Source organism: Rhizobium sp. N122, from assembly GCF_002211295.1.
In the GTDB taxonomy this organism is placed as follows: Bacteria; Pseudomonadota; Alphaproteobacteria; order Rhizobiales; family Rhizobiaceae; genus Rhizobium.
Map to the genome: position 1 here is coordinate 111642 of NZ_LOKU01000067.1, position 57036 is coordinate 168677.

A 57036-nucleotide genomic window follows, 5' to 3' on the forward strand; every position below is an offset into this window, starting at 1 on the left:
AAATTCAGCAGCGACATGCCGATGCCGAGGAAGGCGAGCGCGAAGCAGGGGGTGAGGATATCCCACCAGGCGCCGACCGAGAGGGCCGAGGCCTTCTGCGCGTTGTAGAGCATGGTGCCCCAGGAGATCGCGCGGGGATCGCCGAGGCCGAGAAATTCCAGTGTCGCTTCGGTGATGATTGCGAAGATGACGCTGCCGATGAAATTGATGCCGACGATGGAGATCACGTTGGGGAAGATCTCGAATGTCATGATGCGCCATTGCGGCTCGCCCATCATCTCGGCCGATTTGACGAAATCCTTGTGCTTGACGGAAAGCGTCTCGGCGCGGGTGACCCGGGCGCCCCAGGCCCAGGAGGTGGCGCCGAGGATCAGCGCGATGACAAGCGGGCTTGCCTGGCCGATGAAGGCGGCGAGCACCAGCAGCAGCGGCAGATTGGGAACGACCAGCACCATGTTGGTGAAGAAGCTGATGATCTCGTCGGTCTTGCCGCCGCGATAGCCGGCGATGATGCCGAGCGCGGTGCCCGCGAGCGTGATCAGCAGGCCGGCGCCGAAACCGACGGCAAGCGAGGTGCGGGCGCCGTAGATCAGCCGGGCGAAGACGTCCTGGCCGATGCGGGTGGTGCCGAGAATATGGTCGAGCGACGGCGGCTGATGCGGCCGCCCGGTGCGGGCGGCGGGGTCGTACTGCGTCAGCAGCGGCGCTGCGACCGCGACAATGACGATGAAGGCGATGATGGCGAGGCCGGTGAGCGCCTTGCGGTTTCGCAGCAGGCTCTTCATCTCATGCTCCCTTCAGCCTGGGATCAAGCAAGACATAACTGACGTCGACGATGAAATTGGCGATCAGCATGGTGGCGGTCATGATGAGCAACTGGCCCTGGATGACGGGATAATCGCGGGCGAGGATCGCCTGGTAGAGAATATTGCCGAGGCCCGGATAGTTATAGACGACCTCGGTCACCAGCGAGCCGCCGAGAATGGTGCCGATGGCGATGGCAAGGCTGGAAACGGTCGGCAGCAGGGCGTTGCGCGCCGCGTACCAGAGCATCACATGCCGATCCGACAGGCCCTTGGCGCGGGCCATGACAATATAGTCCTCGCCGAGCAGGTTGATCATGTTGTTGCGCATGGTGACGGTGAAGCCGCCGATCAGCACGGTGCAGAGCGTCACCATCGGCAGGATACCGTGATAGGCGACGCTGCCGATATATTGCAGGCTGAAGGCCGGATCGAGCGAGGGATCGGCGGCATAACCGTTCGGAAACCAGCCGAGTGTGAAGCCGAAGAAGAAGAGCACGATCAACGAGGTGACGACCGCCGGGACCGAGGTGGCGAAGATCGCGCCAACGGAAACGATAACGTCGAACCTGCTGCCGCGGCGCCAGGCGGCGAGGATGCCGAGGAAGGTGCCGAGCGCGAAGCTGACGATCGTCGCCGTTCCCATCAGCGCGACGGTCCAGACGAGGGCATGGCCGAGCACCGAGGTGACCGGCAGCGGGAAATATTTGATCGAGCGGCCGAGATCGCCGGTGAAAATGCTGCCGAGATAGGTGAGATATTGCTGCCAGAGCGGCCCATCGACGAAGCCGAAGGTGAGCTTCAGCGCCTGCAGGCTCTCCGGCGGCAATTCGGTGCCGGCACTTGAGAACATGATTTGCACGGGATCGCCCGGCATCAGGCGCGGCAGGAAGAAATTGATCGTCGCTGCCGCGATGAAAGCTGCCATGTAGAAGACGAGGCGGCGAAGCAGGAAAGCCATGGGAACTCCGTCGTGACGGAAGCGGCGTTTTGCACCGCTCCCGAGGACTATGATGCTTACTTGACGGGTTCGAGAGCCAAGAGGTTCAGCAGGCGTGCCGGGTTGGTGCGCGAGATCGACGGATTGACGAAGGGATTTTCCCTGGTCGACCATCCGGTGAAGCGCTTGGTGTTGTACTGATACCAGTTCGGATTGTTGAACACCGGAATGACGGGCATGTTCTCGGCGACGATACGCTGCGCCTTGTTCATCGCGTCCTTCTGCTTGGCAAGGTCTGCGGTCTGGGTGAACTCGGCGACGAGCTTCTCGACATCCGGATTGAACCAGCGCTGCGCGGTGAAGCGGGTCTTGCCCTTGTCCGAAGCGCTGAAAGCGCGCTTGTAGGGATAGTAGGGCGAGGCCGAGGCCGGCAGGCTGTTGATCGCCGCATCGAAGCTGCCGTTGATCAGGTTGCCGGTCCAGACCGCTTCTTCAGGCGTTTCGATCTTGGCGTCGATGCCGACCGCCTGCATGCCTTCGACGGCGATGTTGACGGTGTCGATCCAGTCTGTCCAGGAATTCGGGACGATGATCGAGAAGGCGATCTTGCTGCCGTCGGGATTGTCGCGGAAGCCGTCGCCGTCCTTGTCCTTGTAGCCGGCCTCGTCGAGCAGGGCCTTGGCGGCGTCGGCGTCATAGGTCGCGAATTTGCCGAAGTCGGCCTTGACCGACGGGTCCGCCCAGCTCTTGTAAAGCTCGCCCATCAGGCCTGGATCTTCGTTCAGCGTCGGATAGCCATAGCCGGCGACGTCGATCATCGTCTTGCGGTCGAGCGCCATCGAAACGGCGCGGCGGAATTTCACGTCGTTGAAGGCCTTCTTGTTGTTTTCGTTCGCGGTTTCGAGGTTGAATAGGAAGGCGACCATGCTGCTCGGCGAATACCAGTAGTGGAAATGCGCCGGGTCCTTCGAGACATAGACATTGTCGATATCGGGAATGAAGGAGACGCCCCAGTCGAGCGTGCCGTCGGCCGTTGCCGTCAGCATCTGGTTGTTGTCGGCAAGCTGCGGGAAGCGCATGCAATCGACCTTCAGATGCGCGTTGTCCCAATAGTTCGGGTTGCGGCACTGATCATAGGTCTGGCCGGTGAAACGGGGAACCTCGGTCAGCGGGCCGCTGCCGACCGGGTTCTCGTTGGCGAAGGTGACCGGGTCGGCGACATCCTTCCAGACATGTTCGGGAACGATCGGCAGCTGCGAGATCTGCTCGGCGGCGAGCGAGCTCGGATTGGCGAGCGTGAAGCGCACGGTCTGGACATCGACGGCTTTGACATCGGTGACGAAGCTCCAGATGCTGACGAAATCGAGCGCCGGGAACTTCTTCAGGTAATCATAGGTGAATTTGACGTCGGCTGCGGTCAGCGGCTTACCATCAGACCATTTCAGATCGGGGCGCAGCTTGAAATCGATGCTCGTCAGGTCGTCGGAAAGCTTGAAGCTTTCGGCCAGACGGTAGACCGGTTTGTTGCTGTCGAAGCGGTTGAAAATAACCAGCGGCTCATAGATGAAATCGAGCGTCGACTGGCGCGCCGAGGTCTGGTTGAACGGGTTGAAGTTGCGCACCCAGGTCGTCGCCGGTTCGATATTAGCGGTCAGGACCGTCTGCGCCATGGCCGCGCCCGAAAGCAGCGTCAGCGCGGCGGCGGCAAGAAGATATTTTTTCATGTTTATTCCCCTTTTTTCTATGCGGTGAAAGATGGCGCGCCGGTCAGGAGACCGAGGCGCTGGCAAACATGTCTTCGACTTGGCGGTGGGCGGCGCGGACGTCGATCTTGAGATTGCCGAGGCGAGCCTGGCCGGCGGCGATGCGCTTCAGCGCGGCGTCCGTAAGTGGCCGGGCGGCCCTGGCGGCGGCTTCGCTTTCCCTGATGTCGCCATGGCTGTGGAGCGCGATGTCGAAGCCGGCGTCGAGCACCTGTTCGACGCGCTCCGGCAGGGTGCCGGAAAGCGACTGCATGAAGATGCAGTCGGAGATCAGCACGCCCTCATAGCCGAGATCGTTGCGGATCACGTCGTGCATGACCGGCGAGACGGAGGCGGGCAACTCCTTGTCGTAGGCCGAATAGACGACATGGGCGACCATCGCCCAGGGCGTATCCTTCAGCGCGACGAAGGGCTTGAAATCGGTGGCGGCGAGCGTCTCGCGGCTGGCATCGACGACGGGACGTTCCTTGTGGGAGTCGAGCGTCGCGCGGCCATGGCCGGGAATATGCTTCATCACGGGCATGTTGCCGGTCTCGAGCAGGCCGTCGATCACCTCGCGGCCGAGGGCGGCGATGACATCGGGATCGGGGCCGAAAGAGCGGGCGCCGATGACCGCGCTCGTCGTCTCGAAGACGAGGTCGAGAACGGGCGAGCAGCCGCTGGAAAGGCCGAGTTCCGTCATCATCGCGCCCATGGCCTGGGAGGAAAGGCGCAGTGCTTTTTTGCCGAGCTCGAAATCACGCCGCGCCAGTTCGGCAAACTGCCCGAAGCTGCGGAAGAGCGGCCAGGGGCCGGCATCGAGATGCTGGACGCGCCCGCCCTCCTGGTCGGTGAAGACGGGGGCATCGTCGCGGCCGACGGCATCGCGAAAGCGCTCGATCAGCCGTTTTACCTGCTCCGGCTCGCGCTGATTGCGCCGGCCGACGAAGAGGCCGAGCGGATTGGTCTCGCGAAACAGCGCGAATTCATCATCCGAAAGAACCGGATTGGGAAGGCCGACAAACAGGGCGAGCGGGGTCGAGGACAATTCTATAACTCCGGTATCAGATGGTTATTTCGGCATGCTTCTCAGCATGCCTTCATAAATGCCCTTGTCGGGGGCCGGGATGGTGATGGCGCCTGCGGTGCTGGCGTAAAAATCGACAGGGCCGGCATCGCCGATGAAGGCATAGGCATGCCCAAGCGTCTTCATGGTCTGAAGGCAGGCGGAAAACAGCGCGAGCCCGATACCCTTGCCGCGGGCTTCAGGATCGACTCCGGTCGGGCCGAAGAAGCCGCGCGCCGTCGTGTCGTAGCAGGCAAAGCCGAGCAGCTCACGGCCTTCGATGGCGATCAGGCAGGCGACGGGCTGGCGGGAGAAGGCGACCGAGACCTCGCTTGCCCAGTTCTCGCTGAAGTTTTCGCGAACCCAGTTGACGACGATATGCAATTCCGGGGGAAGGGCCGGGCGGATGGAGACGCCGACATGATCGGCTTTCCGTTCCAGGTCGGAGAGCTTTGTCGAGTATAGACTCACAAGCAGGTCTGGCACCCGTCTCTCCTCCTTGTATTCTTTTATTAAAGAATATATCCCCTTTTAATGACATAGATTTGGCTATCTGATTGAGCTTGTCAACAGAGTTTTTCAAATGGCGCGAGGCTGCTCGTCGTGATGCCCCGCTCGAAACCAAGCCGGCTGCTGAACGCAAAAACGGCCCGGGGAGCCCGAGCCGTTTTGATGGAATGGGTGCGTCGATGTGGGCGCCTATCGGTCCACGCGCCAAAGCGCATGAAAATGCTGCACCGGCCCGTGGCCGGAGCCGACGGTAAGGCTGCCGGCGGCCGCGACCGCGCCGGCGAGGTAATCCTTGGCGATGGCGACAGCCTCTTCAGCCGAAGCGCCCTTGGCAAGCTCGGCCGCCAGCGCGCTCGACAGCGTGCAGCCGGTGCCGTGGGTGTTCTTGGTCGGCACCCGCTGGGCTTCGAACCAGTGCAGCCCGTCGGCGGCGGCCAGCACGTCGGGGCTGTCGTCGCTGTCGAGATGGCCGCCTTTGACCAGCACGGCGGCCGGGCCGAGCGCGCGCAGCTGTTCGGCCTGCGCCGCCATTTCCGCCCGGTTCGTCGCCACCGGCTGATGCAGCAGGGCGGCGGCCTCCGGCAGGTTCGGGGTCAGCAGCGTCGCCAGCGGCAGCAGGCGGCGGCTGAGCACATCGACGGCTTCGGGTGCCAGCAGCGCGGCACCGCCCTTGGCGATCATCACGGGGTCGATGACGATGGGGATGCCGCGGCGGTCGGCCGGTGCTGCGGCCAGAGCTGCGTCGAGGGCTGTGGCGACGGCCTCGGCGATGCCGGCATTGGCGATCATGCCGATCTTGACCGCATCGACGCGCACATCGGCAAAGACGGCCTTGATTTGATCGGCGACGAAGGGGGGCGGCACCAGATGCACGCCGGTGACCCCTTGGGTGTTTTGCGCTGTCAGCGCGGTCAGCACCGCCATGCCGTAGACGTCGCGGGCGGAGAAGGCCTTGAGGTCGGCCTGAATGCCGGCGCCACCCGAGGGATCCGAGCCGGCGATGGAGAGGACGTTGCGGATCATGCGCGGGCCTTTCGAATTTCTGCGGCGATGCGGCGTGTGGCGGCTTCCGGATCCGGCGCGCCGCAAATGGCGGAGACGACGGCAAGCCCGCTTGCGCCTGCGGCAAAGACTTCGGCCACATGGTCCGCCTTGAGCCCGCCGATGGCAACCGAGGGCACCGGCGAGGCCTTCACCAAGTTGGCAAGACCGTCAAAACCGATCGGCTGCTTGTGGTCGGCCTTGGTCGGCGTCGCAAACACCGGCCCGACGCCGGTATAATCGACGAGATCGGGATCGACGGCAGCAGCAAGCGCCGCGGTTTCGACCGACAGGCCGAGGATCATGTCGGGGCCGATCATCGCCCGCGCTCTCACCGCATCCATGTCCTCCTGGCCGATATGCAACCCATCGGCGCCGATGGCGATCGCCGCCTCGACATCGTCGTTGACGACGAGGCGGGCGCCGGTGCCATCAAGCGCCTGTTTCAAGGCGCGTCCGGTCTCGACCATCCCGGCCGTGCCGGCATGTTTGTCGCGCAACTGCACCATCGTCGCGCCGCCGGCAACGGCAAGGCGCGCGGTCTCGACCATGCCGATCCCGGCGCAGAGATCGGGGTCGAGGACGAGATAAAGCGAGAGGTCGAAAGTCTTCATGCCGCCGATATCCTTGCCCTGGCATCGAGCGTTTCGCCGTCGACCGCGTTCAGCGCGTCGAGGAAGCGCCAGGCGAAGGAGCCGGGACCGGCTGCGCCGAGGGCGGCATCCTCGCCGGCGATGGCGAAGGTTGCAAGGGCGGCGACCGTCGCGCCGAAGATATCCTCGGGCACGGAGGCGGCAAAGGCGCCGACGAGGCAGGTCAGCGAGCAGCCGAGCGCCGTGACCTGCGGCATTAAGGCCGATCCGCCTGTTATACGCACCGCCCGCTCGCCGTCGGTGACGAAATCGACCGCGCCGGTGACGGCGACAACCGCCTGCTGGCGCTCGGCCAGCCATCGCGCCGACCCTTCGGCCTGCTCGACCGGATCGCGGCTGTCGACACCTTGGCCGCGGCTCTCGCCGCCGGCGAGCGCGATGATCTCGGAGGCGTTGCCGCGGATGATCGTGGGCTTCAGCGCCAGCAGACCGGCAACCGCATTGCGGCGGAAAGCCGTGGCATAATGGGCGACCGGATCGAGTACCCAGGGCTTGCCGGCCGAGTTCGCCGCCTTCGCCGCCGCCTGCATGCCGTCGATCCATTGCGTCGACAGCGTGCCGATATTGACGGTCAGCGCACTCGCGATGCCGGCGAATTCGCCGGCTTCTTCAGCAGCATGGACCATGGCCGGCGAGGCGCCCGCGGCCAAGAGTACATTGGCGGCGACATTCATGGCGACATAGTTGGTGATGCACTGAACGAGCGGCGGCTTCTCGCGCATCGCCGTCAGCATGGCTCCTGGTGTGGTCCTGGTCTGCATGTTGCCCCTTTCAGGCGGGGGCGGGCACGGGGTCATTCGTGCGGTGAGCCGCGACCCCGAGCGACTCCCTCCGCCGGCATTATCCGGTTCAGGTTCGAAGGGTGCTTCTCAGCCCGTCTGTCGACGGGCGCCCCTGTCTCTCATCGCGCTCTTTTTCGCAGAGAACGGCGCGGATGTCATCTCGAAAATGACTGTCCTGCGACTGATCGGACATGACGCACGCGGGCAGCGTGACTGCTGCGGTTCTGCGTTAACGTTGCTGCGGTTGGCTCTAAGATAATCTGAGCATCGCCCAGCTCTTAGCTCAAATCATGCAGATCCGTCGTAACCGCCGGCCCAATCGAAAACGCCGAAAACCGCACCTCCAACCCGCTGCGCTCCGGCGTGCAGGCGGTCGGCCCAACATCATATCGGTCGGCAGCGGGGAACGGCGCTAACCGCAGCAGCGGCCAGCGGCTGCCGTCGCGGGAGGCCTGGATGCGCAGGGCGCCGTTGGCGACGGTGACGCGAATGTGGAAATCTTCGAGTTCCTTGAAGGGTTGCGACACCGACCAGTCGGACTTGCCGTCGGTGACGACGGTGCTGAGGAAGGCTTCGCCGTCGGTGAATTCGACGCCGGTTTTGACCCAGTGGTTTTCGTCGAGACGCACCATCAGGCCGGCCTGGTCGTAGAGGGTGCGGAATTCGCCCTGGATGCGGATCTGGGCGGTGAAGCTCTCGGGCGTGGGAAAGGCGAGGAAATGGCCGCTGTCGCGGGTGAAGCCGTAATAGGTTTCCCGCCAGAAATCGGTTTTCTCGCCTGTTGTCAGGGTGAGGGCGGCGTCGTCCACGCGCCAGCTGGCCGGTTCGTTCAGCCATTTTCCACCGTTGAAGTCGATGTTCATTCCACCCTCGCCTTGTTGACGCTCTGCCGCTGCCGATTCGTTAGGCCGCATCATGCGCAGCCTTCGCGCAGGTGGCCAGCCGAGGCCGGTGATGCGGTGCTCTTTCGCCATCCTGATCCTCGTCCCACGATATAATCCGTGGCTTCCGCTTGACACCACCACTTCATCTCTTATTCTGTTACAAAAAGATGAATTGCATAATAATGGAACTAAACGGGAGCCATCACATGAAAACGCTTGTCGCATTCCTGCTCGGCACTGCGCTTGTCGCCCTGCCTTCGACCCTCTTTGCCCAGGAAAAGGGCGGCGTCATCAATGTCGCGACGATCGGCGAGCCGCCGACGCTCGATCCGATGTCGTCGACGGCCGATCTCGTCGGCATCGTCACGCAGCATATTTTCGAAACGCTCTATACGTTCGACAAGAGCTGGAACGTCACGCCGCTGCTGGCCGAAAGCCTGCCTGAGATCAGTGCCGACGGCAAAACCTATACGATCAAGCTCAGGACCGGCATCAAGTTCCACGACAATAGCGATATGACCTCGGACGATGTCGTCGCTTCGCTCAGCCGCTGGATGAAGATCGCCTCGCGCGGCAAGCAGGTGGCCGGCTTCATCGACAAGATCACGGCTGCCGATCCCGCAACCGTCACGATCACGTTGAAGCAGCCCTACGCGCCGCTGACCTCACTGCTTGCCTTCAACAATTCGGCGGCGATCATCATCCCCTCGGAAAAGCAGGACGAGCCGATGAAGGAGTTCATCGGCACCGGCCCCTATATGCTGAAGGAGCGCAAGGCCGACCAGTATATCCAGCTCGTCCGCTTCGACGGCTACAAGTCCCGCGAAGGCGACAGCAACGGCTATGGCGGCGCCCGCCATCAATATCTCGATGAAATCCGCTTCGTGCCGGTGCCGGATCCGAACACCCGCGTCGAGGCCGCGATCTCCGGCCAGTATGATTATGTCGATTCGATCGCCGTCGAATCCTACGACAAGGTGAAGGCTTCCACAGCCTCGCAGCCGGTCATGCTGAAGCCCTTCGGTTATCCGGTGTTCGTCTTCAACACTAGGGAAGGCGTTGCTGCGAATGTCGAGGTCCGCAAGGCGATCCGCCAGGCGCTCAGCATGGAAGACATGCTGGCCGCCGCTTTCGGCAGCAAGGATTTTTATGCGCTCGACGGCGCCATCTATCCGAAGACATTCTCCTGGTCGACGGATGCCGGCGTCGAGGGCGCCTATAATGTCGCCGATCCGGAAGGGGCGGCGGCGGCCGCCAAGAAGGCCGGTTATAACGGCGAGCCGATCCGCATCCTGACCAGCCGCCAGTATGAATTCCATTACAAGATGGCGCAGGTCGCCGCCGAATATCTGAAGCTTGCCGGCTTCACCGTCGATATGCAGGTGGTCGACTGGGCGACGCTGACGCAGCGCCGCACCGATCCGAAGCTCTGGGATATCTACATCACCCACAGCCCCTTCCTTCCGGAACCGGCCCTCATCGGTTCGCTCTCGACCAGCTCGCCCGGCTGGTGGGATACGCCGGCCCGCAAGGCCGCTGTCGATGCCTTCACCTCCGAGGTGGACCCGACGAAGCGCGTGGCACTCTGGGCCGATGTCCAGAAGGCTATCTATACAGACGCGCCCTTCATGAAGATCGGCGATTTCAACGCCGTCTCGGCGAAATCGGTCAAGCTCGAAGGCGTCGATCCGGCCCCCTGGCCGTATTTCTGGAACGCTTCGATCAAGAAGTGATGGAGTGATTTCGGTGGCCGCTACTTGCTCCCTCATTCCTGTGCTTGTCACAGGAATCCAGCACGCCCAAGTCCTTGGGCGCGGAGGATTTCTTGAACCGATAAAGGTCAATCACGGCGCAGACGCGCCGTGGCTGGATCCCTGTGTCAAGCACAGGGATGAGGGAGGGCGGCGGATTCCGCTACGACACGGACATGGACCAAGCCGAGGAGCAATGTTCGGATGATCCGCTACATCCTCCAGCGCCTGTTCGGCATGATCGTCGTGATGTTTCTCGTCGTCACGATCGTCTTCGTCATCGTGCGGGTGACGCCGGGTGACCCGGCCGCCGTCATGCTCGGGCCGGATGCGACGCCGCAGGATATTGCCGATCTCCGAACCCGGCTCGGCCTCGATCAGTCGCTCGGCCTGCAATATGTCTATTATATCGGCCAACTGCTGCGGGGCGATCTCGGCCAGTCGATCTTCCTCAACATGCCTGTGACGTCGGCGCTGCTCGATCGGGCCGAGCCGACCTTCTTCCTGACGCTGTTTTCGCTTGCCATCGCGAGCATCATCGCGCTGCCGATCGGCATCTATGCCGCCTATCGGCGCGGCTCCTTCGTCGACCAGGCGGCAACGACGCTGGCGATGTTTGCCGCCAGCATCCCAAGCTTCTGGCTCGGCCTCATCCTGATGCAATTCTTCGCCGTCCGGCTCAATCTCTTCCCGGTTTCGGGTTATGGCGGCCCCGGCTCAACCTTCGCGGACCGGATGTATCACCTGACGCTGCCGGCCTTTGCGCTCGGCATCGTCTCCTCGGCGCTGATCCTGCGCTTCACCCGCGCCTCGATGCTCGATGTGCTCGGCGACGATTATATCCGCACGGCGCGCGCCAAGGGGCTGATCGAGCGCAAGGTCATCCTCAAGCACGCGCTGAAGAATGCGCTGATCCCGATCCTGACGGTGCTCGGCCTGACGGCGGCGGTGCTGATTTCGGGCGCCGTCGTCACCGAAACGGTCTTCGGCCTGCCCGGCGTCGGCAATCTCGTCGTCTCGGCGGTGCTGCGCCGCGACTATCCCGTCATCCAGGGGGCGCTGCTCGTCATCGCCGCGCTCTACGTGCTGATCAATTTTGCGATCGACATGCTCTATCTGCTGGTCGATCCGAGGGTGCGCTACTGATGGCCGATTTTGCAATCAAGCCCGCCGAGAGCGACGGCAGCAAATTCCTCCGCCGCTTGCTGAAACGCAAGACGGTGGCCTTCGGCCTGCTGATCCTGGCGATCTTCGTGCTGCTGGCGGTCTTCGCGCCTATGGTCGCGCCCTATTCGCCGTCCAAGCTTTCGATCGTCAACCGGCTGAAGCCGCCAGGCGGCACCTTTTTCTTCGGCACCGACGAGTTCGGCCGCGACGTCTTCTCGCGGACGATCTTTGCCGGCCGCCTGTCGCTGCTCGTCGGTGCGGCGGTCGTCAGCCTGTCGGCCGTGATCGGCGTCACCCTCGGCCTGCTTGCCGGCTTCTTCCAGAAGCTCGACACGCCGATCGCCCGGCTGATCGACGCGATGATGGCCTTCCCGGATATTCTGCTGGCGATCGCCCTTGTCGCCGCGCTCGGCCCGTCCCTGACCACTGTTATCATCGCGCTGTCGATCGTCTATTCCCCGCGCCTGGCCCGCATTGTCCGTGCATCGACGCTGGTTATCCGCGAACTGCCCTATGTCGAGGCGGCGAGGGCGCTCGGCATTTCCACCTTCCACATCATGACCCGGCATGTGCTGCGCAATCTGCTGTCGCCGATCCTGGTGCAGGCCACGTTCCTCTTCGCCAGCGCCATGTTGGCCGAAGCTGGTCTCTCCTTCCTCGGCCTCGGCGTCAGCCCGGAGATCCCGACCTGGGGAACGATGATCGCCGCCGGCCGCCAATATATCGGCCAAGCCGACTGGATGACGCTGTTTCCCGGTGTCGCCATCATCCTTTCGGTGCTGTCGCTGCAGATGGTCGGCGACGGCCTCAGGGACATGCTCGACCCAAGACTTCGCAAGGACCTTTAATCCGCCGACCTAAATCGGCCAATCCAAAATTCGCCAATTCAAAATTCGCATGACAGGAGTTTGCGTGAATCAGTTTCCAACCGCCGCCGGCAAGGTCGAGAACTCGCCTTACCAACGGTTAGCCGCCCTCGGCATCAAGCTGCCGCCGCCGCCGCCGCCGATTGCCAATTTCGTGACGCATGTGGTGGAAGGCAATATGCTTTACCTCTCCGGCCAGGGGCCGCGCGAGGCCGACGGTTTCCTGCATGCCGGCAAAGTCGGCGCCAATGTCGGTGTCGAGGAGGCGTACCGGCATGCGCGGCTGACCGGCATCAATCTGCTCGCCGTCATGCATGATGCGCTCGGCGATCTTTCCCGCGTCAAGCGGGTGGTCAAGCTGCTCGGCATGGTCAATGCCGTGCCTGAGTTCGAGGATCATCCGAGCGTCATCAACGGTTGCTCGGATCTGTTGATCGCGGTCTTCGGCGCGGCCGGCGAACATGCCCGCTCGGCCGTCGGCTTCGGCTCGCTGCCCGGCAACATCACCGTCGAAATTGAGGCGATCGTCGCCTTGAATGGCTGACGAGAGCTTTCATATTCGGAGCAGCGCCACCATGGCCCGTTCCTCGACTGAGATTTCTGGAGACCTTCATGCCCACTGATATCAGACCTTCGCTCGGCCTTCGCCCCGTCATCAACGTTTCCGGCACGATGACCAGCCTCGGCGCCTCGATCGTCGTGCCGGAGGCGATCGAGGCGATGGCATCGATCCTGCCGCATTTCGTCGAGATCAACGACCTGCAGCGCAAGGCAAGCGCCGTCATCGCCCGGCTGACCGGCGGCGAGGCGGGCTTCGTCACCGCCTCCTGCTCGGCCGGCATTTCGCTGGCGGTCGCCGGCGCCATCACCGGCGACAATCTGCTGGCGATCGAAAAGCTGCCGGATGTCGTGCCCGAGAGGAACGAGGTGCTGGTGCAGATGGGCCATGTGGTGAGCTACGGCGCGCCGGTCGATCAGGCGATCCGGCTTGCCGGCGGCAAGGTCGTATTGATCGGCCAGGCAACCTCGACGCATCGCTTTCACATGGAAAAGGCGATCACCGAAAAGACCGCCGCCGCCGTCTATGTCGTCTCCCACCATGTCGTCGACTACGGCCTGCTGAACCTCAAGGAATTCGTCGAGATCGCTCATGCCAGAGGTGTGCCTGTGATCGTCGATGCCGCCTCGGAATATGATCTCCGGATCTTCCTGGAGCAGGGGGCCGATATCGCCCTCTATTCCGGCCACAAATTCCTCGGTGGCCCGACGTCCGGCATCGTTGCCGGCCGCAAGGAGCTGGTGCGCCATGCCTTCCTGCAGAATATGGGAATCGGCCGCGGCATGAAGGTCGGCAAGGAAAGCATCTTCGGCGTCATGGCCGCACTCGAAGCCTGGGAAAAGCGCGATCATGCCGGCATCCGCGAGCGCGAGACCAGCTATCTCAACCTGTGGAAACGCACGCTCGATGGCCGTCCCGGCGTCACTGCGCTGATCGAGCCCGATCCGACCAACAATCCGCTTGAGCGGCTGCGCCTGATCGTCGATGCCGGAGAGGCCCATATCACCGCCTGGGATCTCGCCGATGCGCTGGCGAAGGGCAGCCCGCCGATCATCGTGCGCGACCATGAGGTGGAGCACCGCTATTTCTACCTCGACCCGTGCAACCTGCATCCGGGCCAGGAGCGCATCGTCGCAAATCGCCTGGCCGAGGAACTCGACAAGGCGCGCGCCTCCAACGAAATCATCGCAACCCCGATCGAAAACCGCAGCCGGCACCGCTTCGACGGGCTGCTGCGCTGGCCGGATTGAACGTAGAAGGAACCGACATGGGCAGCGTCCAGGCGCAATCGATCGAGACAGCCACCCCCGTTCTTTCCGTCGAGGGGCTGACGACGTCCTTTCTGGTCGACGGCGCCTGGAAGCCTGTGGTGCGCGACATCTCCTTCACCGTCGCGCCCGGCGAAACGGTCGCCATCGTCGGCGAATCCGGCTCGGGCAAGAGTGTCACGTCGCTGTCGATCATGCGGCTGCTGCAGGCCGACACAAGCCGCGTCGAGGGCCGGGTCATGCTCGGCGGACGCGACCTGCTGGCCTTGCCGGAACAGGCCATGCGGCAGGTGCGCGGCAATGAGGTGGCGATGATCTTCCAGGAGCCGATGACATCGCTCAATCCGCTCTTCACCATCGGCGACCAGATTTCCGAAGCGCTGCTCTGCCATTCCAATATCAGCCGGGCCGATGCCAGGGCCGAGACGATCAGGCTGCTGGAGAAAGTTCGCATTCCCTCGGCCGCCTCGCGCTTCGACGAATATCCGCATCGTTTCTCCGGCGGCATGCGCCAGCGGGTGATGATCGCCATGGCGCTCGCCAGCCGGCCGAAACTGCTGATCGCCGACGAGCCGACGACGGCCCTCGACGTGACGATCCAGGGCCAGATCCTCGATCTCATCAAGATGCTGCAGGAAGAGGAGGGGACGTCGGTTCTCTTCATCACCCATGACATGGGCGTCGTCGCCGAGATCGCCGACAGGACAGTGGTGATGTATCGCGGCGAACAGGTCGAGAGCGGGCCTACCGCCGATATCTTCCACCGCGGCAGACATCCTTACACCAGGGCGCTGCTCTCGGCCGTGCCGGTGCTCGGCTCGATGCAGGGCCGGCAGCGGCCACTGCGTTTTCCGGTGGTCAATACGGCGACGGGAGAATCGAACACGCCGACCGAGGCCGCCGATACCGTCGCGGCAACGCCGGTCTTGCAGGTGAAGAACCTCACCAAGCGTTTCGACATTCATTCCGGCCTGTTCGGCCGGCTGACCAGCCGCGTGCATGCTGTCGAAAACGTCTCCTTCGATCTGCACGCCGGCGAGACGCTGTCGCTCGTCGGCGAATCCGGCTGCGGCAAGTCGACGACCGGGCGCGCCATCATGCGTCTCATCGAGCCGCAGGCGGGCTCCGTTCTCGTCGAGGGCAGGGAGGTGCTCGGCCTCGACAAGGGGGATTTGCGCGCGATGCGCAAATCCGTGCAGATGATCTTCCAGGATCCCTTCGCCAGCCTCAATCCGCGCATGACGGTGGGGGCGGCGATCGCCGAGCCCTATCTCGAGCACCGGATGGGCAATTTGAAGCAGGCGAAAGAGGTCGTTGCCGATCTGCTGGTCAAGGTCGGGCTCTCCCCCGAGATGGCTTGGCGTTACCCGCATGAATTTTCCGGCGGCCAGCGGCAGCGCATCTGCATCGCCCGGGCGCTCGCTTTGCAGCCGAAGGTGATCGTTGCCGACGAAAGCGTGTCGGCGCTCGATGTTTCGATCAAGGCGCAGGTCATCAACCTGATGCTCGACCTGCAGCAGAGCCTCAACCTCGCCTTCCTGTTCATCTCGCACGACATGGCCGTGGTCGAGCGCGTTAGCCACCGCGTGGCGGTGATGTATCTCGGCGAAATCGTCGAAATCGGCCCGCGCGCCGCCGTGTTCGAAAACCCGCAACATCCCTATACGAAGAAACTCATCGCCGCCGTGCCGGTGCCCGATCCCGACCGCCGCCACGAAAAACGCATGGTGGCGAATGACGAGATCAAGAGCCCGATGCGATCAGTCGATTACCAGCCTCCGGCCACCTTGTATCGTGAAGTCGGGCCGGGCCATCTGGTGATGGCCGACCGGTAGCGAAAGGCGTTGGGAGTTGCCTAACGGGCCGGCGGCGCATAAAGCAGATGCAGAGACACCTGCCTGGAAAGCCGCATCAATGGACAAGACAGAGTATTTTTCGAAGCTCGGCGGTTTGCCGCCGCAGACCCAGTTGCTTTCCGGCAGAGCCGTTTTCACCACGGCTTACGCGGTCATCCCCCGCGGCGTCATGAGCGATATCGTCACCAGCCTCCTGCCGCATTGGACGGGAACGCGGGCATGGGTTCTTTCCCGCCCGCTCTCCGGCTTTTCCGAAACCTTCTCGCAATATGTGATGGAGATTCAGCCGGGCGGCGGAAGCGACCGGCCGGAGCCGGACAGCCGCGCCGAGGCAGTGCTCTTCGTCGTCGAAGGCGGCATGACGGTGGAGATCGAAGGCGTCAGCCATACGCTGCGCGCCGGTTCCTTCGTCTATATTCCCGCCGGATCGGTCTGGCGCCTGAAGAACGACGGCTCGGCCGCGGCGATTTTTCACTGGGTCAGAAAGGCCTTTCAGGAAGTCGAGGGGCTGGAGCCGCCGCCGGCGATCGTCACCCATGAGGACGACCATCCGATCCGGGCCATGCCCGATACCGACGGCCGCTGGGGTACGACCCGCTTCATCGATCCGGCCGATGTGCGCTACGACATGCACGTCAATATCGTCACGCTGGAACCGGGCGCGGTGATCCCCTTCATGGAAACCCATGTCATGGAGCATGGGCTCTATGTGCTGGAAGGCAAGGCCGTCTATCGCCTGAACCAGGATTGGGTCGAGGTCGAGGCCGGCGATTTCATGTGGCTGCGCGCCTTCTGCCCGCAGGCCTGCTACGCCGGCGGCCCCGGCCGCTTCCGCTACCTGCTCTACAAGGACGTCAACCGTCACATGAAGCTCTGGTAGGCCCCGCGTCGGCATGCCGCCGGCGCGTCTGCGCGCACCTGTCCGGTTGCTTGACAGCTCTTTCGAATGCCCGCATCGTCCTTCGATGCAGGATATGGATTCATGGCTGTCGGAGAAGAAAGAGATAGGCCGGAGAAACGCTGCCGAAGCGGTCTTCGAAGATATCCGGACGGCGATTGTTAGTCGGAAACTGGCGCTCGGAACCCGTCTTCCCGCGGAGGTGCAACTCGCCGAACGTTACGGCATCAGCCGGGCGATCGTGCGTGAGGCGCTTCGCTCGCTGCAGACGCTGGGGTTCACGCAAACCAGGACCGGCCGGGGCACTTTCGTCGTTTCGGAAAGCCCGGCGCGGCAGCTCGGCGGCGGCCCCTATTCCGCCCGCGATCTGATGGAGGCCCGCCCCTGCATCGAGATCCCGGCGGCGGGCTGGGCGGCATTGCGGCGCTCGAACGAGCAGTTGGCGTCGCTTGCATCCCTGTGCGACCGGATGGACGAGGAGGAAGACGTCCAGACATGGGTGCGGATGGACGCCGAGTTTCATGGAGAGATCGCTGGAGCCTCGGGCAATACGATCTTCAGGAAAGTCGTCGCCGATGTCCGCGGCGCGCTTTCGACGCAATCGGAACTGGTAGAGCATGTCCGCGGACGGCGCAAAGCCTCCAACGCCGAGCACCGCCGCATTCTGGAGGCCATCGCGGCAGGCAGCGAGGGGGATGCGCGCACAGCGATGGCGGAGCATCTGCTGGAGGTCAAGCGGTCCATCATCGGGATTGCCGATGAAAGAGGACTGCGCCGAAGGTATGATTTTAAATTGCACCCCAAATCCGGGTGCGCTGCCGATCGAACGCAAGACGATGAATGATCTAGAAAACTGGCTTTCCAACTCCGCGATCCTCAGTCGAAAAAGCGCCTCGGAACTGGTGTTCGAGGAGTTGCGCAATCTCATTATCGCCGGCCGGTTTGCCGAAGGTTCCAAGCTGCCGTCGGAAGCCAAGCTCGCGGCAAAATACGGTGTCAGCCGCCCGATCGTGCGGGAAGCGCTGCGCTCGCTGCAGATTTTGGGGCTGACGGAGACGCGAACGGGAAGCGGAACCTATGTGCTCGCGGCTGGCGGCGGCGGCGATATCCGTTACGGCGATTATTCGGCGCGTGATCTGATGGAGGCGCGGCCCTTCGTCGAAGTCTCCGCTGCCGGCTGGGCGGCGCTGCGCCGAAGCGATGACGAACTGTCCCGGCTGCTTCATCTTTGCGACCGGATGGAGCAGGAAGAAAATACCGAAGCCTGGGTGCGGCTGGATTCGGATTTTCACGGGCTGATCGCCGAGGCGTCGAAGAACGCCGTCTTTCGCGACATCGTCGATGATGTGCGCGAGGCGATGGCGCAGCAATCCGGGCTGCTGACCGCTTTGGGGCCGCGCCGCCAGGAATCGAATGAAGAGCATCGCGCCATCGTCGAAGCCATCCGCATAGCGGCGGAGGCCGAGGCCCAGGCGGCGATGGAAATCCATCTCAGGAAGGTCGCGGCGGCTGTCAGCCGCATCATCGGCATCGAGCTCTGATATCTTTGGCGCTTTTGACGGAAGCCTAGGAAATCGATCCAATCCCGCCACCAAAGACTGCCTTTCTCCAGGCCGCCGGTGACGCATCCACAAATAGCAGAGGGAAAATCCTTGACTGCAGGGTGGTTTTTCCTTTATTCGCCAAACCTGTCAGACCGCATAGCAGATTAACATCTTTATGACATCTGCGCGGAGGGGCGGCCGGGAGGTTGCCGAACCCAGGGATAGGGAGGAGAAATGACAGTCATGCAATCCAATAGAAGCGAGGCCGAAGGCCAGGTCTTTGCCGAGGAGGATCTCGGCTACCACAAGGCGCTGAAGCCGCGGCAGATCCAGATGATCGCCATCGGCGGCGCCATCGGCACGGGGCTGTTTCTCGGCGCTGGCGGCCGGCTTGCCGCTGCCGGGCCCGCACTTGTGCTGGTCTATGCCTTGTGCGGCTTTTTCGCTTTCCTCGTTCTGAGGGCGCTCGGCGAACTGATCGTCCATCGCCCGACCTCGGGCTCGTTCGTCTCCTATGCCCGGGAATTTTACGGCGAAAAGCTCGCCTTCGCGGTCGGCTGGATGTATTGGCTGACCTGGGCGATGACGGCGGTCGCCGACGTCACCGCGGTCGCCCTCTACATGAATTTCTTCAAGGCCTATGTCCCCTGGATCGCGATGATCGATCAGTGGGTGTTTGCGCTCGCGGCGCTGGTCCTCGTCCTCTCGATGAACCTTCTGTCGGTGAAGGTCTTCGGCGAACTGGAATTCTGGTTCAGCCTCGTCAAGGTCCTCGCCCTCGTCGTCTTCCTGATCGTCGGCGTCTACTTCGTCGTCACCGGCACACCGATCGACGGCCATGTTCCGGGCCTCAACACGATCACCGATTTCGGCGGCATGTTCCCGAACAGCATCCTGCCCGCCTTGGTGGTGATACAGGGCGTGGTGTTTGCCTATGCCTCGATCGAGCTGATCGGCACCGCCGCCGGCGAAACCGAAAATGCCCGCAAGGTCATGCCGCGGGCGATCCGCACGGTCGTTCTGCGCCTGGTGGTCTTCTATGTCGGCTCGGTCCTGCTGCTGTCGCTGCTGCTGCCCTATACCGCCTACAAGGGCGGCGAGAGCCCGTTCGTGACCTTCTTCGGCAAGATCGGCATCCAGGGCGCCGACGTGGTCATGAACCTGGTCGTGCTGACAGCCGTCCTGTCGTCGCTGAATGCCGGCCTTTATTCCACAGGCCGCATCCTGCATTCCATGGCGATTTCGGGGTCGGCTCCGGCGGCGCTGGCGAAGATGAACCGATCCGGCGTGCCCTATGTCGGCATTGCGGTGACGGCTATCGTGACCGCCTTCGGCGTCGTGCTGAACGCCGTCGTTCCGGCAGAAGCCTTCGAGATCGGCCTGAATGTCGCCGCCCTCGGCATCATCGCGGCATGGGGCGTGATCGTGCTGTGCCAGCTCAAGCTGTGGCAGCTGTCGCGGCAGGGCAAGCTGGCGCGGCCTGAATTCCGGATGTTCGGCGCGCCTTACACCGGCCTGCTGACCCTTGGTTTCCTTGCCGTCGTCGTGATCCTCATGGCCCTCGACTATCCGGTCGGAACCTACACGGTCGCCTCTCTGGCGCTGATCATTCCGGCGCTGGTGGTCGGCTGGCTGCTGATGCGTGAGCGCATCTACATGCTCGCCGCCGAACAGGGCGAGGATCGCGGCGGTTTCGATCTCGCCTGACACCGATCGACAATCCAAGCTTTCTCCGGCGGCGCATGTCGCCGCCGGGGTGCGGCATGAATGGAGAGAGACATGACCCCGAGTGAGGATTTCGTCGTCACCGATCGTGGCGGCATCGTCGAGAACCGCCATCGCGTCCACGCGGCTGTCGTCGATGCAACGGGCAGGCTGCTTTACGCGCTGGGAAATCCCGAGCGCATGACGCTTGCCCGCTCCGCCGCCAAGCCGGCCCAGGCGCTTGCCATCCTGGAGACGGAGGGTTTTGCTGGTTACGGCTTCGACGATGCGGATATCGCGCTGATGTGCGCGTCCCACAGCAGCGAAGAGCGGCACATCGCGCGCACGCGAACCATGCTGTCGAAGATCAAGGCCGAGGAGGCCGACCTTCGCTGCGGCGGCCATCCCTCGCTGTCGGAAACGGTCAACCGCTCATGGATCAAGCAGGACTTTGTCCCGACAGGCGTCTGCAGCAATTGCTCGGGCAAGCATGTCGGCATGCTTGCCGGCGCCCGGGCGATCGGCGCAGGCATGGAAGGCTACCACCTGCCGGATCATCCGATGCAGGGGAGGGTCAAGCGCACCGTCGCCGAACTCTGCGATCTGGATGTTGAGGACGTCGAATGGGGGATCGACGGATGCAATCTCCCGACCCCCGCTTTTCCGCTGGACCGGCTGGCCCGCATCTATGCCAAGCTTGCCGCGGTAGCGGACGGCTACGAGGCGGGCAAGGGCCTGTCGACGCGGGGTCCGGCATTGGCCCGCATCTTCCATGCAATGGCGCGCCATCCTGACATGGTCGCGGGTGAGGGGCGCTACTGCACAGCGCTGATGCGTGCATATAACGGCGCCCTCATCGGCAAGCTCGGGGCGGATGCCAGCTACGCGATCGGCGTGCGGGCCTCGGATGAAACCCGGCGATTGGGGACGGACGGTGCGCTCGGCATCTCGGTCAAGATCGAGGACGGCAATCTCGAAATCCTTTACGCCGTCGTGACGGAGCTTCTCCAGCGGCTCGGCATCGGCTCGGCTGATATCCTAAGCCGGCTCGCGCCGTTCCATCATCCCCAGCGCGTGAACACGATGGGTGTTACGACAGGCGGCGTATCTTTCCCATTCAAACTGCGCGGATCGAAGGAGGACGGGGACGATCCTCGTCTTTCCGCCTGACCCGGTGACGCCTCCCGACGCGGCTATTCTGCCGCGTCAACAGCCATTCTCGTCTTCAGCCTGCCGCCGCAATGCGTGCCGGCAGCGCCCCTCTCGAAAGTTCTCGCCATGACGACATCCGATATGACTGCTATCCGCGTTGAGCACGATCTGATCGGCGATCGCGACGTGCCGGCCTCGGCCTATTACGGCGTGCATACGCTGCGCGCGGTCGAGAATTTTCCGATTACCGGTCAGACGCTGAAGGAATCGGCGGATCTGATCGCATCCCTGGCGGCGATCAAGCAGGCGGCGGCTCAGGCCAATGTTAGCCTCGGCCTTCTGGATCAGGAGCGGGCCGATGCGATCATCGCGGCCTGCATCGAAATTCGCGACGGGGCGCTGCACGATCAGTTCGTCGTCGATCTGATCCAGGGTGGGGCGGGAACCTCGACCAACATGAACGCCAATGAGGTGATCGCCAACCGGGCGCTCGAAATCCTGGGCCATCACCGCGGCGAGTACCAGCACCTGCATCCGAACGAGCACGTCAATCTCTCGCAATCTACCAACGACGTCTACCCGACGGCGTTGAAGCTCGCCGCGTGGATCGGCGTTCATCGTCTGGTCGACGCCATGGCGATCCTGCGCCGGGCCTTCGAGGCCAAGGCGGTCGAGTTTTCCGACGTTCTGAAGATGGGCCGCACGCAATTGCAGGACGCCGTGCCGATGACGCTCGGCCAGGAGTTTGGAACCTATGCCCTCATGCTGGCGGAGGACGAGGCACGGCTTTCCGAAGCCGTCTCGCTGATCCGCGAGATCAATCTCGGCGCCACCGCGATCGGCACCGGCATCACCGCTCATCCCCGTTATGCGGCGCTGGTGCGCGAGCGCCTGTCCGAAATCGTCGGCGTCGATCTGGTGACGTCACCGGATCTGGTGGAGGCGACGCAGGATTGCGGCTCCTTCGTGCAGCTTTCGGGCGTTCTGAAGCGGGTGGCGGTCAAGCTTTCCAAGACCTGCAACGACCTGCGGCTTCTATCCTCGGGGCCGCGGGCCGGCTTCAACGAGATCAACCTGCCGGCGCGCCAGGCCGGCTCCTCGATCATGCCCGGCAAGGTCAACCCTGTTATCCCTGAAGTGGTCAACCAGGTCGCTTTCGAAGTGATCGGCAACGACGTGACGATCACCATGGCCGCCGAGGCCGGCCAGCTGCAGCTGAACGCTTTCGAGCCGGTGATCTTCTATAGCCTCTATCGCAGTCTCAGCCACCTGACCAATGCCTGCCTGACGCTCGAGGCGAATTGCATTCAAGGTATTACCGCCAACCGCGAGAGGTTGCGACAGACGGTCGAGCAATCGATCGGCATCGTAACGGCGCTCAACCCTTATATCGGCTACCGCAACGCCACCGAGGTTGCGCTGGAAGCGCATCATTCGGGACGGGGGGTTTACGAAATTCTTCTCGAGCGCGGGCTGATGCAAAAGGAGCATCTCGATGCGGTGCTGCGCCCGGAAACGCTGACCCGGCCGAGCGAGAAGCTGTCCTTCTCGTAAGGCATGCGGCGCATTTTGCTTCCGGGCGGCACTCATTCGTGCACGATCAGGCCGCCTTGGCTTGCGGCTTGGCAGCCTTGACATGGGTTATGCTGCGGCGGCCGTCGATGCTGACGGGAACATCGCCGTCGACGGTGGCGCGGCGCACGACCCGGTGCTGGTCGCCATAATCGTTGACGGCATAGTGCTGCGTCGCACGATTATCCCAGATTGCGACATCTCCGGCCCGCCAGCGCCAGCGCACGGTATTTTCCGGGGCGGTGACGTAGGACTGGAACACTTCGTAGAGTTTCGCAGAATCGTTCTTCGACAAGCCGACAAGGCGCTGAACGAAATTCCCGAGCAGCAGCGACCTTTCGCCCGTCTCCGGATGGACACGCACGACCGGATGCTCGGTCTCGTAGATGGTCGAGGTGAAAACCTCCTCGAAATGCTTCTTCTCCTCGGCGGTGGCGCGAGGGCGCACGGTGGCATAGTCATAGGCATTGCTGTGAACGGCCCATAGATTGTCCGCCAGCAGTTTCAGCGGCGCCGGCAGGCTTTCATAGGCGGCATGGGTGTTGGACCAGATCGTGTCGCCGCCGGCTGCCGGAATGACGACGCCGCGAAGCACGGAGAATTTGGGATAGGCATCGACGAAGGTGACGTCGGTGTGCCACTGGTCGGCTCTGCCGCCGCCGCGGCTGGAATCGAGATTGAGAATGGAGGCCGTGCCGGAGACCGGTCCCTGGGTCGGATGCGGCACGAGATCGCCGAGGCGGCGCGCGAAAGCTTCCTGTTCGGAATCGTCAAGATGTCCCTGATCGCGGAAGAAGATGACCTTGTGTTTCAGGAGAAGCTGGTTGACGGCTGCCACCGTTGCATCGGAAAGCTCTCCGCCAAGGCGGATGCCTTTGATTTCGGCGCCGACACGGCCGGTCAGCGGGACGACATCGATGTCGGGAATGATCTGATTGACGAGAACCGGATTGCTCATGGAAATCTCCTGTTGATAGTGGATGAACTCGGCAGGTCGCATGCGCCCAAGGATCGCATCCGTTGGGCGTCGAGATTTCAGCGCTGAAGTCGACAGGGCTATGGAACCGTATAATCTACAAAATCTGTAGACAATAATTTCTAATTTAAGCTGTTTTCGTGAAACGGCCGCCTCGATTTTCTCGCCGGCAGGGAGGCTGGCGGCCATTGCCGTTTCTTCGTATCTTCCGTTGCGGCGTGGGATCGCCGAGCAAAGTCATGCGTGAGGCCGTAGATCGGCGCCGGAAAGGAACTTTCGATGGCAACAGTCAAACTTCTGTCGGATCAAGAGGCCGCGGCCATTCCAGCCGTGCAAGCCGTGTTCGATGACATCAGGGCGACGCGCAATACCGATTTCATCAACAATTTCTGGCGTGCCCTTGCCAACGATCCGGCCAATCTCAAGCGGGTATGGGAAACGCTCAAATCGGTCATGACGGTCGAAGGTGCCATCGATCCGCTAACGCGGGAGATGATCTACATCGCCGTGTCGACGGCCAATGCCTGCCAGTACTGCATTCAATCCCATACCGCGGCCGCTCGCGCCCGCGGCATGACCGATGCCCAGCATGGCGAACTCCTGACGGTCATCGGGCTTGCCGCACAGACAAATCATCTGGCTCTCGCCATGCAGGTTCCGCCCGATCCGGAATTCGAGGTGCGATAGGAAACGACAGACGCGGCGCGCATCTCGATGCCGTTGCGACGTAAGCGGGGCAGTGGAGCGCAACTTAAGATGCGCAAAAATCAACCTATACGTGTAAATGTGGCGTAATCTTTCTTATGGAACTGGCGAGGCAATAGCTGCTCCCAATCGCAAACGACCGCGTTGCCGGTGAAGACCGAAGCTCCATTCTCCAGCATCCTGCGGACCTCTGCGAGTCCTCTCAGCAAACTTTCGGAAGTCTGGCGCGTTAACCCCGCGCGCCGACTACGGATGGGGAAATGCTGATGAGCAAAGGCTTTCGATTTGATGTGCTCGCCAAAGCCGGCTACGTGGCGCGCGGTGTCGTTTTTCTCCTGATAGCGGGGTTGGCGCTCTTTTCCGGCGTCGCCGGCGGCCGGCCGGAAACGAAGTCGGCGCTCTCGACGCTGCTTGCGCAGCCGTTCGGGCGTATCTGGGTCGGAATGATTGGTCTTGGTCTTCTCGGATTTGTCGCCTGGAGGCTGGCGCAGTCCCTGGCGGATAGCGACGGCCACGGGCGGGACGGGAAGGCACTGGTGATCCGGGCCGCACTCTTCGGCAGTGCCGTCACCTATCTCGGCCTTGCCGGATATGCGCTGGGTCACGCCATCTTCCTCGGCGGCGGGAGCGAAGGTTCCGGTGAGAGGGGGCTGGCGGGATGGATCATGTCGCAGCCGTTCGGCTCCTACCTGGCGATCGCCGTTGGCGCCGGCTTGGTCATCGGCGGCATCGTGACGGTCGTAAAGGGCATCACCCGCAAGTTCGAGCGCTACGTCAAAATACCGGACAGCAAGGGAATCGTGACATTGATCTGCGTTTACGGTCTCGTCGCCCGCGGCGCGGTATTCGCGATCACCGGGATATTTTTCGCCTATGCCGGCTTCCGGGTGGACCCGCAACAGGCCGGCAGCATGGGCGACGCCCTGGAATGGGTCCGCCAGCTTCCGTTCGGATCCTTCCTCTACATCGCCGTCGCCGCCGGATTGGCAGCCTTCGGAATATACAACCTTGTCGAGGCGCGCTACCGCGTCATCTCAGGCCCATCTTTGGCAGCCGCCAAGCGTTCGATCCCGCTGGCGGGCTCTTGATACCTTTGCCGGAAGTCGATTTTCTCCAACCGAAGCCACCGAGCTGCTGCTGCGGCCGGCTTCCCCAGCTGTTTGTCGAGAGACACATTCTTTTCGTCCTTTCGTTGTGGTTTTTGCATGGATGACCGGCATTTTAACGAAGCCTATATGATTTCGTTAGGCCCGCTTTGGCACCCTCCCCGCACCTTCGGGAGATGCCATGTTCACTGTGATTTCATGTATCACCGACCAGCATGACTGGACGCTGCTTTTCGTTGCCCTGTCGATCTGCTGCTTCGGCAGCCTGACGGCGGTTTTCATGTTGACGCGTGCGCAGGAATGCGTGCGGCACCATCACCACTCCTGGCTCATCGCTGCTGCCGTCGTCCTCGGCGCCAGCACCTGGGCAACCCATTTTATCGCGATGCTGGCTTATGCCGGCCCGGTGCCGATCGGCTATGACGGACCTCTGATCATTCTGTCGATTATCGCCGCCATCGTCCTGTTTGCGGTGGCGGTTGAAATCGCTTTCATCAATGGCGGCCAGCTTGTCCAGGCATCCGGCGGGGTCCTGTTTGGCGTTGCCGTTGCGGCAATGCATTTCGTCGGGCTGCTTGCGATCACGCCTTTGAGCATGGTTTCGCTCGTCCTGGACAAATCGATCGTCGCCTGTGCGATGGCAATCGGCTTCGGCATCGTTGCGGTTGCGGCCCTGCGGCATAGCGCAAGCAGGCGTTTTCACATTTTTGCCGGCGCGGCGTGCATCGTCCTGGCGATCTGCAGCCTCCACACCGTGTCGATGAGCGGTGTCCAGATCACCCCTTCGGCCGAGCCCGTGCACGCCGATCTCTCCTCCGTCGATCGGATCGCCATCGCCATCGCCGTCTCGATCATCTCCACATTGATCCTGCTCGGAGCGGCCGCAGCGCTGTTTCTCGACCGTCATTTGACCGATCTGCGCGGGCTGGCGAATGCCTCGTTCGAGGGGCTGGTCATCGCCCAGGAGAATGTCGTCATCGATCTCAACGAGAAATTCGCTGCGATGGCCGGTAAGGCAGCCGCGTTTCTGAAAGGGCAGCCGGTCGACGCGGTGCTTGCGGTCGAAAGGCGCCTCGGCATCGACACCTGCCAGGGAGCGGTGTTGCGCGCGGGCCAGGACATGATTCCGGTCGAGATTCTGGCTCGAACGATCGAATATCGTGGGCGCGAATGCCAGGTGATCGCCGTACGCGATCTGACGGAGCGCCATGAGGCGAGCCGCAGGATCGAGCATATGGCGCGGCATGACCCATTGACCGGCCTGGCGAACCGCCGCGAATTCGACGGGCGTTTCGAGATGGCGATATCAGGCGCTGCAGAAACACTAAGCGGGCTGGCGCTTCTTGCCCTCGATCTCGATCGGTTCAAACTCGTCAACGACACGTTCGGCCATGCCGAAGGGGATGCGGTGCTTCAGCGCGTCGCGCAGGTCCTGATCCGCGCTTTGCCGGCCGATGTGACGATCGCCCGCATGGGCGGAGATGAATTCTGCATCATCCTCGAAAACGCGTCCCGCCAACGGACGGAAGCACTGTCAGCAGATCTGCTGACGGCTTTCGCCCACGAATTCGCAGAGCTCGCGACCTCTTCGGGATTCGGCGCCAGCATCGGGATTGCCTTGTACCCCGAGCACGGCGTTACCGGTCGGCGTCTCAGAAACAATGCCGATATGGCTCTCTACCGAGCCAAAAGCGGCGGCCGCGGCAGAGCCTGCACATTCGAGGCGGCGATGGACATCGAACTGCATGCCAAGCGGCAGCTCGAACACGATCTGCGGCACGCACTCGCCAAAGGAGAGCTTTTCCTCGTCTACCAGAGGATCGTCGACACATGCTCGCAAGAGCCGTGCGGTTATGAGGCGCTGTTGCGCTGGCGCCATGCAAGCCGAGGCGTCCTTGCCCCGGCGGACTTCATCGCTGCCGCCGAAGAAACCGGCTGCATCATCCCCATCGGGATCTGGGTTCTGGAACAGGCCTGCATCGAAGCAGCCTCGTGGAAAACTCCGCTGGCGATCGCGGTCAACATCTCGCCGGTTCAGTTCCTGATGCCGAACCTGGTGGAGCAGGTCTCGCAAATTCTTGCGAAAACCGGGCTGCAGCCTGACCGTCTGGAGCTCGAGATCACCGAGTCGGCGCTGTTCCACGATCGGGCCGCCGTGCTTTCCACGCTCGGTCAGCTCCGGGCGACGGGTATCCGGGTCGTTCTCGACGACTTCGGGACCGGTTATTCCTCGCTCGCCCATCTGCGGGATTTTCCGTTCGACAAGCTGAAGATCGACAGACGTTTCCTTGCCGGCATCGGCGTCGATCCCACCATCAGGGCGCTGTTTGAGAATGTCATCGAGATGGCGTCGACGCTCAACCTGCCGGTGATTGCCGAAGGCGTCGAGACGCAGGAACAGCTTTCGATCCTTCATGCAAGCCAGCCGGCGCAGATGCAGGGCTTCCTGTTCGGCAAGCCTGAGGCGGCGCCGAGCAGCCGGGCGCCGTTGAAAGCGATCGCCTGACCCGCCTGGGCAGATTATAGGCTTTCCAGCAGCTCCGGACTACTTTCCGTCGAGCCACTCCTGCAACTCTGCCTCGGCCCGCTCCAGAGCGCTGTAATTCAGGAGCTTGCGCAGGAAAGCCACCGTGATGGCGCGGGCGCGGAGATTGAAGCGGCCGTCCTCGTGGTCGTCGCCGGCGCTCTGATAGACATCGAGCTTGTCGTAGAGCTGCTGCAGGCGGTTCTGCACGCTGCGCAGCGACAGGCCGCGGCGTTTGGCGATCGCCCGGTCGGTGAGACCGAGCGCGATATCGACGAGGATTTCGTATTCGGAATCGGTAAAGCCGTTGGTCTGGCCGAGGCTCTTCTGCTGCAGGCCGCGCACCTCGCGGTCGATGACGCATTGGCTCTCGATGAAGATCGAGCGCAGCGCCAGCTTCAGCCGCTCGTCGGAGGCGGATTTCAGCACATAGCCGTAGGCGGCGCCATCCGGCACGATGCGCGAGACGCCGCGCACATAGGCCTCGTCAGAATAGTTCGACCAGAACAGGATGCGGGTCTCCGGCCGCTCCTTCCAGATGGTGCGCGCCGCCTCGATGCCGTTGCGGCTCGCCATTTGCAGGTCCATGACGATATGCGCCGACTTGTGGTCGCGCGCTAGCTTCTCGCCGACCGTGCCGTTCTCGGCCTCGATCACCGTATCGCATTCCGGCAGGGCGGCGTTGACCGCCTCGTGCAGATAGGAGCGGTGCAGCGGGTCGTCCTCGACGATCAGAACCTTCATCGTGTCTCTCCTCGGTCCGGCCCGCTCGCCGGGTCGTGCGGGGTTAGCGGCAGGACGACGCGCACCACGGTGCCGCGATTGTTGTGGCCGGGGCCGGTGGTGAAGCGCGCCGAAATCAGCCGCGCACGGGTCTTCATATTGTCGATGCCGCCGCCGATCCGTCCGCGCGCCTTGGCGAGCCCGCTGCCGTCGTCGAAGATCTCGATCGACAGCCGCTCCTCGTCGGCCTCGAGCCGCACCGTGACGGCGAGCGGCGCGGCATGGCGCACCGCATTGTTGATCGCCTCCTGGGCAATCCGGAACAGCGCGACGCTGACGGTCGGTTCCAGTCGCTCCAATGCGCCGTGCGTTTCGTCGACCAGACCCCATTCGATGGCCGATCCGGTGTCGCGGGTCGACCGGTCGAGATGATGCTCGATCGCCTGCGCGAGGCCGAAGAGCTGGAGCACCGAGGGTTTGGCCTGTTCGATGATCTGCCGCAGATCCTGCATGCAATGCTGCAGCGAGCGGGAGACCGGCTCCAGCGCCTCGGGCGTCACCTCGCCGTTGCGCGACAGCCGGTCGATCCGGCGGGCGAGCCGCGTCAGGTCGGCGAGCGTCTGGTCGTGCAGGTCCATGCCGATCCGCTGGCGTTCCTGCTCCAGCGCCTCGGTCAGCTTCAGCGCGCCCTGCCGCAGCCCCTCCTCGCGGGCCCGGGCCTCCGCCTCGACGATGGCCGAGCGCTGCGCCTGCTCGGCAGCCTGCAGCGCGAAGAAATAGGGGGTCAGCAAGTCGGCGATGATGCGGGCGCGTTCGATATCCTCCATCGTATAGACGCCCGCCGTTCGCGATGAACAGGAGAGCGCCGCGATGATCGTGCCCTGCACCTTCATCGGCACATGCAGGCGGCTCCGCAGCGACTCTTCGACGATCGGCCGCTTGAAGGCGCCCTCGAAGTGGAAACGCTGGTCCGTCATGGCATCGTCCGCCAGCAGAAAATCCACCTCGCCCCGGAGCAGCGAACGGATCGGGCTGTTGACCACGGGCGCGCCGGCAAGGTCGCCCCAGGCGGTTTCGATGCCGGTCTCATAGGCCGTGTGGTAGTTGCCGCCCTCCAGCAGCACGCAGACGTCGAGGTGGTCGTGCGGGATGATATGGGCGACCTCGGCCGCAACCGAACGGATGGCCGAGCGGAAGTCGAGCTGGCCCGCGAGCAGCCGGGAAATGCCGAGATAGTGGTCGAACATGGCTGCGGGTGCGCGATGCAGCATGGTGGTTCCTCCCCGAGACGGCAGCAGGCTCCTCAACCCGCAGCGCGCCCTTTGCAGTAAGCGCCCGCGGAAGCGCCGCCGTCTTGCGTAAACCCGCAGCTAATTGCGCAAAACCCGCAAACGACTTGCTGCCTTGCCCCTGTACAGCCCGGTCGATCTCCCGCATCCTGCCCTTACTGAGAGGAGGAAGCTCAGTGCAAGAACAATTTTCACTCGAGCCCATTTTGGGCGCGCAGGAGTGAACGATCCGCCGACCGGCGCGATCAGAGGGAGAGAGACATGACAATTCGTAAGATGCTTCTGGCATCGGCCGCTATTGCTTGCGCCGCGATGCCCGTTTCCGCCTTTGCCGACACGTCGGCCAAGAAAATCGCCCTTTCCAACAATTATGCCGGCAACTCCTGGCGCCAGGCCATGCTGACGAGCTGGGGCAAAGTCACCGGCGAGGCGGTCAAGGCCGGCGTCGTTGCCGCCGCCGATCCCTTCACCACCGCCGAGAACCAGGCGACGGAGCAGGCGGCGCAGATCCAGAACATGATCCTGCAGGGTTATGACGCCATCGTGTTAAATGCCGCCTCGCCGACGGCGCTGAACGGCGCGGTCAAGGAAGCCTGCGACGCGGGCATCACCGTGGTGTCCTTCGACGGCATCGTCACTGAACCCTGCGCCTGGCGCATCGCCGTCAACTTCAAGGAAATGGGCCGCAGCGAGGTGGAGTACCTGTCGAAGAAACTCCCGCAGGGCGGCAACCTGCTCGAGATCCGTGGTCTGGCCGGTGTCTTCGTCGATGACGAGATCTCGGCCGGCATTCACGACGGCGTCAAGCAGTTCCCGCAGTTCAAGGTTGTCGGCTCCGTCCACGGAGACTGGGCGCAGGACGTGGCGCAGAAGGCGGTTGCCGGCATCCTGCCGAGCCTGCCCGACATCGTCGGCGTGGTGACGCAGGGCGGCGACGGTTATGGCGCCGCGCAGGCGATTGCCGCGACCGACCGCAAGATGCCGACCATCATCATGGGCAACCGCGAAGACGAGTTGAAGTGGTGGAAGGAGCAGAAGGACGCCAAGGGCTACGAGACCATGTCCGTTTCCATCGCGCCTGGCGTCTCGACGCTCGCCTTCTGGGTCGCTCAGCAGATCCTCGATGGCAAGCAGGTCAAGAAGGATCTCGTCGTGCCCTTCCTGCGCATCGACCAGGACAATCTCGAAACCAACCTCGCCAATACGCAGGCCGGCGGCGTTGCCAACGTGGAATACACGCAGGCAGACGCCATCAAGGTTATCGAGCAGGCCAAGTAAATCTCCCGGCGACTGCCGCGCGGCCGCAAATGGCGGCGCGGCATTCTTTGTGAAGCAGATGTGGCGGGCAGGATGAATGAGGTTTTGAAGGCGGTGATCGCCGTCGATGGCGCCAAGGTCAGCTTCGGCGCGGTCAGAGCGCTCGACGGCGTCACGCTCCGAGTCATGCCGGGCGAATGCGTCGGGCTGGTCGGCCACAATGGCGCCGGTAAATCCACGATCGTCAGCGTGATCAACGGCGGCCTGACGCCGCATGAAGGCAGTGTGGCGAGCGACGGCGAGCGGCTGGAACGCTATGGGATCAACGCGGCGCGGGCCCGCGGGGTGCGCTGCGTCTTCCAGGAGCTTTCGCTCTGCCCCAATCTTTCCATCGTCGAAAACACCCGCATCATGCATCGCCATCTCGGCGGTTTCGGCTGGCGTAGGCGCGCCGCTGGAATCATCGAGAAGAGCCTTGATGCCGTCTTTCCCGGCCATGGCATCGACAGCAGCCGGGCCGTGGGCGATCTGTCGATCGCCGAGCGGCAGATGGTCGAGATTGCTATGGCTTTTTCCGATGCCGGCGTTGCGCCGCGGTTGGTGATCCTCGACGAGCCGACCTCGTCGCTCGATGCAAGCCTTGCCCGCCAGATGCTCGATCATGTCCGCCGCTTCGTTGCCGTCGGCGGCTCCGTCATCTTCATCTCGCATATCCTGCACGAGATCCTCGAAACCTCCGACCGCATCGTCGTCATGAAGGACGGCCGCATCGTCGCCGAGCGCCCAGCGCCAGGCTTCGACCATCACGGTCTCGTCGAAGCGATGGGCACCGTTGCGAAGGAGGAGACGGCGCAGCGCTCGACGCGCGACCAATCCACCGCTCCGCTCATTCTGTCTCATCAGACGAAAGGCCTTCCCTTCACGGCGCTAAAGGGTGAGATCATCGCACTGGCGGGACTGGCGGGACACGGGCAGACCGAATTGCTGCTCGCCCTGCATGCCGCGCAGTCTAGCAACTGGCTGCCCGAGCGCGATCCGCTCGTCACCTTCGTTGCCGGCGACCGCCGCCTCAACGGCGTCTTCGAACTCTGGAGCATCCTGCGCAATTTCTCGATCGCCTCGCTCGGCGACCTTACCCGGCACGGCCTTATCCTCGCCGATGAAGAGCAGACCAAGGGCGCCGATTGGAAGCGGCGGATCGAGATCCGCACGCCCGATATGGCCAACCGCATCCTATCGCTTTCCGGTGGCAACCAGCAGAAGGTGCTGTTTGCCCGCGCGCTGGCGACGCGCGCGCCTGTCGTCCTGATGGACGATCCGATGCGCGGCGTCGACGTCGGCACCAAGCAGGAGGTATACGCGATCATCCGCGAGGAAGCGGCGTACGGCCGCACCTTCATCTGGTACTCCACTGAGATGGACGAGGTCCGCCTCTGCGACCGCGTCTACGTCTTCCGAGAAGGCCGCATCACCGCCGAACTCGCCGGCGACGCCGTCAACGAGACGAATATCATCGCCGCTTCCTTCGAAGGGGTCGCCGCATGACGTTCCGGCTCTCGTCCGACGCCTTGCGTCTTGCCATCCCCGCTCTGTCGCTGACGCTGCTGCTTGCCGCCGTCTTCTGGCTGCAGCCGCGCGCCATGAGCTATGTCGGGCTCAACCTGCTGTTCAACCTGGCTGTGCCCATCGCGCTTGCGACGATCGCCCAGATGCTGGTGATGGCGGTCAACGATCTCGATCTGTCGATGGGCACCTTCGTCAGCTTCGTCGCCTGCGTCACCGCCACCTTTCTGCGCGATGCGCCGGCGGTCGGCATCCTGATCCTTGCCGGCGCGATCGCCATCTATGCGGGCCTCGGCGTCGTCATCCATCTGCGCAACCTGCCGTCGATCGTCGTGACCCTCGGCATGAGCTTTGTCTGGGGCGGTCTTGCCGTGCTGCTGCTGCCGGCACCGGGCGGCCAGGCGCCCGATTGGGTGCGTTGGCTGATGACCGTCAAGCCGCCGCTGGCGCCGATGGCGATCGTCGCCAGCATCGCCATCGCCGCCGTCGCCCATCTTCTCGTCATGCGCTCCTCGCTCGGCGTGCTGATCCGCGGCATCGGCGGCAACCAGCGCTCGGTCGAGCGCGCCGGCTGGTCGATCGTCGCGGCGCGCGCCGGCGCCTACGGCCTCGCCGGCCTGTTCGCGGTGCTCGCCGGCATCGCCCTCGTCGGCCTGACGACCTCGGCCGATGCTAATATCGCGCTACGCTACACGCTGCTGTCGATCGCCGGCGTCATCCTTGGCGGCGGCGAGTTCATCGGCGGCCGCGTCTCCCCTGTCGGCGCCGTCATCGGCGCGCTGACCCTGACGCTCGCCGGCTCGTTCCTGTCCTTCCTGCGCATCTCGCCGGACTGGCAGATCGGCGCGCAAGGCGCGATCCTGATCATCGTGCTCGCGCTTCGCCTGATGCTCAACCGCCTGGAGAAGCGGGAGAAACGCCGATGACTCCGCTGTTCGGTCTGTTCGGCAAACCCTGGATATGGTCGTGGCTTGCCGCCTTCGCCGTCTGGTTTCTGACCATCATGGTGACGCTCGGCGCCAGCACGCTCGGCTTGTCGCAGGCAGCCCTCACTTTCGCCGCCTTCTCGGTCATCGTCGGTATCGGCCAGATGTTCGTCATCACGCTCGGTCCCGGCAACATCGACCTCTCGGTTCCCGCCACCATGACGCTGGCCGGCACGGTGGCGCTGAAGCTGATGAATGTCGAAAACGGCATGATCCTGCCTGGTCTTCTCATCGCCATCGTCCTCGGCCTTGTCGTCGGCCTCGGCAATTATGCGCTGATCAAGGCGCTGCGCATTCCGCCGATCATCGCCACGCTGTCCATGAGCTTCATCGTCCAGTCCGCGGCGATCTGGACGAACCGCGGATTGCGGATCAAGCCTCCGGGCCTGCTGGCGGAATTCAGCACGTCGAACACGCTCGGCGTGCCGAATGTGGCGATCGTAGCACTCCTCATCTCGCTGCTTGCCTGGTTCCTGCTCGAAAAGACGATCTACGGGCGCTGGATCTCGGCGATCGGCCAGAGCATGCCGGCGGCTCGCATGGCCGGCATACCGGTCGACGGCACGCGTTTCGTCACCTATCTGTTCTGCGCCGTGCTCGCCTCCGTCGCAGGCTATCTGCTCGCCTGTTTTTCCGGCGGCGCAGCGCTCAACATGGGCTCGGAATATCTGTTGATGTCGATCGCCGTCGTCGTGATCGGCGGCACGGCGGTCGCCGGCGGCGATTCCAACGTGCCGGGCATCTGGGGCGCCTCGCTCTTCATGTTCCTGGTCGTCTCCATGCTCAACACCTACGGGGTCGGCGCCGGTATCCGCCTGATCATGACCGGCCTCATCATCATCAGCGTCATCATGCTCGCCGGCGGCCGCCGGGCCGGCATGCGATAAACGGAAAGACCGCCATGGCCGACGCCAGCATCTACGAAATCCACGACCCGCGATTCCGGCAGCTGATCGTGACGAGCGCTAGCCTCGACGAACTCTATTCCGGCTGCCGCTGGGCCGAGGGTCCCGTCTGGTTCAACGATGCGAACCAATTGCTGTGGAGCGATATTCCCAATCAGCGCATGCTGCGATGGACGCCGGAGAGCGGCGTCTCCGTCTATCGCCAACCCTCCAACTTCGCCAACGGCCACACACGCGACCGGCAGGGGCGGCTGATTTCCTGCGAACATGGCATGCGCCGCGTCACGCGCACCGAGGTCGACGGCTCGATTACCGTGCTCGCCGATCGTTTCGAAGGCGCCAGGCTCAATTCGCCGAACGATGTGGTGGTGAAATCCGACGGCACGATCTGGTTCACCGACCCCACCTACGGCATCATGTCGGATTATGAAGGCTATCGCGCCGTGCCGGAGCAGCCGACCCGCAACGTCTACCGGCTCGATCCGGCGACCGGGGGGCTTGCGGCTGTCGCCACCGATTTCATCCAGCCGAACGGCCTTGCCTTCTCACCCGACGAGACCATTCTTTACGTGGCGGATTCGGCGGCAAGCCACGATGAAAGCCTGCCGCGCCATATAAGGGCTTTCGACGTGGCCGACGGCAACAGGCTGACGAATGGCCGGGTCTTCTGCCTGATCGACAGCGGCATTCCGGACGGCATCCGCACCGACGTGACCGGAAACCTCTGGTCGAGTGCTGGTGATGGCGTGCATTGCTTCGATCCTGCCGGCAAACTGATCGGCAAGATCCGCGTGCCGCAAACCGTCGCCAACCTCACCTTCGGTGGTCCCAAGCGCAACCGGCTGTTTATTGCGGCGACACGTTCGATCTATTCGGTCTATGTCGCCGTCAGCGGCGCTCAGCTGCCGTGAGAGCGTGATTCTGCTCGGCGTCTCACTATCGTCGCTGGAGCGGCGGGCCGCTGGAACGGAGCCGCAGTTGCGGTTGGCGCTTAGACCGCCAGCATCGGCCAGGCAGAAGCGCCCGCATGGCGCTTGATCCGGAACGTCCCCGCCGGCAGCGGTCGCAGGAAGCCAACCGCCTTCGCTTGCTCCGTCGCATCTCCTCAGAATAAGGTTTTGATCTCCGCCCCTGTGAGTTAGACATCACAAATCCAAAAGCGCGCGTTCGACTTCGAGCGTCAATCGGAGTTGCATCATGAAAATCGCGCCGCAACAGCGGATCTATGTCTGCTTCTTTCTCTTCGCCGTGTCGCTGGGGGCGCTGTTGTCGAGGATGCCGGATTTGCAGGTTGCGCTTGGCGTCGACAAGTCCGAGCTTGGGTTGATGTTGATAGGGGCTGCGATCGGCGCCTTGATTTCGTTGACTTTGTCTTCGCCCGTGATCGCCCGGCTTGGCGCGCGGACAACGGCATTCATTACTGTTCTTGGCACGTCTGCGCTGCTGTCGCTGGTGCCGTGGATTGGGGCGGCGCCGGTCGTGTTCTGTGTGCTTTTCGTCGAGGGGATGCTCGCCGGGGCGCTGGAGATCAATCTCAATGTCGAGATTGATCGCATCGAAGCACAGCTAGGACGCGGCGTGATGAACAGGGCGCATGGTTTCTGGAGCCTCGGCTTCTTTGTCACGGCGCTTGTCTCCTCAGTCGTCCGCCAAGCCGGTATTTCGATGCAACTCCATCTCGCCGTGACCTTTGCCGCGGTGCTTGTGCTCGGCGTCTGGGTGATTTCAGGCATGCGCAATGCGCCCGCGCGGTCCCCGTTGAATGAAGGCAAGGCGCCACTGGTGGCGCTTCCCACCCGGAGCCTCATGCCGCTCTGCGTGATCGGCATCGCGGCCTTTCTCGTCGAAGGTGCAGGGATCGACTGGTCGGCGATCTATATGCGCGACGTGTTTTCAGTCGAGCCCTTCATTGGCGGGCTAGGATTGACGCTCTTTACTTTCTGCATGGCACTGGCGCGCCTGTTCGTCGATCCGCTGGTCGATCGGTTTGGCCCGCGGGCCGTCGCCACGATGTTGCTTGTCCTTTCGGCGATCGGCATTTGCGCCGTCTGGGGCGCTCCGCATGCCTATGTGGCACTGGCGGGCTTTGCCTTGATGGGCGCCGGCTGCAGCGCGGTCTATCCTCTCGCCGTCTCGGCGGCGGCCCAGCGCACAGATCGCGCGGCGCATCTCAACGTCGCCGCCCTTGGCCAGATGACCTTCGTCGCCTTCTTCCTGGCGCCGCCGCTGCTCGGTTTCATTGCCGAACATGCGGGCATCAGGACATCCTATCTCGTCTGCCTTCCGTTGATCATGTACGCGCTCTTTTCGGTCAAGGCGCTTGCTCAGCGCCGGGCGGGCTGCGACGGCAGCGTTGCGAGCGTTCGGAGCGTCAACGGGTGATCGATCGAGCTGGCTGTTTCGGCGGCGCGATCGGTTCAGCGAAAAGCATAGGCGAGCACGCCGTAGCGCGTGCTCTGCGCTCCCTTAGCTTGTATAGGTTTTAGGCAGCTGGCGTCGCAGATCCGACAGTGCGCCGGCTGCCGATGCTAGATGATCATCGCGTCGAGCGGGAGCGCGAACACGGTTGCCAACAGAGGTCGATCATCATGACTAGCGTCCGTATCCATGATAACGTCCTCGTCGCCGTCATGATTGCCTGCGTCGGCACGTGTTACGGATTCGGCCTCAGCCTTTTTCCTCAAATCATCCCCGATATGCGGAAAGATCTTGCCTTCGACTATGCCTTCGTCGGCACGGTCACCGGCCTGGTGCAGTTCTCCACAGTGGCATTCGCCGTGCTCGGTACCTGGCTCGTCCATCGCATCGGCGCCGCACGGACGGTGGTGGCGTCCGTGTCGCTCTGCGGGCTCTGCCTGTCGAGCATCCCCATCAACGACAATCTCTATGTGGTTGCCGGCCTGTTGATGGTCGCCGGCGCGACTGGCGCATCGACTTTCGTGCCGATGATTAATCTTGCCTCGCGGGTGGTGAGAGCAGAACAGCGCGGCTTTGCCATGAGCCTGATCTCCAGCGCCCCGGCCTTTGGCGTCCTCATCAACAGCGCACTCGTGGCGGCATACGCCGGAAGCGGTCACTGGCAGATGGTCTGGTTCCTCACAGGCGCGGCCACGATCGCACTGGCCGTTGTCACCCACATTCTCTTCGGGCGGGCCGGCCTCTTCGACAACGGGACAAGTCACGAAACGCTGGCGCCAACTGCCGGCGGTTCAGCAAGCCTGCGCTCCATCATGCCATGGGTGACGCTGATCTTCGCGCTCGGCTTCATCAACGGCCTGATGCCATATCCTTATCTCACCTATCTCTCGCCGTTTCTGCGCGAGGAACTCGGCTACTCCGTCGGCTTTGCCTCATGGCTCTGGGCAACGATCGGGGCGGTGGGGATCAGCGCAGGCTTCGCCATTGGCACAATATCGTCGCGTCTCGGATCGCGCTATGCCATGCTTACCTGTTACTCAAGCTTCCTCGCCGCCGGCGCCCTCGTCGTTCTCGATCCCTCGATGGAACTCTCGATCCTGTCCGGCATCTTCTTTTCGCTGGGCTTTTATCCGATCTATGGCTTGCTGCCGGCCTACGTCTCACATCGCGCCACGCCCCGCGTCGCGGTGACTGTCTTAGGCATCTGCACCGTGTTCCAAGGCATCGGCGGCACGACTGGGAATTTCTTTGGCGGCGTGATCAAGACATTGACTGAGAGTTTCAGCGGCATCTATGTCGCCGTTGCAGTTACGGCCGCCGTCGCCGCGGCGATGACGATCTCTCTGCCGAAGGACCGGAGTGTGCAGGCCGTGTAGCGTCTGCGGCGCCAGGCTATGGTTCTTGCCGAAATACTCGCCGGACCTACATCCGATTGAGCAGAGTGGGAAAGGCGACATCGTGTTTGGAGAAGAGCCTGAAAACCAGTCCGGGAAGGACAGACAACGATCATGACGCGCTCGCGCCGCCCCTCATTGCCATTCCTCAACGAGTCCAACACGACGCTGCAGTCTCGTCCGATCCGCAAGCGCGATCCCGACCAGCCAAGCCTTCCCTTCGATCCGATGTCGGCAAGGATCGAGCCCTGCCTGGCGCTGTTGAAACCCACCGTGCCGGTGGGGCCGGATTGGCTCTACGAGGTGAAGTGGGATGGCTACCGGCTGGCGATCCACATCGAGCCGAAGGGCGTTCGTGTCCTCACCCGCGGCGGCCATGACTGGACGCACCGCTTTCCCACCATCGCCGCGGCCGCCAAAGAACTCGGCGTGGCCACCGCCATACTGGACGGGGAAGCGGTGGTTCTCGACGAGCACGGCCGATCGGATTTCGGCGCGCTGCAACGGTCGCTCGGCGGTCGCGGCGGCAAGCGGGTTTCGACCGAGTCCATTTTTTACGCCTTCGACCTTTTGTATCTGGACGGCCATGACCTCACAGGCACCGAGCTTGCCGTGCGCCGGCACCTTCTTGAAGACCTGATACCGGAGGGCGACAATGCAACGATCCACTTTTCCGAAGAAATAGACCTGCCACCAGAAGAGCTGCTCGAGCACGCCTGCCATCATGGGCTGGAAGGCATTATCGCCAAGCATCGCGACCGGCCCTACGGCAGCGGCCGCACCGGCGACTGGCTGAAGATCAAGTGCGTCGAGAGCGAGAGCTTCATGATCGTCGGTTACGAACAATCGGCATCCGCTCGCGGCGGTATCGGCAGCCTGCTGCTCGCCGGCAAGAAGGGTTTCGACTGGATTTCCGTCGGGTCGGTCGGAACCGGTTTCAGCGCTGGGGATGCCGAGCAGCTGAAAAAGACGCTCGACCGGTTGAAGACGAGCCGGCCGGCCGTTCCGCTGAAGGGAAAACGCTACGTCTTCGTGCAGCCGACCCTCATCGCCGAGATCGAGTTTCGCGGCTGGACGGCTGACGGCAGTCTCCGCCATGCGTCGTATAAGGGGCTGCGCGAGATTCAGGACAATGCCGCGGTATTCGATATGACCGGCTTCGGCAGTTGAGGTCGGCGATCGTCAGGTTTTCAGCCGCCGTCGGAGAGCCTTTCCAATAGAAGCCCCAGCGTGGGCCGCCATTCGAAGATCTCGACGCTCGCGTAAACACCGGAGCGGACGAAGGGATCTCCTGTGCTGAAGGCCTCAAACTCGGCGAGTGTCTCGACCTCCGCGATCACGAGGGCGGTTGAACCCCTGCCCTCCGCCGGCAGCGCGGAAGGGCCTGAAAGCAGGATGCGGACCGCTGCGCCTTGCAGATAGGCCTTGTGTTCCTCGAGCAATCGCGAGCGTTCTGCGGCCTTGCCGGGGTCGGATACCGCATGGCGGGCAACGATCATCGTCTGTCCTCCACTGGCGTCAGCACGAAATCGAAGTCGGAGCGCCAGATGGTCGGACGATCTATGCGCTCGAAAGGCGCGACAAGGCTGTGTTTTACGCCAAACACCGTATCGGATTCCAGATAGGGATCGTCGCCGACGAACGTGTGGGTTACGAGCTTCTGATAACCCGGAGCCGTGATCAGGTAATGGGTGTGGGCGGGACGGTAGGGATGGCGGCCGAGGGAGGCCAGCATCTGGCCGACCGGGCCGTCATCCGGGATCGGATAGGAGACCGGTTTGATGCCGACGAAACTATAGGCGCCATCGGCGCCGGTGACGAAAATGCCCCGGTTGTTCCATTTCGGCTGGATATCCGGCTGCTGGACGTCGTAGAAACCGTCGGCATTATCCGACCAGACATCGATCCGGGCTCCCTCGATCGGATTGCCGTTAAGATCGAGCACCCGCCCGATGAACAGACAACTCTCGCCCTTGCCGTCGAGCGAGATGTTTTCACCCATATGCCGCATGGGCGCCCCTTCGACATGGAACGGCCCGAACACGGTATTCTCCGTCGCGCCCGGCGGACGCCGGTTGTTGATCGCATCAATCAGCATCGAGAAACCCAGCGTATCGCTGAGCAGGATGAACTCCTGTCGCTCGTCATGACAGAGATGGCCGGTTCGGGTCAGGAAGCCGATGGCCAACGCCCATTCCTCCTGGCTCAGGCTGATATCCCTGGCAAAAGCATGCAGATGCTTGACCAGCGACGCCATGATTTCGGCCAGGCGCGGATTGATGTCCCGCCCCATGCGCGCGTTGACGGCTTCCACCGATCTCTCTTCGCTGAAATATTCAGGCACGTGGCCATCCTCCTGAAGCGTTAACGCGGCCGCGCGCCCTCCCAGGCGCTCTGCAACAAAGCCCGGATCGCTTTTCCTTCGATCGGACGCGGGTTCCAATAGGGATTCCGGGCGGCGATTTCCGCCGCGCGGTCCAGATCGGCCTCCTTCATGCCGAGATCTCGCAGCGCCAGGGGGGCGCCGATCGAAGCGGCAAAATCATAAAGACCGCGGCCGAGCGAGCCGCCGAAAAGCCCGGCGGCAGGCCTTAGCGCATCCGTTGCGGCTGCGGCGTTATAGTCGGCGGAATGGGGAAGAACGACCGCATGGGTTTCGGCATGCGGCAGATCGAAGCTGCCGCCGAGCGTGTGGCAAAGCTTGTGATGCAGGGCCATCCCGACCGTTCCGAGCACGGTGCCGCACAGCCAGGACCCGTAAAGCGCTTCGCTTCGCGCTTCGATGTCCCGAGGGGCTTGGACGATCTGAGGCAGAGCGTGCTTCAGCGCCCGCAGGCCCTCGATCGCCATCATTGACGAGATTGGATTGCGGTCCTCTGCGTAGAGACCTTCGACCGCATGCGCCATTGCATTGAGCCCGCTGCTGACGCTGATCTCGACCGGCAGGCCCAATGTCAGTTCAGGATCGTAGATCACCACCTCGGGCAGGATGCCCGCTCCACGCACTGTCGTCTTCTGGCCGTTCTCCGTCTGGCCGAGGATCGGTGTGACCTCCGAGCCCGCATAAGTCGTCGCGACCACGATCTGCGGCGCGTCGTTGCGATAGGCGATTGCCTTGCCGAGCCCGATCGTCGATCCGCCGCCGATCGCGACGACGCAATCGGCGCCTGCTTGGTTGTATCTAGCCATCGCACGTTCGGTCACATCGACCGGCGTATGCATCGCCGCTTCGTGGAACAGTCCCGCCGCGAGCGGGCCGAGGGAGGCAGCGATGCGTTCTGCCTCTAGCTTCTGGTGTGGGGTCGAAAGGATCAGGGCGCGTTTGCCGCCCTGCGTTGCCACCGCCTCGGCGAGACGGCTCAGCGAGCCGCTCCCGAAGATGATCTCAGCCGCGCTGGCCGTGTATCTGAAAGGTGCGACCATGCTATCGATCGAGTTTGAACAGTGAAACCGCATTGGTGCGACCGATCTTCAGCCGGTCGGCTTCGGAAATGGTGGCGCTGTCGAACCAGTTTGCAGCGTGGTCGATGTTTTCGAATGGCCAGTCTGTCGAAAACAGAATTCTGTCCGCGCCGATTTCCAGCATAGCATCGATCAGCGATTGCGTGCGGAAATTCCCCGACGTCGTGATGTAGAAATTCTCGTTGAAATAATCGGCAATCGGGCGTTTGGCCGGATAGTTCTTTTCCACCTTGACCCAGGCATTCCGGTTGTCGATGCGCCACATCATGAATGGCAGCCCCTCGCCCATGTGGCCGACGATGATCCGCAAAGCCGGATGTTCGTCGAACAGGCCGGATCCCATCAGGCGCAGCGCATGAACAGCGGTCTCCTGCGCGAACGCCCATGTCGGGCCCATCAGCCAGGAGTGGCCGGCATAGATCCGGCTATCCTGCGGCAGCGGGTTGCGCGGATGCAGATAGAAGGGAACGTTGAGTTTTTCGACTTCGGCCCAGAACGGGCGGTATTGCGGCAGGTCGTAATAGAGCGGCGTCGTTCCGTCGCCCTCCTGCGAGAAGCCGTTGACCAGTGCGCCGACGAAGCCCAGCGTCGTTACGCAGCGCTGCAGTTCCTGCGTTGCCGCATCCGGATCCTGCAGGGGCAAAGCGGCAAATCCCAGAAAACGTTTGGGGTTCTTGACGCATTGCTCCGCCAGAAAGTCGTTGGCGCGCCGGGAAATCTCCAGGGCCTTGGCCTTGTCCGGGATCGCCTGCACGGCCGGAGCGTTCAGCGACAGGATCATTTTTTCGATGCCGTGGGCATCCATAAGCCGCAAACGCTTGTCCTGGATATCGAGAAGCCGGGCGGACAGTTCGGTCCAGTAGTCGCCCGGCACGAATCCGGCCGAATCCTGCAGCGTCTCGGGAATGGCGAAATGTTCTTCAAGCGCGATCTTGCCTTGCACGATATGCTCTCTTTCCTGTCTTCGATCGAAACGATGAGGTGGCGGGTCAGAATTGTCCCTTGGGCGGAAGGCCGAGCAGCTGCTGGCCGACCATGGTGCCGACGGCATCCCAGTTCATGGAAATGTGGCGCCCGACGGCATTTGCGTCACGCCAGGCGCGCTGAACCGGGTTGGACATCTGCAGGCCGAGGCCGCCTGTCGATGCATTGAGTGCCTCCACGGCCCGAAGCGCCAGGCTGACCGCAAAGGATTGGCTGCGGCGGGCGAGAATCCGATCTTCCTCGGTGATTTCGGCGGCGCCATCCTCGCGGGCCTGGGCCAATTGCTGCGCCCGGGCAATATCGCGCAGAAGGATTTCGCGGGCGGCGTCGACGGATGCGGAGGCTTCCGCCACGCGAAGCTGGATCGTCGGAAACTCCGCGATCTTGTTGTTGCCACCGGCAACCGCACCCCGTGTCACGCGGGTCCCGATGTGGCCGATATAGCTGTCGAGTGCGCCCTTCGCCGCACCGACGGCGGCGCTGCCGAGGCAGAAGGGAATGCCCATGAGGAGCGGAATGTTGAAAAGGCCGATGCCCTTGTAGCCACGCCCGCCCGGCGTTCTGCCGGAGGTCGCATCCGCAAAGCTCAGCATGCGGTATTCTGGAACGAAGACCTCTTCGAGGATCAGGCTCTTCGAGCCGGTGCCGGCGAGGCCGACGACATCCCAGGTCTCGGCAATGGTATAATCGCCGGCGGGAACCAGAAGAAACGCCGGCACCGGACGCTCCCCCTCGCCTTTCGGCGGAATGATCGCCGCACAGAGCGCCCATCCTGCATTTTCGCATCCGCTGGCAAAGGCCCAGTCGCCGGATAGCCGAAAACCACCCTCGACACGGTCAGCCATGCGGACCGGCGCATAGGAACCGCAGAGCAGCGCATCCGGATTGCCGCCCCACACGTCCTGCTGAACCCTTTCGTCGAACATGGCGAGCAGCCATTGATGCGCGGAAAGCAGGCCGGCCACCCAGCCGGTGGAGGCACAGGCCGACGACAGTTCGATATTGGCATCGACAAGCTCGGCAAACGATCCTTCGGCGCCGCCGAAACGGGCAGGCTTGACGATATCGAAATAGCCGGCCGAGCGCAGCAGATCGATATTGCGGGCCGGCACGCGGCCGGATTTTTCCGTATCGCGCGCACCGGCACGGATTTCGTCCAGCACCGGGATGATGCGATCGGCAAGACATGCGGTCTCGACCCGCGCCGAGGCGGGAAACAGGGCGGCTGTATTGTTCATGGAACGACCTTCAGTTCTGGGATGCGGGAAGCGCGTGCTGTGGCGCGCAATATTTCGAGTTCTCGTACATCAGCGCGACGGTGTCTTGGGAAAGACGAGTATCCACCACCTGCCCGATGAAGATCGTGTGCGTTCCATAAGGGACGACGCCCATGCGGCGGCAGACGACTGAGGCATGGGCGGTGCCCAGCACCATCATGCCGCGCTCATGGCGAACCCAATCGGCAGCGTCGAACCGGCGCTCGGGCGCAATCTTGCCGCTGAAACCTTCCGATACGGCGGCTTGCCTGTCGGTCAGAATGCTGACCGCGAATTCCGGCACTTCAAGCAGCATGTCATGCAGGTAGGTGCGATTGTTCAGGCAGATGAGCAGAGAGGGCGGATCCATCGAAAGCGATGTGACGGCCGTTGCCGTCATTCCATGATCCGCACCGTTGCGACAGGCGGAAATGACCGTCACCGTCGCAGGGAAACGGCGCATGGTCGATCGAAACGCATCGCTGATCGGTGCGGGGGCCGGCGCTATGCCGAGGGCAGCAGTGGCAGACATGATTTCCTCCGTGTCTCCTCGGGCTTCAAATTATTGCATACGCAACTATTGTCAATGCAAATTTATAACTCGGGCGGGAAAATGTCTGGTCTGCCCTGCCGTTCTCGGCGGCTGAAAGCCTATCATGTTGTCATCCCGGCAATTTAAGTGCATGTCGGAGAGAGTCCTCAGTAAGCCGAATCCTGCCAGCAGACAGAGACATGTACAAACTTACCGATTCCGTTCCTTATCTTCTCAACCGCGCCGGCGTGCGGATAGCCGAGGTGTTCTCGCAGAGAATTGCCGAAGACAATCTCAGCGTGGCGATGTACCGGGTTCTGGCCATGCTCAAGGAGCGCCGGGAGAGCACGCTTGGAGATCTCGCCGACGTCGTCTCCGTCGAGATCTCGACGCTGTCACGCCTCGTCGGCACGTTGGCCAAGCGCAAGCTGGTGTCGAGAACACGTCCGGAAGACAATGGCCGTATCGTCATCGTCAGACTGACCCCGCAGGGCGAGGCGCTGACCGAAAAGCTGATGCCGCTTGCCGTGGAGCTTGAACGCACTGCGGTTCAGGGCATGTCGGACGAGGAGGTCGCAGCCCTGAAGAATGCGCTGCGCCGCATGCACGCCAACCTGCCGGCAATATCCCAAAAGGGAAAAGCTGCCGGCTGAGAAGTTTGCAGTTGCAAATATTTTATTCGCAAGTATTTAATAGCGTGTCGTCATTGTCTTGACATCGCCCGCTCGTGGGTAAGTCTGGCGCTGGGAGGAACCACGCCGGCAATGACCGAGGAGGATTTGTACATGGATTGAACGCGGACCTGCCACTGGCAGGAGCGGACTTCCTGTACTCAGATGTATGGGGAGGGAAAATTGGCCATACAAGATCTCGCTATTTTCAAGGAACGCGTTCGCAGCCCGAATATCATCATCGCGCTTTGCGGTCTGCTGATCCTGTTCGACGGCTATGACCTGATCGTTTACGGCGCAGTCGCTCCGGCATTGCTCGCCGAAGCCAGTTGGGGCCTGACGCCCGGCATGGTCGGACGCGCTGCCGCCATCACCCTGTTCGGCATGCTGCTCGGTGCTCTCGTTGCGGGAACGCTCGCTGACAGGATCGGACGCCGCAAGGTCATCATCGGCAGTCTGCTGAGCTTCTCCATCATGATGATCGGCAGCGGACTGGCGCCGAACTTTCCCGTTTTCGAGGGCACACGCTTTCTTGCCGGTCTGGGCCTTGGCGCTCTTTTTCCGACGGTAACCGCATTGATCATCGAGTTTTCTCCGCCGAAGCGGAAGGCGATGGCCTATTCTATTGCGCTTCTCGGTTATCTCGCCGGCGGCATCATTTCGGGCATCCTCGGAATGTTGCTGATACAGAAATACGGATGGCGTCCGCTGATGATCATCGGCGGCGCACCGATCCTGCTTCTGCCTTTCTTCGTCCGCCTCATCCCTGAATCTCCAGAATGGCTGGCAACGAAGAACCGCCAGAGCGAAGCCAACCAGATCGCAGACCAGTACGGACTGCCCAATCCTATCGCCAAGCCTATTGTACAGGTCGGCATCCGGTCGCTGTTTTCCGAAGGTCGCCTGCTGCCGACCTTGAACGCATGGGGCATCCACTTCTGTTCGCTGCTGCTGACATTCGGTATGGTCAACTGGCTTCCGACCATCATGAACAAGATGGGCTATGACCTCGGTTCCGCCCTCCTCTTTTCGGTAACCCTCAATCTCGGAGCCGCAGTCGGCCTGCTGATCGGCGCGAGGATTGCCGACCGCGGCAATGTCAAGATTGTCGTCGCAGGCATGTTTCTGCTCGGAGCCTGCTCGATCTGGCTGCTGACGCAAGTGGATCAGGGCCTGCAGGTCTACGGCCTCGTCGCACTGGCGGGGACGGGAACGATCGGCACGCAAATCCTCGCCAACATTCTCGTTGGAAACCTCTATCCGGTCGAGATCCGTGGAACCGGCCTCGGCTTCTCGCTCGGCATCGGCCGTATCGGCGGCATGATAGGACCGGCCATTGGCGGTGCTGTCCTGGGTGCCGGCCTGGCGCCGCAGTGGAATTTCTACATCTTCGCAACTGTCGGAGCTGTCGGATGCGTCCTTGCGCTCATGACATTGCTCTATCGCAAAAAGGCTGACTGATGGCCGGATTGCCGACAGGCCTGACAGAGCCTGCCGGCAATGCAGATTTCGCCCATCGGGGTTTGAAAGCAGAATATTTTTGACGGCGCCGACGGCAGTCTTATCTTCAATCATGGTCTCGGCGAAATTTGCAGAACCTTGGGCACGCTACCGGGCTTTGCGCCACGCTTCGAACCGCTCCAGTGTCTCCTTGTTCGGCGGATATACGCCCAAAGTCGATTTGCCGGACTCGATTTCCAGCTTGAGGAACTCTTCCTGCTCCTCCATCGCAACCGCTTCGTCGGCGATTTCGTTCACATATACCCGCGGAATGACGATCACGGCTTCGCTGTCGCCGAAAATAATGTCGTCCGGATAAACCGCGACGCCGCCGCAGGCGATCGGCTGGTTCATATCCGACGCGTGGTGCGCGACCAAATTGGCAGGGGCCGCCGGCCCCATGCAATAGGTGGGAAGCCGCAGATGGACAATGTCGGCCGTGTCACGGACGCCCCCGTCCAGCACAAGGCCGGCGCAGCCGCGGTAGACCAACCGACGGGCGAGCATCGCGCCGATGCCCGCAATCTCAGCCACAGAACGGCAATCGAATACGAGAACATGGCCTTCCGGAATCGTATCGATTGCCTTGCGCTGCTGGTTCGACGGATCGGAACTGTAAGTCGATCCGTCGATGTCTTCCCGTGCGGGGATGTAGCGAACGGTAACGGCTGGGCCGATCATCGGTTTGTCGAGCCCCGCGAGCGGTCGGACGCCACGAACCGCAGTGTTCCTCAGTCCGCGCTTCAACAATAATGTGCTGAGGTTCGCCGAATTTGTGCGCAGGAGTTTAGCGTAAACTGATGGGTCCAAAGCCGTCATGAGATCCTCCATATCTGCGGAGAGATCTAACACAAAATTACATTAGTTCAATATAGAAATTTATAATTCGGATTTGGATAGAGGGTGGGCACCGTTGATGGCCCTCGTAAGTGCCGCAGCCCCCTCGACGACCTCGCGCTTGATTGAGCGAGCCCGGTCCGGTGTTGCTTCACCGATAAATGGCACGCTAATCGTCGCCACCAGGCGGCCGCCGGAATCGAATACAGGAGCCGCGATAGCGCGCAAACCGAGATTGGATTCCTGGTTGTCCTCAGCCATGCCATTGCGGCGAATGTCGACGAGCGCCTCCTTCAGCGCCTCCGGGTCGGTGATGGTATAGGGTGTCCTGGCCTCCAGCCCGCCGGCGCAGTAGACTTCGATCTCGTTATAGTCGGAATAAGCAAGAGCAAGTTTCCCGGCGGCTCCGACGTGTTTTCGAGAGCGCCCTCCGACTTTTATGAAAAGGGCGTAATCGCCGGGGCTGGAGGCTGCAAAAATCGTCATCATTTCATTGCCTTCAGGCGCAGCCAGTCGAAAGGATTCGTAAATCCGGTCGGCTGCAGCCGCCAGGATCGGCCTTGCGGTCTCGATCAGCGTCGCCCTGTCCGCGCCAGGCGAAATGCGCCGTGCGAGCTCCACAAATTTGGGCCCAAGTTCGTAGGAGGCCCCGCCCTTCACCCGAGCCACCAGCCCATGCGCGGTTAGCGAGTTGAGGATGCGATAAACCGTCGACCGCGGCACTCCGAGTTGATCTACCAAGGCGCCAAGGGAGATACCCGTCTTGGCATCGGCGACCGCTTCGAGCAGGTGCGCGGTCTTTTCAACAATGGGGGAGCCATGCTTCGGTTCAATCATGAACTATAAAATCCATATCTGAATTAACATCCTTGACTCTGGCGAGCAGGGCGCGCATGCTTCGCCTAAAGTGTCACATTTGACACTAACCGCTTACGGGAGGAAGTAAAGCCATTTGAATGCCCGCTTGTGGCGGTGCCCGGGATGGCTTTCGAAACCTTGGCATCATGGCTGGCTAGATGCTGCTCGCTGGATAGGAGGAGGCTTTCAATGGACGTGACCATGAAGATCAATGTGGTGAGCGCGGGTATAGCGTTGTTGCTGGGTGCTGCGCTCCCAGCATATTCGGCTCCGGACAAGCTGACGGTCGTCGTGACCGACGAGCCCAAGTCGCTCGACCCATGCGATACCGATCTTTCCGGCAACTCCCGCGTGGTGCACAACAATATCACGGAGGCACTCGTCAATCTCAACCCCAAGGACGGGTCGGTGGTTGCGAGCCTCGCCACCGATTGGCGGCAAGTGGACGCACTTACTTGGGAATTCAAGCTGCGCGAAGGTGTGACGTTTCACGATGGCAAGACGTTCGATGCCGACGCGGTTGTTGCGGCTCTTAAGCGGGCGCAGGACCCGCCTCTTGCCTGCGAAGTCGGACTTGCGACGTTGAAGGGCGTCAAGTTTACCGCAGTGGCCGTGAACCCGACTACCGTCCTTATCAAAACAGACGTCGTCGAGCCGATCCTGCCGAACAAGATGTCAGCATTGGACATCGGCTCGCCCGCGACACCAAGCGACGGCAAGACGCGTGCTCCTGCCGGTACCGGCCCCTACCAGCTGACGGCGTGGACGCCCGGACAATCGGTCACGCTTTCAGCCTACGGAGGTTATTGGGGCGAGAAGCCGCCGATCAAGCATGCGACGATCATCTGGCGCGCCGAGTCGGCCGTTCGCGCTGCAATGGTGGATACCGGTGAGGCGCAGATCGCTTATGAAATAGCGCCTCAGGATGGCGCGACGAAACAGGATCACGCCTTCCCGAATGCAGAGACCTCGCTTCTGAGGATCGATGCCCAGATCCCACCCTTCAACGACAAGCGCGTGCGCGAAGCCCTCAATCTGGCGATCGACCGGGATGGGCTTATCGGCACCATTTTTCACGAAAACGCTCAAAAAGCGATGCAGGTCGTGCCGCCGTCGGTATTCGGTTTCAACCCCGATATCCCGGTCTGGACATACGATCCGGAAAAAGCAAAGTCCCTGCTTGCCGCAGCCAAGACGGATGGCGTGCCGGTCGACAAGGAAATCGTCATCTACGGCCGCATCGGCATCTATCCCAACTCGTCGGAAAGCCTGGAAGCCATTCAGGCAATGTTGGCAGATGCCGGCTTCAACGCAAGACTAGAAATGCTGGAGACCAGCCCATGGCTGAAACGGCTGCTGAAGCCGTGGGACAAGGAGCGTCAGCCGTCGATCCTTCAGACGCAGATCGACAATACCGAAGGCGACGCGGTGTTCACGCTGCCGAACCGCTTCACCAGCGATGGCAACCAGTCGACCATCGCGGACGCCAAGCTCGACAAGCTGATTGCCGACGCCGCCAAGGCGACTGGAGATGAGCGCAAGAAACTGTTCCAGGAAGCGTTCAGATACATCGCCGTCGATGCGGTCAACATCGCGCCGCTCTTTCACATGGTCACGATCGCCCGCGTCGCCGAGAACGTGAACTACAGCCTCGATGTGCAGGCCGGCAATGAAATCAAGCTGAAATCGGTCAGCTATCGCTGACCGTCGCCCTGACGGCCTGAACGTCGCCTGAGGAGAGCGGATGTCCTTCATATACTTCCTGAAACGAGCGGGCTTCGCGGCGCTTGCGCTTGCAGCGCTGATGACATCCGCCTTTTTCCTGGTGCGGCTGACGGGGGATCCTGTCGATCTCTACCTGCCGGTCGATGCCTCGGATGCGGCGCGCGAAGCCATGCGCGTCCGTCTCGGCCTCGACGGTTCGCTTCCGGCACAATTCCTTGATTGGGCCTGGGACATCGTCAGACTCGATTTCGGGGTGTCGCTCTGGCACAACCGGCCGGCCATGGATGTGGTATTGGAAGCGCTGCCCAACACGCTGGCGCTCGGCGCCATTGCATTGACCCTGGCCTTCGGCGCCGCTGTCGTCATCGGATCCCTCGCCGCCTTGAATGCCGGCGGCTGGATCGATCGTGGCGTCAACCTGCTGTCGCAGGCCGCCGCCAGCGTGCCGGATTTCTGGCTCGGCCTGATGGGCGTGCTTTTATTCGCGGTCACCTTCCGTCTCTTGCCGACATCGGGCTTCGGCGGCCCGATCTACTGGGTACTGCCGATCGCCTGTCTTTTTGCCAGGCCTTTCGGGACCCTGGTGCAGATTATCCGTGGCTCGATGATCGAAGCGCTGAACGCGACCTTCGTGCGGACCGCACGGGCCAAGGGCGCGCGCGACGGACGAGTTACCTTCGTGCATGCGCTCCGAAACGCTCTCCTGCCCGCGGTCACCGTTACCGGCGACCTTGCCGCTCAGTTTGCCGGCGGCGGCGGCGTCGTTGAGGTGGTCTTCGGGTTTCCGGGGATCGGCAAGCTTCTGATTGACGGCATCCTCAAGCGCGACTTCGCCGTCGTCCAGGCATCGATCTTCGCGGTCGCTGTCGTCATCTTCTTCATCAACATCCTGGTCGACATGCTCTATGCCTCGATCGATCCGCGCGTGAGGGTCGAATGACCGAGGCGTCCGCCGAACTCCTCCCGGTCCGCGAGCGCCGTAGCCGCCGTATCCTGTGGCTCGCGCGCGCGCTCGCGGGTGACCCGATGGCGATGGCTTCAACGATCTGGCTACTGATCGTCATGTTTGCCATCCTCACCGATAGCCTGGAGCTCCTGGGCGAAAACCGCATCTCGCTTAAGGCGCGCAACCTGCCGCCCTTCGACTTCGGCCAGTCCTGGACTTTGTGGTTGGGGGCTGACGCGCTCGGACGGCCGCTCGTTATCCGTCTCATCGAGGCTGCTTCGACGACGATTGGGATCGCCCTCACGACCGTGTTGACGAGCCTGATCGGCGGGACGCTGCTTGGTGTGATTGCGGGTTATTTCGGCGGCATTGTCGGCAATATCATCATGCGGATCTGCGACGTCATCCTCGGCTTCCCAACCCTTCTGGTGGCGCTCTTCGGCCTCTATTTGTTCGGCCCAAGCGTCAGCAATCTAGTGATCGTGCTGGCCGTCACCCGCATGCCGGCTTATGTCCGTGTCGCAAGAGCTGAAACGCTGGAGGTCCGGGAACGGCTTTTCGTCGACGCCGCGCTCGTCTTCGGGGCCGGACCGGCGTGGATCCTGCGCAATCATATCCTGCCGAGCGTCGCTCCCACCATGCTGACACTCGCCTCCGTGAATCTCGCCATGGTTATGCTTTTTGAATCCGGCCTGAGCTATCTTGGCCTCGGCATCCAGCCGCCTGCGGTCAGTTGGGGACTGATGGTAGCCCAGGGCCAGGGATACCTGTCGTCAGCCTGGTGGCTCGGCTTTTTCCCTGGTCTGGCCGTCATGTTCACCACCATGTCGTTCAACCTCCTCGCCAACTGGTTCCGGATCGTCAACGACCCGTCGCAGCACTGGCGGCTTGTGAGCAGGAGGCGTTGATGGCACTTCTTGAGGTCAAGGACCTGCGGGTCAGTTTCGACACGGCGGCCGGGCGCATCCTCGCCCTCAACGGCGTCTCCTTTTCGCTTAACCGCGGCGAGGTTCTGGCGCTTCTGGGTGAGAGCGGCTGCGGAAAATCGGTGACAGCCTCGGCCATCATGGATCTCGTTCCCAATCCTCCGGGGGTGATCGACCATGGGTCGATCTGCTTCGATGGCTCCGAGCTTTTACAGCTCCCGCGGCAGGAGCGACGCGATGTTTGCGGCGACCGGATCGCGCTGATCTTCCAGGATGCGCTTGCGGCGCTCAATCCGGTTTATCCCGTCGGCTGGCAAATCGCCGAAATGTTTCGCATCCATGGCCGCACCCCGGAAGGCGGCGTGGAAAAAGCCGTAATCGATCTCCTGACTGCCATCGGCATTCCTGACGCCGAACGCCGGGCGCGGCAATATCCGCACGAGTTTTCCGGCGGCATGCGTCAGCGCATCATGATCGCAATGGCCGTGGCGCTCGAACCGGACGTCATCATTGCAGACGAGCCGACGACGGCTCTCGACGTGACGATTCAGGCGCAAGTGGTCGATCTTCTGGACGCCATTCGCAAACGCAGCGGTGCCGGCATGATTTTCATCACCCACGACTTGGGGGTCGTAGCAGAACTCGCGGACCGGGTGGCGGTCATGTATGCCGGCCGCATCGTCGAGACCGCAAGCGTCTTCGAACTCTTCGAGAGCGCCAGGCATCCATACAGCGTTGGATTGCTTGCCTCGCAGCCGCGGATGGATACGGACGAGGAGGAACTGGTGCCGATCCCCGGCTCCGCGCCCAATCCTGTCGCCCTCCCCTCCGGCTGTGCATTCAGGACACGCTGTCCGCGCGCAGAGAAACTCTGTTGCGAGGTTGTCCCTCACCTTGAAACCGTGGGAGCGGACCGTCAGGTCGCCTGCCACTTTCCGGTATCGCCAACATGACCGAACCGCTTCTTAAAGTCCAAAATCTCTCCCGGCATTTCGGCGGCGCATCGGCTCCGGTGCGCGCTGTCGATGATGTCAGCTTCGATATTGCAGCGGGGGAGACGTTGGGCCTCGTCGGCGAGAGCGGCTGCGGCAAGACCTCGCTGGTGCGCACGTTGCTGAAGCTCGGACCGGCAACCGGTGGCAGCGCTTTGCTTGACGGCGTCGATATCACCACGAGCAGCGGCCGGCACTTGCACGAGTTGCGCCGCAGGATGCAGGTCGTGTTCCAGGATCCCTACCAGTCGCTCAATCCCCGCATGCGGGTCGACCGACTGATCTCGGAGCCCTGGGCGCTGCACCGTGGTGTCATGCCGAAGGCACGCTGGCGGGAAGAGACAGTCAAGCTGCTGGAATCCGTCGGTCTGCGTGGCGAACATGCGGACCGCTACCCTTCCGAATTTTCAGGTGGCCAGCGGCAGCGTCTCGGTATTGCTCGCGCTCTTGCGCTCAATCCGACGCTCCTCGTCTGCGATGAACCGGTTTCGGCCCTCGACGTTTCCGTCCAGGCGCAGGTCATCAACCTGCTGGCCAAGCTGAAGCGCGAACGCAATCTGACGATGCTTTTCGTCGCGCATGATCTCGCCGTGGTGCGCCATATATCAGACCGCGTCATGGTCATGTATCTTGGCAAGATCATAGAGACCGGGCCGAAGCATTCCATTTTCAGCGCGCCGGCTCATCCTTACACCCAGGCCTTGCTTTCCGCGGTACCGACACCGGATCCAAGGCTTCGCGGGAAGCGCAAACGCATCGTGCTGCAGGGCGAGTTTCCGAGCCCGGTCAACCCGCCCAGCGGATGCCGCTTCCGGACCCGCTGCTGGAAGGCCACATCGATCTGCGCCGAACAGGAACCAATGTTGATGGCGAGGACGCCGGCTCCGGGCCTGCTGACCGCATGCCACCATGCCGATGACCAAATTATCTCCACATCTTGTTCAACTGGATGATTACTGCCTTGAGCGGATCCGAGCCGCAGACATAGTGCGACGGCGAGCGGGACTTCTGTGTGCCGACGAATGTCGTGACCGCTGTGCGAAAAGTCCGGCACCGAAACGAATAAGCTGAAATGCCATACATCAGTAGAATTGAATGCTCGAAATATCGAAATCGTTGAAAGTGCTTGCCTGATTTCTGCATCGAGCATCTTTAAACCTTAAGGCGTAATCCCTACGTCCTTCATCGTCATGTCTATCAAGGCGACACCGATGTAAGATCACTCACGACCACGCCGCCCCTCATTGGGGACTCGGGACGCGCGGTCGTTTTTCCCAGAAATGAGCAGCCAAGCATTCGATACACCCTAGGTGCGTCGAACGAACAGGCGCGCCATCTCCCCGTCTTATCAACCAACACCAACCGGGCAGCCATCGGGTGGAACGAACCCGTGCGCCCATACGAGAGAAAAGATGGATACCTTACAATATCTGAGCCCGATGGGGTGGAAGGCGATCGGAATCGCCGTTGCGCTCATCGTGATGGCAACCCTGTTCCGGTGGAGCGGCGTGATCCGCTATATCCCCAACGACAGGCTCGGCATTCTCGAAAAGCTGTGGAGTTTTCGCGGCTCCGTCGATACTGGCTTCATTGCGCTCTATGGCGAGGCCGGCTTCCAGCCGGAAGTCGTGCGCGGCGGCCTGCATTTCTTCATGCCGTTCCAGTATTCGATGCACCGCGCCAATCTCGTGACCATTCCGCAGGGCCAGATCGGCTATGTCTTCGCCCGCGATGGCGAGCCGTTGCCGCCGACCCAGACGCTTGCCTCGAATGTCGACGCCGATGATTTTCAGGATGTGCGCGGCTTTCTGACAAAGGGCGGCCAGAAGGGGCCGCAGCGCAAGATCCTGCGCGAGGGCACCTATGCCATCAATCTTGCGCAGTTCATCGTGCTGACGGCGCAATCGACCTATGCCGTCAATCTGAACGCTTCGGAACAAAGACTGTTTGCCGACATGTCGACCTTGATCACCGAGCGCAACGGCTTCGAGCCCGTCGTCATTCATGACGCCGAGGACCTGATCGGCGTCGTTACCATCCATGACGGTCCGGCGTTGCCGGATGGCGAGATCATCGCCCCGACCGTTGCCAACAATCCGAAAGATCCGAACTTTCATAACAACTTCCAGGACCCGGAGAAGTTTCTCAATGCCGGCGGTTATCGCGGCCGGCAATTGCAGGTGCTTGCCGACGGCAGTTATTTCCTCAACCGAATCTTCGCGACCGTCGAACTTGTGGAGAAGACGATCATCGACGTCGGCACGGTGGGTGTCGTCGTCTCCTATACCGGGCGGCGAAGCGCCGATATCTCAGGCCAGTCCTATCGCCACGGCGAACTGGTCGAGACGGGCGCGCGCGGTGTCTGGTCGACGCCGCTGCTGCCGGGCAAATATGCGTTCAACACCTATGCCGGCAATATCATCATCGTGCCGACCACCAACTTCGTGCTCAAATGGACGAAGGAACAGTTCGGCGAACACAGGCTGGACGAGAACCTTTCCGAAGTGTCGCTGATCACCAAGGATGCGTTCGAACCGGTGCTGCCGCTCTCGGTCGTCGTGCATATCGACTATATGAAGGCGCCCCTCGTCGTGCAGCGTTTCGGCGATATCAAACGCCTCGTCGAACAGACGCTCGATCCGATGGTCTCGGCCTATTTCAAGAATATCGCCCAGACCAAGACCCTGATCGAACTGCTGCAGGAGCGCAGCGAAATCCAGCGCAAATCCGGCGACGAAATGCGCGAGAAGTTTAACTCCTACAGCCTCGAACTGCAGGAAGTGTTGATCGGCACGCCGCGGGCCAGTAACGGCCAGAACAGCATCGAGCAGATCTTGATCCAGCTGCGCGAGCGTCAGATCGCCGTCGAAAAGGTCGAGACCTACAAATTGCAGGAGGCGGCGGCGATCCAGGAGCGCACATTGCGCGAGAAGGAAGCGCTCGCCGAACAGCAGGCGAAGATCACGACATCGGCGCTCACCATCGAGATCAGCGAGAACGAAGGCAAGGCGCAGCTCGCTCGCACCCGCCAGCAGGCGGAAACCATTCAGGTGACCGCCAAGGCCGAAGCGGAAAAGGTGCGCCTCGCCGGCCTGGGTGAGGCCGACCGGATCAAGTCGATCGCACTTGCCGATGCCGAGCGCATCAAGGCGACCGGTTTGGCGGATGCCCAGAAGGTGCGCGCCGTCGGTCTGGCGGAAGCAGAAGCCACGGAGAAGAAGGTCGCGGCCTTCGGTGGGCCGGATTATCAGCTCCATTCGCAGGTGCTGATGCGTTTTGCCGAGGCGATCGAAAACGGCCGGCTGCCGCTCGTGCCGCAGATCCAGGTCGGCGGCGCCGGTGGCGAAAAAGGCGCCGCCAATGGCCTTGTGGAAATGATGCTGTCGATGCTGGTCGCCGACCGGCTCGGACGGCCGGCTGCACCGGCTGCGGTGCCGGCGCCGATCGAGCAGCAGTGATTGCGGACGGGCCGGCTCTGCCGGCCCGCTATGCGCATGGCGCTAATGAACCATTCCGTCTGGTTTTACCCTGTTGGAAAATTGGTGGACGAGCATGATAGCCTGTTCGAGAAGCAGCTCGGCCGCCCGCAGGTCGCGCGGCGCCAGTTCCCCGGATAGTCCTCGGATCGTATTGGCGATGCAGATGGAGTTGGCGACAAAGCGGGCGTCGCCCGCATCTTCGGCCTCCTCGGCGGTTGCCTCAAGGGCATTGGCGACGGTGTCAAGCAAGCTCGACCGCTCGAC

52 protein-coding genes and 1 riboswitch (2 of these 53 running past the window's edge) are annotated in these 57036 nt (G+C 62.4%); of the genes, 31 read left to right on the top strand and 21 right to left on the bottom strand.

Annotation, left to right across the window (positions count from 1 at the left end; translation table 11 throughout):
- The 9 genes from ATY75_RS30035 to ATY75_RS30075 form a co-directional block, all read right to left on the bottom strand.
- A protein-coding gene (locus ATY75_RS30035; RefSeq protein ID WP_064808616.1) for an ABC transporter permease crosses the window boundary here: on the bottom strand, positions 1-785 show its 5' portion. It extends 94 nt beyond the left edge of the window; 785 of the gene's 879 nt are visible here — the first part of the coding sequence; it begins with the start codon at positions 783-785; the stop codon falls past the left edge of the window.
- 1 nt (position 786) lies between these two features.
- Positions 787-1764: an ABC transporter permease gene (locus ATY75_RS30040; protein ID WP_088940273.1), complete on the bottom strand. Its 978-nt coding sequence runs from the start codon at positions 1762-1764 to the stop codon at positions 787-789.
- Positions 1765-1820: 56 nt separating this feature from the next.
- Positions 1821-3467 (bottom strand): ABC transporter substrate-binding protein, encoded by a 1647-nt coding sequence (locus ATY75_RS30045; protein WP_088940274.1) that lies wholly within the window; start codon positions 3465-3467, stop codon positions 1821-1823.
- A 43-nt stretch (positions 3468-3510) separates the two neighbouring features.
- Entirely contained in the window at positions 3511-4533 is a 1023-nt protein-coding gene (locus ATY75_RS30050; RefSeq protein ID WP_088940275.1) for a glycoside hydrolase family 3 N-terminal domain-containing protein, read from the bottom strand.
- Positions 4534-4557: 24 nt separating this feature from the next.
- Positions 4558-5037, bottom strand: coding sequence for a GNAT family N-acetyltransferase (locus ATY75_RS30055; protein WP_088940276.1), 480 nt, complete (start codon positions 5035-5037; stop codon positions 4558-4560).
- A 213-nt stretch (positions 5038-5250) separates the two neighbouring features.
- Positions 5251-6084, bottom strand: coding sequence for a bifunctional hydroxymethylpyrimidine kinase/phosphomethylpyrimidine kinase (thiD, locus tag ATY75_RS30060; protein WP_088940277.1), 834 nt, complete (start codon positions 6082-6084; stop codon positions 5251-5253).
- Positions 6081-6716 carry a thiamine phosphate synthase gene (gene thiE, locus ATY75_RS30065; RefSeq protein ID WP_088940278.1) on the bottom strand — a complete coding sequence of 212 codons (636 nt, stop codon included), beginning with the start codon at positions 6714-6716 and terminating at the stop codon, positions 6081-6083. Before thiE ends, thiD begins: the two co-directional genes overlap by 4 nt.
- Positions 6713-7516, bottom strand: coding sequence for a hydroxyethylthiazole kinase (gene thiM / locus ATY75_RS30070; RefSeq protein WP_088940279.1), 804 nt, complete (start codon positions 7514-7516; stop codon positions 6713-6715). Before thiM ends, thiE begins: the two co-directional genes overlap by 4 nt.
- A gap of 48 nt (positions 7517-7564) precedes the next feature.
- Positions 7565-7661: riboswitch (TPP riboswitch) on the bottom strand.
- Positions 7662-7815: 154 nt separating this feature from the next.
- Complete coding sequence (locus ATY75_RS30075; protein ID WP_088940382.1) at positions 7816-8400, bottom strand: DUF1349 domain-containing protein; 585 nt, start codon at positions 8398-8400, stop codon at positions 7816-7818.
- 227 nt (positions 8401-8627) lie between these two features.
- On the opposite strand from ATY75_RS30075, the gene ATY75_RS30080 reads away from it, so the two are divergent.
- From ATY75_RS30080 to aspA, 12 genes are all read left to right on the top strand, one after another.
- Positions 8628-10154, top strand: a complete 1527-nt coding sequence (locus tag ATY75_RS30080; RefSeq protein WP_088940280.1) for an ABC transporter substrate-binding protein — start codon at positions 8628-8630, stop codon at positions 10152-10154.
- 222 nt (positions 10155-10376) lie between these two features.
- Positions 10377-11318: an ABC transporter permease gene (locus ATY75_RS30085; RefSeq protein ID WP_190241452.1), complete on the top strand. Its 942-nt coding sequence runs from the start codon at positions 10377-10379 to the stop codon at positions 11316-11318.
- The gene (locus tag ATY75_RS30090; protein WP_088940281.1) at positions 11318-12187 is read left to right on the top strand and encodes an ABC transporter permease; all 870 of its coding nucleotides are present in this window, start codon (positions 11318-11320) and stop codon (positions 12185-12187) included. The genes ATY75_RS30085 and ATY75_RS30090 overlap by 1 nt, the downstream gene beginning before the upstream one ends.
- A 49-nt stretch (positions 12188-12236) precedes the next feature.
- Complete coding sequence (locus ATY75_RS30095; protein ID WP_054184500.1) at positions 12237-12749, top strand: RidA family protein; 513 nt, start codon at positions 12237-12239, stop codon at positions 12747-12749.
- A 68-nt stretch (positions 12750-12817) separates the two neighbouring features.
- A complete protein-coding gene (locus ATY75_RS30100) occupies positions 12818-14014 on the top strand; it encodes an aminotransferase class V-fold PLP-dependent enzyme (protein WP_088940282.1) in 1197 nt (398 codons plus the stop codon).
- A 17-nt stretch (positions 14015-14031) separates the two neighbouring features.
- A complete protein-coding gene (locus ATY75_RS30105; protein WP_088940283.1) occupies positions 14032-15867 on the top strand; it encodes an ABC transporter ATP-binding protein in 1836 nt (611 codons plus the stop codon).
- Positions 15868-15946: 79 nt separating this feature from the next.
- On the top strand, positions 15947-16768 hold the full coding sequence (locus ATY75_RS30110) for a bifunctional allantoicase/(S)-ureidoglycine aminohydrolase (protein ID WP_088940284.1): 822 nt from the start codon (positions 15947-15949) through the stop codon (positions 16766-16768).
- A gap of 85 nt (positions 16769-16853) precedes the next feature.
- Positions 16854-17630, top strand: a complete 777-nt coding sequence (locus tag ATY75_RS30115) for a FadR/GntR family transcriptional regulator (protein ID WP_245317660.1) — start codon at positions 16854-16856, stop codon at positions 17628-17630.
- Entirely contained in the window at positions 17623-18327 is a 705-nt protein-coding gene (locus ATY75_RS30120) for a FadR/GntR family transcriptional regulator (RefSeq protein WP_088940285.1), read from the top strand. The genes ATY75_RS30115 and ATY75_RS30120 overlap by 8 nt, the downstream gene beginning before the upstream one ends.
- Before the next feature lie 237 nt (positions 18328-18564).
- A complete protein-coding gene (locus tag ATY75_RS30125; RefSeq protein ID WP_190241453.1) occupies positions 18565-20037 on the top strand; it encodes an amino acid permease in 1473 nt (490 codons plus the stop codon).
- A 72-nt stretch (positions 20038-20109) separates the two neighbouring features.
- Positions 20110-21204: an asparaginase gene (locus ATY75_RS30130; RefSeq protein ID WP_088940287.1), complete on the top strand. Its 1095-nt coding sequence runs from the start codon at positions 20110-20112 to the stop codon at positions 21202-21204.
- Between the two features lie 108 nt (positions 21205-21312).
- Positions 21313-22740 carry an aspartate ammonia-lyase gene (gene aspA / locus ATY75_RS30135; RefSeq protein ID WP_064843432.1) on the top strand — a complete coding sequence of 476 codons (1428 nt, stop codon included), beginning with the start codon at positions 21313-21315 and terminating at the stop codon, positions 22738-22740.
- Between the two features lie 46 nt (positions 22741-22786).
- Here aspA and ATY75_RS30140 read toward each other — a convergent pair whose 3' ends face one another.
- On the bottom strand, positions 22787-23716 hold the full coding sequence (locus ATY75_RS30140) for a TauD/TfdA family dioxygenase (protein WP_088940288.1): 930 nt from the start codon (positions 23714-23716) through the stop codon (positions 22787-22789).
- A gap of 297 nt (positions 23717-24013) precedes the next feature.
- Between ATY75_RS30140 and ATY75_RS30145 the strand changes: the two genes are divergently transcribed.
- The 3 genes from ATY75_RS30145 (at position 24014) to ATY75_RS30155 (ending at position 28051) form a co-directional block, all read left to right on the top strand.
- Complete coding sequence (locus tag ATY75_RS30145; RefSeq protein ID WP_064843437.1) at positions 24014-24421, top strand: carboxymuconolactone decarboxylase family protein; 408 nt, start codon at positions 24014-24016, stop codon at positions 24419-24421.
- Positions 24422-24705: 284 nt separating this feature from the next.
- Entirely contained in the window at positions 24706-25527 is an 822-nt protein-coding gene (locus tag ATY75_RS30150) for a DUF1206 domain-containing protein (RefSeq protein ID WP_088940289.1), read from the top strand.
- 199 nt (positions 25528-25726) lie between these two features.
- Positions 25727-28051 carry an EAL domain-containing protein gene (locus tag ATY75_RS30155; RefSeq protein WP_088940290.1) on the top strand — a complete coding sequence of 775 codons (2325 nt, stop codon included), beginning with the start codon at positions 25727-25729 and terminating at the stop codon, positions 28049-28051.
- 39 nt (positions 28052-28090) lie between these two features.
- Here the strand turns inward: ATY75_RS30155 and ATY75_RS30160 are convergent, their stop codons facing one another.
- The gene (locus ATY75_RS30160; protein ID WP_064843440.1) at positions 28091-28813 is read right to left on the bottom strand and encodes a response regulator transcription factor; all 723 of its coding nucleotides are present in this window, start codon (positions 28811-28813) and stop codon (positions 28091-28093) included.
- On the bottom strand, positions 28810-30063 hold the full coding sequence (locus ATY75_RS30165) for a sensor histidine kinase (RefSeq protein WP_064843442.1): 1254 nt from the start codon (positions 30061-30063) through the stop codon (positions 28810-28812). The genes ATY75_RS30160 and ATY75_RS30165 overlap by 4 nt, the downstream gene beginning before the upstream one ends.
- Before the next feature lie 279 nt (positions 30064-30342).
- Between ATY75_RS30165 and ATY75_RS30170 the strand changes: the two genes are divergently transcribed.
- The 8 genes from ATY75_RS30170 to ligD all read left to right on the top strand — a co-directional run bounded on the left by ATY75_RS30170 (position 30343) and on the right by ligD (position 39774).
- The gene (locus ATY75_RS30170) at positions 30343-31359 is read left to right on the top strand and encodes an ABC transporter substrate-binding protein (RefSeq protein WP_088940291.1); all 1017 of its coding nucleotides are present in this window, start codon (positions 30343-30345) and stop codon (positions 31357-31359) included.
- A gap of 72 nt (positions 31360-31431) precedes the next feature.
- Positions 31432-32883: a sugar ABC transporter ATP-binding protein gene (locus tag ATY75_RS30175; protein WP_088940292.1), complete on the top strand. Its 1452-nt coding sequence runs from the start codon at positions 31432-31434 to the stop codon at positions 32881-32883.
- Entirely contained in the window at positions 32880-33827 is a 948-nt protein-coding gene (locus ATY75_RS30180; RefSeq protein ID WP_065092798.1) for an ABC transporter permease, read from the top strand. Before ATY75_RS30175 ends, ATY75_RS30180 begins: the two co-directional genes overlap by 4 nt.
- On the top strand, positions 33824-34774 hold the full coding sequence (locus ATY75_RS30185) for an ABC transporter permease (RefSeq protein WP_088940293.1): 951 nt from the start codon (positions 33824-33826) through the stop codon (positions 34772-34774). Before ATY75_RS30180 ends, ATY75_RS30185 begins: the two co-directional genes overlap by 4 nt.
- A gap of 14 nt (positions 34775-34788) precedes the next feature.
- On the top strand, positions 34789-35703 hold the full coding sequence (locus ATY75_RS30190; RefSeq protein ID WP_088940294.1) for an SMP-30/gluconolactonase/LRE family protein: 915 nt from the start codon (positions 34789-34791) through the stop codon (positions 35701-35703).
- Positions 35704-35989: 286 nt separating this feature from the next.
- Positions 35990-37174, top strand: coding sequence for an MFS transporter (locus tag ATY75_RS30195; RefSeq protein ID WP_088940295.1), 1185 nt, complete (start codon positions 35990-35992; stop codon positions 37172-37174).
- A 206-nt stretch (positions 37175-37380) separates the two neighbouring features.
- A complete protein-coding gene (locus ATY75_RS30200) occupies positions 37381-38586 on the top strand; it encodes an MFS transporter (protein WP_088940384.1) in 1206 nt (401 codons plus the stop codon).
- A gap of 132 nt (positions 38587-38718) precedes the next feature.
- The gene (gene ligD, locus ATY75_RS30205) at positions 38719-39774 is read left to right on the top strand and encodes a non-homologous end-joining DNA ligase (protein WP_088940296.1); all 1056 of its coding nucleotides are present in this window, start codon (positions 38719-38721) and stop codon (positions 39772-39774) included.
- Between the two features lie 20 nt (positions 39775-39794).
- Here ligD and ATY75_RS30210 read toward each other — a convergent pair whose 3' ends face one another.
- Genes ATY75_RS30210 through ATY75_RS30235 form a run of 6 tightly spaced genes read right to left on the bottom strand, consistent with a single transcriptional unit; the run spans position 39795 to position 44838 of the window.
- Complete coding sequence (locus ATY75_RS30210; RefSeq protein WP_088940297.1) at positions 39795-40103, bottom strand: YciI family protein; 309 nt, start codon at positions 40101-40103, stop codon at positions 39795-39797.
- Positions 40100-40948, bottom strand: a complete 849-nt coding sequence (locus tag ATY75_RS30215; protein WP_088940298.1) for a dioxygenase — start codon at positions 40946-40948, stop codon at positions 40100-40102. Before ATY75_RS30215 ends, ATY75_RS30210 begins: the two co-directional genes overlap by 4 nt.
- Positions 40949-40968: 20 nt before the next feature.
- Complete coding sequence (locus ATY75_RS30220) at positions 40969-42027, bottom strand: maleylacetate reductase (protein ID WP_088940299.1); 1059 nt, start codon at positions 42025-42027, stop codon at positions 40969-40971.
- Between the two features lies 1 nt (position 42028).
- The gene (gene tsdA / locus ATY75_RS30225; RefSeq protein WP_088940300.1) at positions 42029-43009 is read right to left on the bottom strand and encodes a gamma-resorcylate decarboxylase; all 981 of its coding nucleotides are present in this window, start codon (positions 43007-43009) and stop codon (positions 42029-42031) included.
- Between the two features lie 46 nt (positions 43010-43055).
- Entirely contained in the window at positions 43056-44288 is a 1233-nt protein-coding gene (locus ATY75_RS30230) for a flavin-dependent monooxygenase (protein WP_088940301.1), read from the bottom strand.
- Between the two features lie 10 nt (positions 44289-44298).
- Positions 44299-44838: a flavin reductase family protein gene (locus ATY75_RS30235; RefSeq protein WP_088940302.1), complete on the bottom strand. Its 540-nt coding sequence runs from the start codon at positions 44836-44838 to the stop codon at positions 44299-44301.
- A 200-nt stretch (positions 44839-45038) separates the two neighbouring features.
- Here ATY75_RS30235 and ATY75_RS30240 point away from each other — a divergent pair, with 200 nt between their 5' ends.
- Both ATY75_RS30240 and ATY75_RS30245 read left to right on the top strand, forming a co-directional pair.
- A complete protein-coding gene (locus ATY75_RS30240; RefSeq protein ID WP_088940303.1) occupies positions 45039-45491 on the top strand; it encodes a MarR family transcriptional regulator in 453 nt (150 codons plus the stop codon).
- A gap of 183 nt (positions 45492-45674) precedes the next feature.
- Entirely contained in the window at positions 45675-46970 is a 1296-nt protein-coding gene (locus ATY75_RS30245; protein WP_190241454.1) for an aromatic acid/H+ symport family MFS transporter, read from the top strand.
- Positions 46971-47117: 147 nt separating this feature from the next.
- Here ATY75_RS30245 and ATY75_RS30250 read toward each other — a convergent pair whose 3' ends face one another.
- Complete coding sequence (locus tag ATY75_RS30250) at positions 47118-47828, bottom strand: ribonuclease activity regulator RraA (protein WP_088940305.1); 711 nt, start codon at positions 47826-47828, stop codon at positions 47118-47120.
- 60 nt (positions 47829-47888) lie between these two features.
- Positions 47889-48683: an IclR family transcriptional regulator gene (locus ATY75_RS30255; protein WP_088940306.1), complete on the bottom strand. Its 795-nt coding sequence runs from the start codon at positions 48681-48683 to the stop codon at positions 47889-47891.
- A 210-nt stretch (positions 48684-48893) separates the two neighbouring features.
- On the opposite strand from ATY75_RS30255, the gene ATY75_RS30260 reads away from it, so the two are divergent.
- The 6 genes from ATY75_RS30260 (at position 48894) to ATY75_RS30285 (ending at position 56751) form a co-directional block, all read left to right on the top strand.
- A complete protein-coding gene (locus ATY75_RS30260) occupies positions 48894-50408 on the top strand; it encodes an ABC transporter substrate-binding protein (protein ID WP_088940307.1) in 1515 nt (504 codons plus the stop codon).
- Positions 50409-50448: 40 nt separating this feature from the next.
- Entirely contained in the window at positions 50449-51369 is a 921-nt protein-coding gene (locus tag ATY75_RS30265) for an ABC transporter permease (protein WP_064843475.1), read from the top strand.
- Complete coding sequence (locus ATY75_RS30270) at positions 51366-52283, top strand: ABC transporter permease (RefSeq protein ID WP_064843479.1); 918 nt, start codon at positions 51366-51368, stop codon at positions 52281-52283. The genes ATY75_RS30265 and ATY75_RS30270 overlap by 4 nt, the downstream gene beginning before the upstream one ends.
- The gene (locus ATY75_RS30275; protein ID WP_088940308.1) at positions 52283-53254 is read left to right on the top strand and encodes an ABC transporter ATP-binding protein; all 972 of its coding nucleotides are present in this window, start codon (positions 52283-52285) and stop codon (positions 53252-53254) included. Before ATY75_RS30270 ends, ATY75_RS30275 begins: the two co-directional genes overlap by 1 nt.
- Positions 53251-54246, top strand: a complete 996-nt coding sequence (locus ATY75_RS30280; RefSeq protein WP_088940309.1) for an oligopeptide/dipeptide ABC transporter ATP-binding protein — start codon at positions 53251-53253, stop codon at positions 54244-54246. The genes ATY75_RS30275 and ATY75_RS30280 overlap by 4 nt, the downstream gene beginning before the upstream one ends.
- 459 nt (positions 54247-54705) lie before the next feature.
- Entirely contained in the window at positions 54706-56751 is a 2046-nt protein-coding gene (locus ATY75_RS30285) for a flotillin family protein (RefSeq protein WP_088940310.1), read from the top strand.
- A gap of 42 nt (positions 56752-56793) precedes the next feature.
- Here the strand turns inward: ATY75_RS30285 and ATY75_RS30290 are convergent, their stop codons facing one another.
- Positions 56794-57036, bottom strand: partial view of a hypothetical protein gene (locus tag ATY75_RS30290; RefSeq protein ID WP_088940385.1) — the 3' portion only. Its footprint extends 39 nt past the window's final position; the window shows 243 of its 282 coding nt (coding positions 40-282); its start codon lies beyond the right edge, outside the window — the gene reads right to left on this strand; the stop codon is at positions 56794-56796.

Bases quoted from the DNA above. Each gene is read 5' to 3' on its own strand.
- ATY75_RS30040 (WP_088940273.1), bottom strand. From the start codon at position 1,764: ATGGCTTTCCTGCTTCGCCGCCTCGTCTTCTACATGGCAGCTTTCATC.
- ATY75_RS30045 (WP_088940274.1), bottom strand. From the start codon at position 3,467: ATGAAAAAATATCTTCTTGCCGCCGCCGCGCTGACGCTGCTTTCGGGC.
- thiD (WP_088940277.1), bottom strand. From the start codon at position 6,084: ATGATCCGCAACGTCCTCTCCATCGCCGGCTCGGATCCCTCGGGTGGC.
- thiE (WP_088940278.1), bottom strand. From the start codon at position 6,716: ATGAAGACTTTCGACCTCTCGCTTTATCTCGTCCTCGACCCCGATCTC.
- thiM (WP_088940279.1), bottom strand. From the start codon at position 7,516: ATGCAGACCAGGACCACACCAGGAGCCATGCTGACGGCGATGCGCGAG.
- ATY75_RS30075 (WP_088940382.1), bottom strand. From the start codon at position 8,400: ATGAACATCGACTTCAACGGTGGAAAATGGCTGAACGAACCGGCCAGC.
- ATY75_RS30080 (WP_088940280.1), top strand. From the start codon at position 8,628: ATGAAAACGCTTGTCGCATTCCTGCTCGGCACTGCGCTTGTCGCCCTG.
- ATY75_RS30085 (WP_190241452.1), top strand. From the start codon at position 10,377: ATGATCCGCTACATCCTCCAGCGCCTGTTCGGCATGATCGTCGTGATG.
- ATY75_RS30090 (WP_088940281.1), top strand. From the start codon at position 11,318: ATGGCCGATTTTGCAATCAAGCCCGCCGAGAGCGACGGCAGCAAATTC.
- ATY75_RS30095 (WP_054184500.1), top strand. From the start codon at position 12,237: ATGACAGGAGTTTGCGTGAATCAGTTTCCAACCGCCGCCGGCAAGGTC.
- ATY75_RS30100 (WP_088940282.1), top strand. From the start codon at position 12,818: ATGCCCACTGATATCAGACCTTCGCTCGGCCTTCGCCCCGTCATCAAC.
- ATY75_RS30105 (WP_088940283.1), top strand. From the start codon at position 14,032: ATGGGCAGCGTCCAGGCGCAATCGATCGAGACAGCCACCCCCGTTCTT.
- ATY75_RS30110 (WP_088940284.1), top strand. From the start codon at position 15,947: ATGGACAAGACAGAGTATTTTTCGAAGCTCGGCGGTTTGCCGCCGCAG.
- ATY75_RS30115 (WP_245317660.1), top strand. From the start codon at position 16,854: ATGCAGGATATGGATTCATGGCTGTCGGAGAAGAAAGAGATAGGCCGG.
- ATY75_RS30120 (WP_088940285.1), top strand. From the start codon at position 17,623: ATGAATGATCTAGAAAACTGGCTTTCCAACTCCGCGATCCTCAGTCGA.
- ATY75_RS30125 (WP_190241453.1), top strand. From the start codon at position 18,565: ATGACAGTCATGCAATCCAATAGAAGCGAGGCCGAAGGCCAGGTCTTT.
- ATY75_RS30130 (WP_088940287.1), top strand. From the start codon at position 20,110: ATGACCCCGAGTGAGGATTTCGTCGTCACCGATCGTGGCGGCATCGTC.
- aspA (WP_064843432.1), top strand. From the start codon at position 21,313: ATGACGACATCCGATATGACTGCTATCCGCGTTGAGCACGATCTGATC.
- ATY75_RS30140 (WP_088940288.1), bottom strand. From the start codon at position 23,716: ATGAGCAATCCGGTTCTCGTCAATCAGATCATTCCCGACATCGATGTC.
- ATY75_RS30145 (WP_064843437.1), top strand. From the start codon at position 24,014: ATGGCAACAGTCAAACTTCTGTCGGATCAAGAGGCCGCGGCCATTCCA.
- ATY75_RS30150 (WP_088940289.1), top strand. From the start codon at position 24,706: ATGAGCAAAGGCTTTCGATTTGATGTGCTCGCCAAAGCCGGCTACGTG.
- ATY75_RS30155 (WP_088940290.1), top strand. From the start codon at position 25,727: ATGTTCACTGTGATTTCATGTATCACCGACCAGCATGACTGGACGCTG.
- ATY75_RS30160 (WP_064843440.1), bottom strand. From the start codon at position 28,813: ATGAAGGTTCTGATCGTCGAGGACGACCCGCTGCACCGCTCCTATCTG.
- ATY75_RS30165 (WP_064843442.1), bottom strand. From the start codon at position 30,063: ATGCTGCATCGCGCACCCGCAGCCATGTTCGACCACTATCTCGGCATT.
- ATY75_RS30170 (WP_088940291.1), top strand. From the start codon at position 30,343: ATGACAATTCGTAAGATGCTTCTGGCATCGGCCGCTATTGCTTGCGCC.
- ATY75_RS30175 (WP_088940292.1), top strand. From the start codon at position 31,432: ATGAATGAGGTTTTGAAGGCGGTGATCGCCGTCGATGGCGCCAAGGTC.
- ATY75_RS30180 (WP_065092798.1), top strand. From the start codon at position 32,880: ATGACGTTCCGGCTCTCGTCCGACGCCTTGCGTCTTGCCATCCCCGCT.
- ATY75_RS30185 (WP_088940293.1), top strand. From the start codon at position 33,824: ATGACTCCGCTGTTCGGTCTGTTCGGCAAACCCTGGATATGGTCGTGG.
- ATY75_RS30190 (WP_088940294.1), top strand. From the start codon at position 34,789: ATGGCCGACGCCAGCATCTACGAAATCCACGACCCGCGATTCCGGCAG.
- ATY75_RS30195 (WP_088940295.1), top strand. From the start codon at position 35,990: ATGAAAATCGCGCCGCAACAGCGGATCTATGTCTGCTTCTTTCTCTTC.
- ATY75_RS30200 (WP_088940384.1), top strand. From the start codon at position 37,381: ATGACTAGCGTCCGTATCCATGATAACGTCCTCGTCGCCGTCATGATT.
- ligD (WP_088940296.1), top strand. From the start codon at position 38,719: ATGACGCGCTCGCGCCGCCCCTCATTGCCATTCCTCAACGAGTCCAAC.
- ATY75_RS30210 (WP_088940297.1), bottom strand. From the start codon at position 40,103: ATGATCGTTGCCCGCCATGCGGTATCCGACCCCGGCAAGGCCGCAGAA.
- ATY75_RS30220 (WP_088940299.1), bottom strand. From the start codon at position 42,027: ATGGTCGCACCTTTCAGATACACGGCCAGCGCGGCTGAGATCATCTTC.
- ATY75_RS30230 (WP_088940301.1), bottom strand. From the start codon at position 44,288: ATGAACAATACAGCCGCCCTGTTTCCCGCCTCGGCGCGGGTCGAGACC.
- ATY75_RS30235 (WP_088940302.1), bottom strand. From the start codon at position 44,838: ATGTCTGCCACTGCTGCCCTCGGCATAGCGCCGGCCCCCGCACCGATC.
- ATY75_RS30240 (WP_088940303.1), top strand. From the start codon at position 45,039: ATGTACAAACTTACCGATTCCGTTCCTTATCTTCTCAACCGCGCCGGC.
- ATY75_RS30245 (WP_190241454.1), top strand. From the start codon at position 45,675: ATGTATGGGGAGGGAAAATTGGCCATACAAGATCTCGCTATTTTCAAG.
- ATY75_RS30250 (WP_088940305.1), bottom strand. From the start codon at position 47,828: ATGACGGCTTTGGACCCATCAGTTTACGCTAAACTCCTGCGCACAAAT.
- ATY75_RS30255 (WP_088940306.1), bottom strand. From the start codon at position 48,683: ATGATTGAACCGAAGCATGGCTCCCCCATTGTTGAAAAGACCGCGCAC.
- ATY75_RS30260 (WP_088940307.1), top strand. From the start codon at position 48,894: ATGGACGTGACCATGAAGATCAATGTGGTGAGCGCGGGTATAGCGTTG.
- ATY75_RS30265 (WP_064843475.1), top strand. From the start codon at position 50,449: ATGTCCTTCATATACTTCCTGAAACGAGCGGGCTTCGCGGCGCTTGCG.
- ATY75_RS30270 (WP_064843479.1), top strand. From the start codon at position 51,366: ATGACCGAGGCGTCCGCCGAACTCCTCCCGGTCCGCGAGCGCCGTAGC.
- ATY75_RS30275 (WP_088940308.1), top strand. From the start codon at position 52,283: ATGGCACTTCTTGAGGTCAAGGACCTGCGGGTCAGTTTCGACACGGCG.
- ATY75_RS30280 (WP_088940309.1), top strand. From the start codon at position 53,251: ATGACCGAACCGCTTCTTAAAGTCCAAAATCTCTCCCGGCATTTCGGC.
- ATY75_RS30285 (WP_088940310.1), top strand. From the start codon at position 54,706: ATGGATACCTTACAATATCTGAGCCCGATGGGGTGGAAGGCGATCGGA.